The 46,781-nt window shown below is 70.8% G+C and carries 47 protein-coding genes; 25 read left to right on the top strand and 22 right to left on the bottom strand.

Annotation, left to right across the window (positions count from 1 at the left end):
- The 3 genes from ACTOQ3_RS41780 to ACTOQ3_RS41770 form a co-directional block, all read left to right on the top strand.
- A partial coding sequence (locus ACTOQ3_RS41780; RefSeq protein ID WP_440089486.1) for a peptidoglycan DD-metalloendopeptidase family protein occupies positions 1-546 on the top strand: 546 nt, incomplete at its 5' end.
- A 35-nt stretch (positions 547-581) separates the two neighbouring features.
- Positions 582-1,532 (top strand): SpoIID/LytB domain-containing protein, encoded by a 951-nt coding sequence (locus ACTOQ3_RS41775; protein WP_440089484.1) that lies wholly within the window; start codon positions 582-584, stop codon positions 1,530-1,532.
- 218 nt (positions 1,533-1,750) lie between these two features.
- Entirely contained in the window at positions 1,751-2,737 is a 987-nt protein-coding gene (locus tag ACTOQ3_RS41770; RefSeq protein WP_440089482.1) for an NAD-dependent epimerase/dehydratase family protein, read from the top strand.
- Between the two features lie 298 nt (positions 2,738-3,035).
- On the opposite strand, the gene ACTOQ3_RS41765 is transcribed toward ACTOQ3_RS41770, so the two are convergent.
- Positions 3,036-3,641, bottom strand: coding sequence for a DsbA family oxidoreductase (locus ACTOQ3_RS41765; RefSeq protein ID WP_440089480.1), 606 nt, complete (start codon positions 3,639-3,641; stop codon positions 3,036-3,038).
- A gap of 43 nt (positions 3,642-3,684) precedes the next feature.
- Positions 3,685-4,512 carry a hemerythrin domain-containing protein gene (locus tag ACTOQ3_RS41760; RefSeq protein WP_440089479.1) on the bottom strand — a complete coding sequence of 276 codons (828 nt, stop codon included), beginning with the start codon at positions 4,510-4,512 and terminating at the stop codon, positions 3,685-3,687.
- A 71-nt stretch (positions 4,513-4,583) separates the two neighbouring features.
- Between ACTOQ3_RS41760 and ACTOQ3_RS41755 the strand changes: the two genes are divergently transcribed.
- On the top strand, positions 4,584-5,213 hold the full coding sequence (locus ACTOQ3_RS41755) for a TetR/AcrR family transcriptional regulator (protein WP_440089478.1): 630 nt from the start codon (positions 4,584-4,586) through the stop codon (positions 5,211-5,213).
- A 91-nt stretch (positions 5,214-5,304) separates the two neighbouring features.
- Here the strand turns inward: ACTOQ3_RS41755 and ACTOQ3_RS41750 are convergent, their stop codons facing one another.
- Together ACTOQ3_RS41750 and ACTOQ3_RS41745 are read right to left on the bottom strand one after the other, a co-directional pair.
- A complete protein-coding gene (locus ACTOQ3_RS41750) occupies positions 5,305-6,171 on the bottom strand; it encodes a helix-turn-helix transcriptional regulator (RefSeq protein ID WP_440089477.1) in 867 nt (288 codons plus the stop codon).
- Positions 6,158-6,760 carry a hypothetical protein gene (locus ACTOQ3_RS41745; RefSeq protein ID WP_440089476.1) on the bottom strand — a complete coding sequence of 201 codons (603 nt, stop codon included), beginning with the start codon at positions 6,758-6,760 and terminating at the stop codon, positions 6,158-6,160. Before ACTOQ3_RS41745 ends, ACTOQ3_RS41750 begins: the two co-directional genes overlap by 14 nt.
- A 204-nt stretch (positions 6,761-6,964) precedes the next feature.
- On the opposite strand from ACTOQ3_RS41745, the gene ACTOQ3_RS41740 reads away from it, so the two are divergent.
- The gene (locus tag ACTOQ3_RS41740) at positions 6,965-7,798 is read left to right on the top strand and encodes an oxidoreductase (protein ID WP_440089474.1); all 834 of its coding nucleotides are present in this window, start codon (positions 6,965-6,967) and stop codon (positions 7,796-7,798) included.
- A 153-nt stretch (positions 7,799-7,951) separates the two neighbouring features.
- Here the strand turns inward: ACTOQ3_RS41740 and ACTOQ3_RS41735 are convergent, their stop codons facing one another.
- Positions 7,952-8,119: a LuxR C-terminal-related transcriptional regulator gene (locus ACTOQ3_RS41735; protein ID WP_440089473.1), complete on the bottom strand. Its 168-nt coding sequence runs from the start codon at positions 8,117-8,119 to the stop codon at positions 7,952-7,954.
- On the opposite strand from ACTOQ3_RS41735, the gene ACTOQ3_RS41730 reads away from it, so the two are divergent.
- Positions 8,087-8,479 carry a VOC family protein gene (locus ACTOQ3_RS41730; protein WP_440089471.1) on the top strand — a complete coding sequence of 131 codons (393 nt, stop codon included), beginning with the start codon at positions 8,087-8,089 and terminating at the stop codon, positions 8,477-8,479. The two genes, ACTOQ3_RS41735 and ACTOQ3_RS41730, sit on opposite strands and share 33 nt — an antisense overlap.
- 31 nt (positions 8,480-8,510) lie before the next feature.
- Here the strand turns inward: ACTOQ3_RS41730 and ACTOQ3_RS41725 are convergent, their stop codons facing one another.
- Positions 8,511-8,735: an aldehyde dehydrogenase family protein gene (locus ACTOQ3_RS41725; RefSeq protein ID WP_440089489.1), complete on the bottom strand. Its 225-nt coding sequence runs from the start codon at positions 8,733-8,735 to the stop codon at positions 8,511-8,513.
- Between the two features lie 15 nt (positions 8,736-8,750).
- On the opposite strand from ACTOQ3_RS41725, the gene ACTOQ3_RS41720 reads away from it, so the two are divergent.
- Together ACTOQ3_RS41720 and ACTOQ3_RS41715 are read left to right on the top strand one after the other, a co-directional pair.
- Positions 8,751-9,845: an RDD family protein gene (locus tag ACTOQ3_RS41720; protein WP_440089470.1), complete on the top strand. Its 1,095-nt coding sequence runs from the start codon at positions 8,751-8,753 to the stop codon at positions 9,843-9,845.
- A complete protein-coding gene (locus ACTOQ3_RS41715; protein ID WP_440089469.1) occupies positions 9,832-10,866 on the top strand; it encodes a TAXI family TRAP transporter solute-binding subunit in 1,035 nt (344 codons plus the stop codon). Before ACTOQ3_RS41720 ends, ACTOQ3_RS41715 begins: the two co-directional genes overlap by 14 nt.
- A gap of 132 nt (positions 10,867-10,998) precedes the next feature.
- On the opposite strand, the gene ACTOQ3_RS41710 is transcribed toward ACTOQ3_RS41715, so the two are convergent.
- Entirely contained in the window at positions 10,999-12,600 is a 1,602-nt protein-coding gene (locus ACTOQ3_RS41710) for an ATP-binding protein (RefSeq protein ID WP_440089468.1), read from the bottom strand.
- Between the two features lie 6 nt (positions 12,601-12,606).
- On the bottom strand, positions 12,607-13,290 hold the full coding sequence (locus ACTOQ3_RS41705; protein WP_440089467.1) for a response regulator transcription factor: 684 nt from the start codon (positions 13,288-13,290) through the stop codon (positions 12,607-12,609).
- 174 nt (positions 13,291-13,464) lie between these two features.
- On the opposite strand from ACTOQ3_RS41705, the gene ACTOQ3_RS41700 reads away from it, so the two are divergent.
- From ACTOQ3_RS41700 to ACTOQ3_RS41690, 3 genes are read left to right on the top strand one after another with little or no spacing between them, the layout of a single operon-like run.
- The gene (locus tag ACTOQ3_RS41700) at positions 13,465-14,502 is read left to right on the top strand and encodes a tripartite tricarboxylate transporter substrate-binding protein (protein ID WP_440089465.1); all 1,038 of its coding nucleotides are present in this window, start codon (positions 13,465-13,467) and stop codon (positions 14,500-14,502) included.
- A gap of 1 nt (position 14,503) precedes the next feature.
- On the top strand, positions 14,504-14,965 hold the full coding sequence (locus ACTOQ3_RS41695) for a tripartite tricarboxylate transporter TctB family protein (RefSeq protein WP_440089464.1): 462 nt from the start codon (positions 14,504-14,506) through the stop codon (positions 14,963-14,965).
- Between the two features lie 20 nt (positions 14,966-14,985).
- Entirely contained in the window at positions 14,986-16,491 is a 1,506-nt protein-coding gene (locus tag ACTOQ3_RS41690; RefSeq protein WP_440089463.1) for a tripartite tricarboxylate transporter permease, read from the top strand.
- Positions 16,492-16,679: 188 nt separating this feature from the next.
- On the opposite strand, the gene ACTOQ3_RS41685 is transcribed toward ACTOQ3_RS41690, so the two are convergent.
- Positions 16,680-17,114, bottom strand: coding sequence for an Rrf2 family transcriptional regulator (locus tag ACTOQ3_RS41685; RefSeq protein ID WP_440089461.1), 435 nt, complete (start codon positions 17,112-17,114; stop codon positions 16,680-16,682).
- Between the two features lie 130 nt (positions 17,115-17,244).
- On the opposite strand from ACTOQ3_RS41685, the gene ACTOQ3_RS41680 reads away from it, so the two are divergent.
- Together ACTOQ3_RS41680 and ACTOQ3_RS41675 are read left to right on the top strand one after the other, a co-directional pair.
- On the top strand, positions 17,245-17,994 hold the full coding sequence (locus tag ACTOQ3_RS41680) for an SDR family NAD(P)-dependent oxidoreductase (protein WP_440089460.1): 750 nt from the start codon (positions 17,245-17,247) through the stop codon (positions 17,992-17,994).
- A 168-nt stretch (positions 17,995-18,162) separates the two neighbouring features.
- Complete coding sequence (locus ACTOQ3_RS41675) at positions 18,163-18,831, top strand: phosphotransferase (protein ID WP_440089459.1); 669 nt, start codon at positions 18,163-18,165, stop codon at positions 18,829-18,831.
- A 126-nt stretch (positions 18,832-18,957) separates the two neighbouring features.
- Here ACTOQ3_RS41675 and ACTOQ3_RS41670 read toward each other — a convergent pair whose 3' ends face one another.
- From ACTOQ3_RS41670 to ACTOQ3_RS41635, 8 genes are all read right to left on the bottom strand, one after another.
- On the bottom strand, positions 18,958-19,938 hold the full coding sequence (locus ACTOQ3_RS41670; protein ID WP_440089457.1) for a hypothetical protein: 981 nt from the start codon (positions 19,936-19,938) through the stop codon (positions 18,958-18,960).
- A 119-nt stretch (positions 19,939-20,057) separates the two neighbouring features.
- Positions 20,058-20,957, bottom strand: coding sequence for a helix-turn-helix domain-containing protein (locus ACTOQ3_RS41665; RefSeq protein ID WP_440089456.1), 900 nt, complete (start codon positions 20,955-20,957; stop codon positions 20,058-20,060).
- 148 nt (positions 20,958-21,105) lie between these two features.
- The gene (locus ACTOQ3_RS41660) at positions 21,106-23,145 is read right to left on the bottom strand and encodes a cellulose binding domain-containing protein (RefSeq protein ID WP_440089455.1); all 2,040 of its coding nucleotides are present in this window, start codon (positions 23,143-23,145) and stop codon (positions 21,106-21,108) included.
- 260 nt (positions 23,146-23,405) lie between these two features.
- Complete coding sequence (locus ACTOQ3_RS41655) at positions 23,406-25,880, bottom strand: DUF4132 domain-containing protein (protein WP_440089454.1); 2,475 nt, start codon at positions 25,878-25,880, stop codon at positions 23,406-23,408.
- 1 nt (position 25,881) lies between these two features.
- Positions 25,882-26,280: a hypothetical protein gene (locus ACTOQ3_RS41650; protein WP_440089453.1), complete on the bottom strand. Its 399-nt coding sequence runs from the start codon at positions 26,278-26,280 to the stop codon at positions 25,882-25,884.
- Between the two features lie 633 nt (positions 26,281-26,913).
- Positions 26,914-27,405: a DUF1992 domain-containing protein gene (locus ACTOQ3_RS41645; RefSeq protein ID WP_440089452.1), complete on the bottom strand. Its 492-nt coding sequence runs from the start codon at positions 27,403-27,405 to the stop codon at positions 26,914-26,916.
- Between the two features lie 171 nt (positions 27,406-27,576).
- Positions 27,577-28,677 (bottom strand): winged helix DNA-binding domain-containing protein, encoded by a 1,101-nt coding sequence (locus ACTOQ3_RS41640; protein WP_440089450.1) that lies wholly within the window; start codon positions 28,675-28,677, stop codon positions 27,577-27,579.
- Positions 28,674-28,994: a hypothetical protein gene (locus tag ACTOQ3_RS41635; RefSeq protein WP_440089448.1), complete on the bottom strand. Its 321-nt coding sequence runs from the start codon at positions 28,992-28,994 to the stop codon at positions 28,674-28,676. Before ACTOQ3_RS41635 ends, ACTOQ3_RS41640 begins: the two co-directional genes overlap by 4 nt.
- 92 nt (positions 28,995-29,086) lie before the next feature.
- On the opposite strand from ACTOQ3_RS41635, the gene ACTOQ3_RS41630 reads away from it, so the two are divergent.
- A complete protein-coding gene (locus tag ACTOQ3_RS41630) occupies positions 29,087-29,335 on the top strand; it encodes an HTH domain-containing protein (RefSeq protein WP_440089447.1) in 249 nt (82 codons plus the stop codon).
- Here the strand turns inward: ACTOQ3_RS41630 and ACTOQ3_RS41625 are convergent.
- The gene (locus ACTOQ3_RS41625) at positions 29,300-29,878 is read right to left on the bottom strand and encodes a YdeI/OmpD-associated family protein (protein WP_440089445.1); all 579 of its coding nucleotides are present in this window, start codon (positions 29,876-29,878) and stop codon (positions 29,300-29,302) included. The two genes, ACTOQ3_RS41630 and ACTOQ3_RS41625, sit on opposite strands and share 36 nt — an antisense overlap.
- Before the next feature lie 157 nt (positions 29,879-30,035).
- Here ACTOQ3_RS41625 and ACTOQ3_RS41620 point away from each other — a divergent pair, with 157 nt between their 5' ends.
- A complete protein-coding gene (locus tag ACTOQ3_RS41620) occupies positions 30,036-30,938 on the top strand; it encodes a TIGR01777 family oxidoreductase (RefSeq protein ID WP_440089444.1) in 903 nt (300 codons plus the stop codon).
- Between the two features lie 106 nt (positions 30,939-31,044).
- Here ACTOQ3_RS41620 and ACTOQ3_RS41615 read toward each other — a convergent pair whose 3' ends face one another.
- A complete protein-coding gene (locus ACTOQ3_RS41615) occupies positions 31,045-31,578 on the bottom strand; it encodes a pyridoxamine 5'-phosphate oxidase family protein (protein ID WP_440089443.1) in 534 nt (177 codons plus the stop codon).
- A gap of 409 nt (positions 31,579-31,987) precedes the next feature.
- Between ACTOQ3_RS41615 and ACTOQ3_RS41610 the strand changes: the two genes are divergently transcribed.
- From ACTOQ3_RS41610 to ACTOQ3_RS41595, 4 genes are all read left to right on the top strand, one after another.
- A complete protein-coding gene (locus tag ACTOQ3_RS41610; protein WP_440089442.1) occupies positions 31,988-33,877 on the top strand; it encodes an NAD(P)-binding domain-containing protein in 1,890 nt (629 codons plus the stop codon).
- Positions 33,878-34,036: 159 nt separating this feature from the next.
- Positions 34,037-34,627, top strand: a complete 591-nt coding sequence (locus ACTOQ3_RS41605) for a YdeI/OmpD-associated family protein (protein WP_440089441.1) — start codon at positions 34,037-34,039, stop codon at positions 34,625-34,627.
- Positions 34,628-34,826: 199 nt separating this feature from the next.
- Entirely contained in the window at positions 34,827-35,423 is a 597-nt protein-coding gene (locus ACTOQ3_RS41600) for a DUF6461 domain-containing protein (RefSeq protein WP_440089440.1), read from the top strand.
- Positions 35,424-35,508: 85 nt separating this feature from the next.
- Complete coding sequence (locus ACTOQ3_RS41595) at positions 35,509-35,790, top strand: hypothetical protein (protein ID WP_440089439.1); 282 nt, start codon at positions 35,509-35,511, stop codon at positions 35,788-35,790.
- 69 nt (positions 35,791-35,859) lie between these two features.
- Here ACTOQ3_RS41595 and ACTOQ3_RS41590 read toward each other — a convergent pair whose 3' ends face one another.
- Both ACTOQ3_RS41590 and ACTOQ3_RS41585 read right to left on the bottom strand, forming a co-directional pair.
- On the bottom strand, positions 35,860-36,441 hold the full coding sequence (locus tag ACTOQ3_RS41590) for a putative glycolipid-binding domain-containing protein (protein WP_440089437.1): 582 nt from the start codon (positions 36,439-36,441) through the stop codon (positions 35,860-35,862).
- A 48-nt stretch (positions 36,442-36,489) separates the two neighbouring features.
- Complete coding sequence (locus ACTOQ3_RS41585; RefSeq protein ID WP_440089436.1) at positions 36,490-37,680, bottom strand: epoxide hydrolase family protein; 1,191 nt, start codon at positions 37,678-37,680, stop codon at positions 36,490-36,492.
- Between the two features lie 61 nt (positions 37,681-37,741).
- Between ACTOQ3_RS41585 and ACTOQ3_RS41580 the strand changes: the two genes are divergently transcribed.
- From ACTOQ3_RS41580 to ACTOQ3_RS41560, 5 genes are all read left to right on the top strand, one after another.
- Positions 37,742-38,767 carry a helix-turn-helix transcriptional regulator gene (locus ACTOQ3_RS41580; RefSeq protein WP_440089435.1) on the top strand — a complete coding sequence of 342 codons (1,026 nt, stop codon included), beginning with the start codon at positions 37,742-37,744 and terminating at the stop codon, positions 38,765-38,767.
- 189 nt (positions 38,768-38,956) lie between these two features.
- Positions 38,957-39,997, top strand: coding sequence for a cupin domain-containing protein (locus tag ACTOQ3_RS41575; RefSeq protein ID WP_440089434.1), 1,041 nt, complete (start codon positions 38,957-38,959; stop codon positions 39,995-39,997).
- Positions 39,998-40,171: 174 nt separating this feature from the next.
- The gene (locus ACTOQ3_RS41570) at positions 40,172-41,311 is read left to right on the top strand and encodes an acyltransferase family protein (protein ID WP_440089432.1); all 1,140 of its coding nucleotides are present in this window, start codon (positions 40,172-40,174) and stop codon (positions 41,309-41,311) included.
- 130 nt (positions 41,312-41,441) lie between these two features.
- Entirely contained in the window at positions 41,442-42,014 is a 573-nt protein-coding gene (locus tag ACTOQ3_RS41565; RefSeq protein ID WP_440089431.1) for a dihydrofolate reductase family protein, read from the top strand.
- Between the two features lie 333 nt (positions 42,015-42,347).
- A complete protein-coding gene (locus tag ACTOQ3_RS41560; protein ID WP_440089430.1) occupies positions 42,348-43,169 on the top strand; it encodes an alpha/beta fold hydrolase in 822 nt (273 codons plus the stop codon).
- Positions 43,170-43,400: 231 nt separating this feature from the next.
- Here ACTOQ3_RS41560 and ACTOQ3_RS41555 read toward each other — a convergent pair whose 3' ends face one another.
- Positions 43,401-45,662: a DEAD/DEAH box helicase gene (locus ACTOQ3_RS41555; protein WP_440089429.1), complete on the bottom strand. Its 2,262-nt coding sequence runs from the start codon at positions 45,660-45,662 to the stop codon at positions 43,401-43,403.
- 281 nt (positions 45,663-45,943) lie between these two features.
- Here ACTOQ3_RS41555 and ACTOQ3_RS41550 point away from each other — a divergent pair, with 281 nt between their 5' ends.
- The gene (locus tag ACTOQ3_RS41550; protein ID WP_440089428.1) at positions 45,944-46,471 is read left to right on the top strand and encodes a GNAT family N-acetyltransferase; all 528 of its coding nucleotides are present in this window, start codon (positions 45,944-45,946) and stop codon (positions 46,469-46,471) included.
- The last annotated feature ends 310 nt before the right edge of the window (positions 46,472-46,781 follow it).

The following is a 46,781-nucleotide window of genomic DNA, read 5'->3' as shown; positions in this document are numbered from 1 at the left end:
AGGGGCAACCTGAGCCCCACCCTCAAGAACCAGAACGCCTCGCACCAGTTCCTGGGCTCCACGCCGCCGCCGTCGTCATCGCGCAGCAACATGTCGTTCTCGCTGTACACGGCCAGCGGCAGGATCAGCTGCGGCTTCGACGGCTACACCTCCACCGCCGGCCGGCACGAGGGCATCGACATCGTCCGCGGCGTGGGCGCGGACGTTCACGCCCTGGTGGGCGGCCAGGTCATCAACGTCGTACGCGGATACAACGGCAGGGCGGGACTCTCCACGATCGCCGTCTACAACGCCTCGCTGAACAAGACGGTGATCTATCTGCACTCCGCTCCGCGGTCCTCGCTGCGCGTGGGCCAGCAGGTCAGCCGCAACCAGGTCATCGCCGACGAGGCGTGGCGCGGGGTGTCGAGCAGTTCATCCGCACACACCCACGTGGAGATGCGCCCCGGACGGCACACGCGTGCGGCCAAGAGCGTCGGCGACCCGCACCTGGAGAACCCGAACCCGACCTCGTTCTGGAACTCCCAGGGCTACAGCATCCGATAACGCGCCGAGACCTCTGAGAAGCGAGGAAGACAACTGTGCCTTCACGAACTGTTCAGCTGATCTCGCGGCTCACCGCGGCGGCCGCCGCGATGGCGCTCGGCGGGGCGGTGCTCGCCTCCGCGGCGCCCGCTTCGGCGGCGGGTCGTAACGGCGTGTGCGAGAGCGGTGAGTTCTGCTACTACTTCAACAGCAACAACCAGGGGTCGGTCTCCGACTTCACCGGATCGGTCGGTGACTACGCCACCACGCAGCCCTCCTGCTACGACTTCAAGGGAGCCGGCGCCGGTAAGGGCAAGTGCATCAAGAACGCCGCCGCCTCCGTCTGGAACCGCAGTGGCAAGACCGTCCGCGTCTACTTCAACACCGGCCACACCGGCACCTACCAGGACTTCAAGGCGGGCGCCAGGGGCAACCTGAGCCCCACCCTCAAGAACCAGAACGCCTCGCACCAGTTCATGGGCGGCTCCACATCGCCGACCGGGTGCAAGACCGACGGCACGCACAGCAGGCTGCCCACGACGATCCTCGTCTACCGGAAATCCCTCAATCGCGTGGACCGGGTGGAGTTCAAGACCTACATCAAGAACGTCCTGCCCAACGAGTGGCCGTCGTACTGGCCCAAGGAGTCCCTCAGGGCCGGGGCGATCGCCGTCAAGAACTTCGGCTGGTACTGGGCGCTGAGGTCGGCGAGCAAGACGCCGAGCGGCCAGTGCTACGACGTCTCCGACAACACGAACAGCCAGGTGTACAGGCCCGGCTCCGCGACGGCGGCGACGAACGCCGCGGTGGACGCGACGTGGGGCACCCGGATGACGCGCAACGGGAGTATCTTCCGGGCCCAGTACTGCTCCACGACCACGGCGTGCGGCCACTGGGTCACCGGCGACTGGATGTCGCAGACCGGCTCCCGCGACAAGGCCAAGGCGGGCTGGAGCTCCTCCAGGATCCTCAGGCACTACTACCGGGGGATCGCTCTCACCTCCTGACCCCCGCAGGCCGTCCTCCGCCCCTGGTTCCCCGCCGTGCGTCGCACGGCGGGGAACAGGCGTCAGCGGTGGGTCAGACCCGTCGCGGCGTCACCATGGACATCATCGCCGTCAGCCGACGATGCATGTCGCCGATGTCGGGTCCGCTGTCAGCGCATCGGGTCCGCTGTGAGTGAACCCGCCCGGGTGTTCGGCGATCACGGTGCTTGGGTGTCGGGATGGAGATCTTGATTCTGGGTGGAACAGCGTGGGTGGGCCGGGAAGTGTCGCGGCAGGCGATTGAGCTCGGTCATCGGGTGACGTGTCTCGCTCGCGGCGAAAGCGGAGCAGTCGCGGAGGGAGCGAGGCTGGTGGCCGCCGACCGGCGTGATCCTTCGGGGTACGAACCATTGCTCGACCGCGAATGGGATGCGGTCATCGAGGTGTCGTGGCAGCCGGGCTTCGTTCGTGAGGCGCTCGACGTACTGGGCGGCAGGGCCAGGCACTGGGTCTATGTCTCATCCGTCAGTGCCTACGCCTCCCACGCCGTGCCGGGCGCGGACGAGTCCGCGGCCCTGCTCGCTCCGACCGACCGAAGCGAGGTCGACCGCGCGCTGTACGGCGAGGCGAAGGTCGCCTGCGAGCAGGCGTCGGCGTCCGTGGTGGGCGACCGCCTTCTCATCGCACGCGCCGGTCTGATCGGTGGCCCGGGTGATCACAGCGGACGCTCCGGCTACTGGGTGGCCCGTGCCGCACGCGATCCGCAGGGGCCGATGCTGGTTCCCGACGCACCGGCGAGACCGACGCAGGCGGTCGACGTGCGAGACCTCGCCGCCTGGCTGCTCGCCGCCGCTGAGGCGGGAAGCACGGGCACGTACGACGCCGTCGGTCCGCTCGTTCCCTTCGGGGAGTGGATCGAGCTGTCCCGCGCTGTCGGCGGGCACACCGGCCCGGTGGTCACCGCCGACTCGACATGGCTCCTCGCGAACGGCGTGGCCGAGTACATGGGGGCCGAGTCGCTGCCGATGTGGCTGGTCGAGCCGGGCTGGGAAGGATTCTCGGCCCGGAACGGGTCCGCGGCGCGCGCCGCGGGGCTCCGTCATCGGCCCAGGGCGGAACTGCTGGCCGACACGCTGCTCTGGGAACGCGAGCAGGGTCTGGACCGGGCAAGACGCGCCGGCCTCAGCGTCCAGCGCGAGCGCGAGTTGCTCGAGGCCCTCGGCTGACGGTTCGACCCTCCCCGAGCAGGTTTCTCCGATGTGAACGATCGACAATGACCGTCGCGTGAGTCCGCGTCGCACGCTGCTGTCAGCGCGAACAGAGCCGGCGGCCGGCCGGGCGGCCCTCCGTCCCAGACCGGGCATCGCACTGTTGGGCGTGGTCGCGGTGCTCGCCGGTATGGATGCGCTCCTCTCGGCGCAGGCCTCGGCTCTACCCGCGACCGACGACGGGCCGACCATCCGGGCGCCAGCGGCGGCGCCTCGGCGGGCTACATCGAGAACATCGGGCCAGAGCGCTTCCCTGCTACAGCAGCCGCAGCAGGTCGGCGATGGGCTGAATTCCGGAGACCGGTGGCCGGCCGTCGATCACCAGGCTGGGAACGCCGGTGACACCGTGCTCGGCCGCGCGACGTCGGTCGGCGCGCACCTGTTCGGCGTAGTCGTCACCGGCCAGGGCCGCGCGCGTCTCATCGCCGTCCAGCCCGGCCTCGCCGCCCAGGCGCTGCAGGACCTGCGGGTCGGCCACGTTGAGTCCCTCGGTGTGGTACGCGTGCAGCAGGAGCTCCATCATCTGGTCGGCGCGGTCGTGGTCGGCGGCCAGCTTGCTCAGCCGGTGCGCGTCGAAGGTGCTCACCGGGCGGGCCAGCTGCAGGTTCAGCTCCAGGCCTTCCGCGGCGCCCAGCGACTGGATCTGGGCGATGCGGGCGGGGGCCTGCTCGCCGAACCAGCCGGCCATGGCCTCAGCGGCGGTCGGGCCGGGGGTCCGGCCCGCCTCCGGAGCGAGCTCGTAGGCACGCCAGACGATTTCGAGGCTGTCGCGGTCGGCGTGCTGCGCCAAAGCGGCCGCCAGGCGTCTTTTACCGATGTAGCACCACGGGCACAGCACATCGGCGTATATCTCAAGTTTCATGAACGTCCTACAACATGTCGTGGCCGGTCGGCAGATGTTCGCCTCATCCGCGTCGTATCAACATCATTGGCGACCAGTAGAGCGGCGAGGGCCTACGGGGATGTAGGTCGAATGACTGGTCCGGCGACGTGAGCCACCCCAGCGGGGGCCGAACCGTGGAAACCTCGTCGGTCGGTGACCGATCCGTGCCTAGCCCGGCGCTCCGGCGCGCACCGCGCACGTGGGCCTCATACCGCCGGGCACCCATCACGCGCCACAGAAACCGGGCAGGAGCGGGCATCTCGCTGAGGAACCAGGTCCGCTCGCGCGGTGTCGCGTCCTCCAGGACCATACCGGCCATGGTCAGCTTGCCGGTGAGGCTCTTCGGGCCGTGCTCCATCGCGTGCTCCTGCGGCGCCAGCCACTCCGGCACGGTGAGGTGCTCGTGGATGAGCGGGAGCACCGCGCTCTCCTCCAGTTCGAGGTGCTCGGTGAGAGCCGGGCCGAGGTCGCGCAGGGCGCCGGCGACGCGGTCACGGGCCGTGGGGCTCGCCTCCGCGGTCCAGCTCGGCAGCTCGGCCTCGACGACGCCGACGGCTCGGGCGATCACGTCGTGCTGCCGCCGCATGACCTCGATCAGGTCCTTCTCGAGCGGGACGCGTTCGATGAGGATCGGCCAGAGCAGCTCGTCCTCGGCCTCGTGGTGTTCGTGCAGCATGACGAGCACCAGGTCGAGATGGGCGCCGAGCAGGCGCGCGCGGGCGACGTCGCCGGCGGGCACGGCGGCGATCAGCTCGGGGAGCTGCGCGAACTCGCGGCGCATCGCGCGGTGGATGACCTTCATCTGCTGGGTCTCGGGCTTGTCCACAGGGGAGTTCGGGTCGATCAACATACTTTCATAGTAATCGATATACTATGAATATATGTTCATTACTATCAATGTTCTGCTGTCATAGTGATTTCATGGCAAAGCGTGCGTACACCTCGACGGTCCGGGCCGTCGCGGCTCGGGAGACCCGCGCCGCGATCTTGCGAGCCGCGCAGCAGCTCTTCGCCGAGCAGGGGTACGCGAGAGCCACGGTGGCCGGGATCGCCGAACGAGCGGGAGTCGCCCTGAACACCGTGTACACGAGTGTGGGCGGCAAGGCGGCGCTGATGGAGGCACTGGTCGCGGAGAGCGCCGGCGACGAGCGGATCCAGGCCACCCTGAACGCCGCACTCGGCTCGGCCGACGGCCGTGACATCCTGCGCCGGACGGCCGAGGGCACGGGCGACATGACACGGCGCCACGAGAGCGTCCTGAACCTGCTGTTCGACAACGCCACCGCCGACCCCGCGGTGGCGGCCGTGGCCGAGCGCGCCGTCCAGCGCTACCGGAGCCGGCTGGCCCGCATCGCCGAACACCTGGTGACGCTCGGAGCCGTTCGCACCGACCGGGTCAGGACCGAGCAGGTTCTCTGGTTCTACTTCGGCCGGGGCGGGTGGAAAACGGTCCGCGAGCTCGGCTGGGACTGGGCCGACGGCGCCGCCTGGCTGGCGGAGCAGGCCGCTGCCGCTCTGCTGGTCCCGACGGCCGACAGGGGGGCGACGTGACGGGGCCCGCCCGCGAACACCCGGCATCGTCCTGGGCGACGGTACGGCGACCCGGCCGCACGGCCCGCCTCAGGACCGGCCGCGCCTCATCTCATGCGGTCCTTCGCGCGGGTTCCGAGCGCGCCTCGGCGGTCCAGCTGGCCAGGAGCCGGAGTTTCTCCTCGGACGGTGATCCCGTGTCGGCGGTGTAGATGACGATGGTCTGTCCGTGGCTGTCCGGCAGGTGCAGCGTTTGATAGTTGAGCCGCATGTCGCCGACGGCCTCGTGGAAGAACCGCTTGACGCCGTGCTGGTGTTCGGAGAGCCGGTAGTCGGCCCACATGCTCGCGAACTCCTCGGACCGGGTGCTGAGCTCGCCGACGATTCTCGACAGGGTCTCGTTGTCGGTGCCGGGCACCGCGCCGGCCCGCAGGACGGCGACGATGTCGGCGGCGATCTCCGCCCAGTCGCGGTAGACGACGCGGGCGCGCGGGTTCAGGAACATCCATCGGGCGGTGTTGCGTTCCGCGACCGGCATCGCGGCGAAGTCGTCCAGCAGCGCCTTGCCGGCGTGGTTGACGCCGAGCACCTCGAGGTGCGGGCCGTGGACGACGGCCGGCACGTCGATGGCGTGGATCATGGACAGCAGGGCGGGCCGTGCCTTGGCCGCGGCGGGCCCGCGGCGAGCGGCGTGCTCGATGCCCGGGTGCAGCAGTGATCGAAGATACCTGCCCTCGACCTCGTCGAGCCGCAGCGCCCGCCCGACCGCGTCGATCACCTGCTCGGAGACGTTGCCGACACGGCCCTGCTCGAGTTTGACGTAGTAGTCGACGCTGACCCCGGCGAGGATCGCGACCTCCTCACGGCGCAGCCCTTTGACCCGGCGGGCCGTGGTGGGGCTGGGCAGTCCCATGTCCTCGGGGGAGAGCGCCGCGCGTCGCGAGGTGAGGAAATCGCGCAGTTCGTTACCGGTCGCCATGCGAACCAGTATGGCTGGCCAGGCCGTCGGGGAGCGGGCTCCGGGTGGTACTGCCGGAGCCAGGCAGCCCGGCCTCCGCGCGCAGGCGCAGCGCGGAGACCAGGAAGAACGTGCCCCCGACGACGGCGTAGCCGGCGAGGACCGACAGCGTCGGATCCTCGGTCGAGGCGATGAGGATGAAGGCGGTGCCGGCGATGACGGAGCCGCCGCCGCTGAGGATCATCGCCACCTGGCCGCCGACGCCGCGTCGCAGCACTGCGACGACGAGCTGGAGCAGCCCGGCGACGACGGCCCATGCTCCCCACACCCTCAGCGCCGCGGGAACGCCGGACGGGGACGCCAGCGCCAGCCCCACGGCGGCCAGGGAGCCGGCCGCGATGGTGCCGAACACGGCGAAGCGGACGCGAGTGGCGGACGCGACGCGTGCGTCGACGATCGCGGCGGCGACATCGACCGCGGGGTACACGACGAGCAGGACGCCCGCGGCGACGTCGAGATCGGGCAGGGTGAGCGCGAGAAGGCCGGCCCAGACCAGGGCGAAGCCGAATCGGACGAGATAGAGCCGGCGGAGCACCGGAACCGGAGTCATGGCTTCCTCATCGGGGGAGAGACGTGTCAGTGGCGCCGACCCCAGCGACCGGGAGAGGCCGAGTCGGCAGTCATTCGACCGGCATCCGGCCGGCTCCGTGGCTCTGTCGGAGCCAGGACAACGGGTACCAGCCAGCCTCTTCGTTTCGCCTCCCGGCGGGGCCCTAATGGGATGCGTCAGCAACATCCGGCAAGGGAGAACATCGTGTCTGTTTGGTTCGTCACCGGTGCGTCGCGTGGGTTGGGTCTGGAGATCGTGAAGGCCGCGCTGGAGCGCGGCGACTCGGTCGCGGCGACCGCGCGGGATCCTCGGGCGATCGAGAAAGCACTGCCCGGCCGTCCGGACAACCTGCTGGTGGTGCCGCTGGACGTCACCGATCAGGGACAGGCGGACGCGGCCGTCAAAGCGGCGGTGTCCCGGTTCGGCGGCATCGACGTCCTGGTGAACAACGCCGGGCGCGGGCTGGTCGGCGCGGTCGAGGAGACCAGCGACGCCGAGGCGCGCGGCGTCTTCGACATCAACGTCTTCGGCCTGTTGACGGTCATCCGAGCGGTCGTGCCGGTGATGCGCGCGGCCGGTCGCGGCAGGATCCTCAACGTGAGCTCGACCGGCGGCGTGGTCGCGTGGGCCGGCTGGGGTGTCTACAGCGCGACGAAGTTCGCGGTCGAGGGCCTCACGGAGGCGCTGGGCCTGGAGCTCGCCCCGCTCGGCATCCAGGTGACCTCGGTGCAACCCGGCCCGTTGCGCACCGATTTCCTCGGCTCGACGTCGTTGCAGCACGTGGAGCGGATCATCGATGACTATGCCGTCACCGGCGGGGCGTCGCGCGTCTGGGCGGGAGAGAACCACGGACTGCAGGAGGGCGACCCGGTGAAAGCCGCGGCCGCGATCCTGGCCGTCGCGGATCTCGACGAGATGCCGGCCCGGATCCCGCTGGGCTCCTCGACACTGGCCGACATCCGCGCCAAGCTCGCGGCCGTCGGCGCGGAGCTCGATACCTGGCGGGAACTGGCCCGCTCGACCGACCACGTCGCCTGAGCCGTACGGAAGGGACCTCCCGCCGGTCCGGCGGGAGGTCCCTCGTGGCGCCCACCTTCGGGGTGCCTCGGACGCTCCCCGTGGAGGTCCACCTCCGCCGGGACGCCTCGGACGCTCCTCATCCGAGGCCCGCCCCCGAGGCGCCGCGGATGCTCAGGAACCGGAGGACAGCCGGTCCGCCGCCGGTTCGGTCAGTGCCAGCAGGGCGTCGCGAAGGCCGGCGCGGCCACGCAGGCCCAGCTTCGGGAACAGCTGGTACAGATGCGAACCCACCGTCCGATGCGACAGGTGCAACCGCTTACCGATCTCCTTGTTCGTCAACCCCGCCGCCGCCAGTTCCGCGATCTCCCGCTCCCGCGCCGTCAACGCCGGAGGCCGGCCGTTCCCGCGCCGCCCGCCCAGGACGACTTCCGCCTGGAGATCCTCGGCGGCCCCGGTGCGGCGGCCCAGCCCAGGTTCGGCGACGTCGACGCCAGCCTGTCGGTGAACGGCTACAACCACGTCTGTCTCTCCGTGGACAGCGTCGACGACACCCTCGCCGAGCTCCGCCGGCGCGGCGTGGACATCGTCAACCCGCCGTTCGAGATCGACGACATCAGCGCACGCCTCGCCTTCTTCCGTGACCCGTGGGGGAACATGTTCGAGATCTCCGAACGCATCGGCGACGATCACGCGCACTGATCGCGCCGGGTGGCCGGCAGGACGATCGTGGTCACCGCTTGACCGTGACGGTCTGCCGCTCGGTGAACTCGAGCAGGCCGGCCTGACCGCTCTCGACCCCGATACCGGACTGCTTGAGGCCGCCGAAGGGCACGAGCGGCGACAGGTGCATGATCTCGTTCACCCAAACGGTGCCGGCCTGGAGCCGCTCGGCCACGGCGAGGGCGGCGTCCGGGTCCGTGTCGCGTGCCGGGGCGTCGTAGGGTGTCGCTCCCAGGGCGAAAGGATCATTGTGCCGCAGTCCTCCCGTTTGTCGCGGTCAGCGCTGTCGGCGTGGGTGGCGGCCGCGGCCGTCGCCGCCTTGCCGACCTGGGAGTCGTGGCGCGAGCGACTCGATCGTGAGGAGCCCACCGGGGTCCCCGGGGACATCTACGGGTTGGTGTGCCAGTACAACAGTGGAACGACGCTGTCACCGCTTGCCCCGCTGCGCCGTGATCTCGAAGCGGTCATGGAGATCACGGAGAACTGGGCGTTTCCGGCCCTCGTGGTCCTTCTCGGCCTTCTCGCGTGTCTCGGCCGCAGGGATCCCGGGGTGACAGGCCGGCGGGTGGCGGGGCTCCTCGTCCTGGTCGCGCTCATCGAACCGCTCGCCTCGTTACACAGCGATCGGAACGGCTGCGACGAGACCCCTCTGTTCAGCGCCGGCTGGTTCGCAGGGGTGGCCGGCGGATGGGGGATCACCCAGCTGTGTCTCCTGGTGGCCGCGACGCTGGTGTTCGCCGCGCCGCGGGCGACGCGGTCCGTCACCGCGGACGAGCCGGGCGGGTCACCGGCCGGGACGGTGTGGCGCCGGCCTGCGGCGGCCCTGGCCGACTATTTGATCGTTGTCACGGCCCTCAGCGCTGTTGTGGGGGCGGCCTGGCCCCTGATCGGCAGGGGCTTCAAGGTCCATATGGGAGCCGGGCTTCTGGAGCGGGCCGACGCGTACGTGTTCCGGAGCAATGTGAGGCCGGCGGAACTGGCCGTCCTGGGCGGGCTTTTCCTCTACTTCTGGGTGCAGCACGCCCTGTGGGGGCGGACGCTCGGCAAGCGGCTGCTGGGTGTCCGGGTCGTCGCCGCGCGGACGGGCGGACGGCTGGGCACGGGCAGGACCGCGCTCCGCACGCTGGCCTTCCCCCTCCTCGCCTTCGTTCCCGAGGTCGGGCTGTGGTGTCTCCTCGCGGACGGGTTGTGGATGCTCCTCGATCCCGAAGGCCGGGTTCTTCATGATCGCTGGCTGGGTGCCGCGGTGGTACGCGACCGGGTCCCGAAGACGGCGGTGGGCGGATTGGGCGGGGTTGACGCCGACGAGGTCTTGCCGGAGGGTGGCGCGGATGCGGTGTGTTGACGAGACGCCGATGTCGTCGGCGACCGGTGGTCGCCGTCCGTACCGTCCCGGCACGGTGCTGGACCGGGGGCCACGGCTCAGCCGGCGGGCGGTGCTCATGGCCGCCGGGGGACTGCTCGCCGGTTGCTCCCGGCAGCCAGAGGCCGGCAAGGTCCACCTGCGACTGGCCACCGGGCCGGCGGGGGCGGTGTACCGGCGCATCGGCGGTGCGCTGGCCGAACACGTCTCCGAGCAGGTGCCGGGTGCCACCCTGGTCACCGTGCCGAGCGGGGCGTCCACCGACAACATCCGGATGCTGCGGACCGGCGAGGTTCACCTCGGGCTGACGAGCCTGGACGCGCTGATCACGACCGACGGCAGCGCGCCCGAGGGACTCTCGGCGATATGCCGGCTCTATGACAGTCACCTGCATCTCGTGGTCATGGCCGGTTCGGCGATCGACGGGTTCCGGGACCTGGAGGGCAGGCGCGTGTCCCTCGGCGCCCGCGACTCGGGCACCGAGTTCACGTCGCTGCGGGTCCTGGAGCTCGGCCGGGTGAACGCCGACGGCCGGTACCTCAGCCAGGCCGAATCGGCGGCGGCACTGCGCGACGGCGAGATCGACGCGATGTTCTCCCTGACCGGCGTCCCGACCCCCGCCGTCACGGAGCTGGCGCAGCGGCACCCGATCCGGCTGATCCCGCTGGACGCGCAGGCGGACGCGCTCTTCACGGCGTTCCCCGGTCCCTACACTCCGGCCATGATCCCCGCGACCGCCTACGCCGGCGTCCCGGCCACCCGTACCGTCGCCGTGCCGAACGTGCTTCTCGTGCGCAACGACCTGCCCGACGACCTGGTCCACGCCATCACCGACACGATCTTCACGCACACCGGCACGATCATCTCCGCCAGTCGCGACGCCGAGGCCGTTCCCGAGGCCGTTCCGGAAACGTGGCAGATCAACGTGCGGACCGGGATCTCCACCGCGTCGATCCCGCTCCATCCGGGCGCGGCGGCCTGGTTCCGCGACCGCAAGCGCTGACCCGGGACGGCGACAGGCCGGTGACGGCGACAGATCTGCGACGGTGACGGGCCTGCGACAAGTGACGGGCCTGCGACAGTGACGGGCCTGCGACGGGGCCCGGGGCCTCGGACATGCGACGGGCGCAGGTTCTCAGACCTGTGACGGAGCCGGGTCGCCGGCCGGCGACGCCACCCGCGGAACGACCGGCAACGCGACCACCGCGGCGAATCCGCGCCCGGACCCGTCCGGGCGCGGCAGGCCCTCCTCCAGCCGCAGCTCGCCCCCGGCCGCCCCGACCAGGTCGGCGCAGATCGCCAGTCCCAGGCCGGTGCCGGGCACGTTCTGGTGCCGCGGCGACCGCCAGAACCGCCGTAGCGCCTGGGCTCGCTCGGACGCGTCGATTCCCTGGCCGTCGTCACGGACGGCGATCGTGACCACGTCTCCGGCCGCGGAGGCGTCGCCGGGTCCGGCGCCCGCGCCATCGCGGGCGTCCCGGGCGGTCCCCGCGCCATCGCGGGCGTCCCGGGCGGTCCCCGCGCCATCGCGGGCGTCCCGGGCGGCCCCCGCGCCACCGGGGGCGACCCGGCCGGTGCCCGCGCGACCGGGGACGACCCGGGCGGTCACCTCCACCACCCGCGCGTCCGACAGCCGTAACGCGTTGCTGATCAGCTCGTCCAGGATGCTGCCCAGCCCGCCCGGCGGCTCCAGCAACCGCAGCCCCGGCGGCACGTCGACCGCCAGTGTCTGCCCCGCCGTCGCCGTCAACGCCTGCCACCGGTCCACCCGGGTCGCCAGCACCGCGTCGAGATCCACCGGCGACGCCGTCCGTATGCTCTCCATCCGCGCACTGGCCTGCAGCGAGTTCAGCATCCGCTGCATCGCCTTCAGCTCGTCGACGGCGACGTCGTAGACCTGCCGCCCGTCGCCGGACGCGCGCAGATGCGGTTCCAGGCTCTCCACGGCGAGCCGGAGGCTGGTCAGCGGGTTGCGCAACTGGTGCGACGCGTCGGACACGAACGCCCGCTGCCGCTGCACGGCGTTCTCGACCGCGTCCATCATGGTGTTGAACGACTCCGCGAGCCGCCGCAGCTCGACCGGGCCGGCCTCGGCGTCCGCCCGGATGGTGAGGTCGCCCCGCGAGATCCGGGAGCTCGCCGCGTCCAGCTCCCGCACCGGCCGCAGCACCCACGCCGACACCGGCCAGGCGACGGCCACCAGCGCGATCAACGGCAGCAGCCCGAGCCCGGCGAGCTGGGCCCATCGCACGAGGATGCGATGGCGCGTCCTCGACAGGTCGGAGATCGTCACGACGGTGCCGACGACCTCGCTGTCGCGGCCCACCGGCTCCGCGACCACGAGCGCGGAGTCGTCCCACGGCGCCCACTCCCAGGACGGTTCGGACCTCGCCCCGGCCAGCGCCGCGGTCACGATCCGGGGCAGCGCCGGCTCGGCCCGTGCCGCCTCCCGGTACGCGCCGGCCGGTCCGAGCAGCACCGTGCCCGACATGTCGATCACCGCGACCGGGATGCCGTACAGCCTGTGGTAGTGCGTCAGCTCCTGGTGGAGCGCCTCGGTCCGCCCGGTCGACAGCGCGGTCTCGGCCAGCGACGCGAACCGGCCGACGTCGTTGAGCCGGTCGACGTAGGTCTCCTGCATCTCCCGCTCCGCCACGGTGACGCTGAGCGGCACCCCGAGCGCCGCGACGAGCAGCACCGCGAGAGGCACCAGGACGGCGAGCAGGCGACGGTGCACGGCGCGTCAGCCGATCAGCTCCGGCTGGTCGGCCAGGAGCCGATAGCCGACTCCGTGGATCGTGCGGATGAGCACGACAGGCCCGAGCTTGTGCCGCAACGCCGCGATGTGGGTGTCCAGGGTGCGGCTCGAGGACTCCCAGGTCGCTCCCCAGATCTGGTCGAGGATGACGTCGCGGCTCACCACGTTCGGCGCCCGCCTGGCCAGCAGCAGGAGCAGCTCGAACTCCTTGCGGGTCAGCGTCACGAGCGCGCCGTCGACGGTGACCTCGCGGGTGCCGACGCCGATCCGCATCGGGCCGAGGACGAGCGGCTCGTCCGGGTGGCTCAGGGCACGAGCCACCCGGGTGCGCCGCAGGACGGCGTCGATCCGGGCCAGCAACTCCGGGATGCCGAACGGCTTCACGATGTAGTCGTCCGCGCCGGCGCGCAGGCCACGGACCCGCTCGTGCTCCTCCGATCGCGCCGTCACGGCGATGACGGCGGTCTCCGGGCGGTCACGCAGCTTGCGGATCACGTCGAGTCCGTCGCCGTCGGGCAGACCCAGGTCGACGAGGACCACATCGGACGGGGCGGCGCGCACGGCCTCCGAGGCGGTGGCGACGCGGTGGACCTCGAAGCCCGCCTGGGCCAGGACGGTCACCAGAGCCCGCGCCACGCGGTCGTCATCCTCGATGATGGTGATCCGCATACCGGCGGATTGTACGGCCCGGATCGGCACTTGGTCAGCCCTCCGCTTCTTGGAATTTCTCTGGCATCCGGCGCATTCTTGGGATTTCTCTGACACCATCCGCGTCCCCGCCAGCCGAGACTGAGGCCGCGCACTTACCGACAAACGCGCGTGCGCTGAGGAGGAGGCCGCGATATGAGAACGACCAGCAGATACCGGGCCGTCGCGCGGATGATCGCCACGATCGGCGTCGTCTCGCTCGTCGCGGCCTGTTCCGGAAACGGGGGCGCCCCCGGCGCGGGCGCCACCGGCGCGAGCGGCGCCGGGGGCTACCCGGACAAGAACATCACGTTCGTCGTGCCGTTCAGCGCGGGCGGTCCCACGGACACCGTCACCCGCATGATCGCCGAGCCGATGGCCGCCAAGCTCGGCGCCAAGGTCGTCGTCCAGAACGCCGAGGGCGCGGGCGGCACGGTCGGCGCCGGCGAGGTCGCGCGGGCCGATCCGGACGGCTACACCGTGCTCATGCACCACATCGGCATGTCGACGGCGCCCGCCCTGTACAAGGACCTGGGCTACAAGCCGCTGGAGAACTTCGAGATGGTCGGGCTCGTCACCGAGGTGCCGATGACGGTCGTCGCCCGCAAGGACTTCGCGCCCGCGACGCTCCAGGACCTCGTGACGTACGTGAAGGCGAACGCCGGCAAGGTCACGCTGGCCAACGCCGGCATCGGCGCCGCGTCCCACCTGTGCGGCCTGCTGTTCCAGTCCGCCGCCGGGGTCAAGCTCCAGGAGGTCCCGTACGAGGGCACCGGCCCCGCGCTGACCGACCTCGTCGGCGGCCAGGTCGACTTCATGTGCGACCAGACGACCAACACCAGCGGCCAGATCTCCGCGGGCGAGGTGAAGGCGTACGCGGTCACCACGCCGGAGCGGGTGAAGAGCCTGCCCGACCTGCCCACCACGACCGAGGCCGGGCTGCCCCAGCTCCAGGTCAGCGTGTGGCACGGTCTCTACGTCCCGAAGGGCACGCCGCAGGACGTCGTCCAGAAGCTGTCCGAGGCGCTGAAGGTGGCACTCGCCGACAAGGGGGTCGTCGACCAGATGGCCAAGCTCGGCACCGCGCCGGTCGCGGCCGAGGACGCGACCCCGCAGGCGCACCGGGCCAAGCTCGAGGAGCAGCTCGGCACCTGGGCGAAGGTCATCGCCGACGCCGGCGTCAAGGCCTCCTGAGGTGGAGCGCCGCCGGTCCCTCCCGGACGTCCTCGCCGGGGGAGTCTTCGTCCTGATCGGTGGCGCGTTCGTGGTGGGGGCGCTCGGCTACGAGCTGGGCACCCCGCTGCGGATGGGCCCCGGCGCCTTCCCGCTGCTGGTCGGCGCGATCGTGGCCGCCCTGGGCCTGGCGATCGTCGTCAAGGGGCTCGTCGCGGGCGAGGTGATCGAGTTCGGGCCGATCCCCTGGCGCGCGGTCGCCCTCATCGTGCTCGCGGTCCTGTTCTTCGGACTCACCGTCCGGGGCCTCGGGTTCGTACCGACGTCGGCGGTGACCGCCCTGCTCACCGCGCTGGCCAGCACGCGCGTACGGCTGCTCACGGCCGTCGCCGTGGCCGCCGGGCTCACCGTGGCCGGCACGCTCATCTTCGTCGTCGGACTTCAGTTGCGGATCCCGCTATTGGGCCCGTGGCTGGGGTTCTGACGCGGCATCCGGATTGAGGCATGGAACTTCTCGACAACCTCGCGCTGGGTTTCTCGACCGCCCTCATGGTCCAGAACGTCCTCTACTGCTTCGTGGGGGTGCTGCTCGGGACGGCGGTCGGCGTGCTGCCCGGCATCGGGCCGACGGCGACGGTGGCGATGCTGCTGCCGATCACCTTCAGCTTCGAGCCGGTGACGGCGCTGATCATGCTGGCCGGCATCTACTACGGCGCGCAGTACGGCGGCTCGACGACCGCCATCCTGATCAACCTGCCCGGTGAGTCGTCGGCGGCGGTCACCGCGCTGGACGGGCACGAGATGGCCCGCCAGGGCCGGGCCGGCCCGGCCCTGGCCGCCGCCGCGATCGGGTCCTTCGTCGCGGGTACGGCGGCCACCGTCGTGCTGGCCGTCGCGGCCCCGCCGCTGGCCCGCGTCGCGCTGCGGTTCGGCCCGGCCGAGTACTTCTCGCTGGTGCTGCTCGGCCTGATCGTGTCGATCGCGCTGGCGCGCGGCACGGCGCTCAAGGCGCTGGCGATGATCGCGCTCGGCGTCCTGTTCGGCACGGTCGGCCAGGACCTCTACACCGGCACGCCCCGGTTCGTGTTCGGCCAGCGCGAGCTGTACGGCGGCATCGACTTCGTGTCGGTCGCCGTCGGCATGTTCGGGCTGGCCGAGATCCTGCGCAACCTGGAGAACGAGCAGACCCGCGCGGCGATCGTCGGCAAGGTGAGGAACCTCTGGCCGACCCGTGAGGACCGGCGCCGGATCGTCGGCCCGATCCTGCGGGGTACCGGTCTCGGCGCCGCGCTCGGCGTCCTGCCCGGCGGTGGCCACGTGCTGGCCTCGTTCACCTCGTACGCCGTCGAGAAGCGGATCTCGAAGCGGCGGCAGGAGTTCGGGCGCGGCGCGATCGAGGGCGTCGCCGGCCCCGAGTCGGCGAACAACGCCGCCGCGCAGACGTCGTTCATCCCGCTGCTCACCCTGGGGCTGCCCGCCCACCCGGTGATGGCGCTGATGGTCGGCGCGTTCATCGTCCACGGCATCACCCCCGGCCCGAACGTCATCGTCGACGAACCGGCGCTGTTCTGGGGACTGATCGCGTCGATGTGGATCGGCAACGTGCTGCTCGTGCTGCTGAACCTGCCGCTGATCGGCCTCTGGGTGCGCATGCTGCGCATCCCGTACCAGGTGCTGTTCCCGATGATCATCCTGTTCGCCGCGATCGGCACGTACTCCCTGGAGTTCAACGCGTACGACGTCTACGCGATCGTGTTCTTCGGGGTCCTGGGCTACGTCCTGATCAAGTGCGGCTGCGAGCCGGCGCCGCTGCTGCTCGGCTTCGTCCTCGGCCCCCTGCTCGAGGAGAACATGCGGCGGGCGCTCATCATCTCCCGTGGCGACGCGTCGGTCTTCCTGACCCGGCCGATCTCCGCGGTGCTCCTCGCCCTGGCCGTGGCGGCGCTCGTCGTCGCCGTCCTCCCGGCGATCCGCAGGCGCCGCGAGGTCGTGTTCACCGAGGAGGAGTGAGGGCTCCCGGTCCGCGGGCCCGGGGGCCGAGCCCCTGGCGGCGCACGTTCGGCGAAGGCTCCGGCCCGGCTCTCCTCGCCGGACCGGAGCCTTCGCCGAACCCGGTGCGGTCACCCGGCGCGGCCGTCCCCGAAGGGGTGCCGGCACACCGGGGACTCCCCGGAACCGGCCATCCGTGAGGTACAGGGCTAGCGAGGTGCCGCGAGGACGTCCCGGAGGACGTCCTCCAGCGTGACACGGGCCAGCTCGCGCCTCAGGGTCTCCTCGATGCCCTCGTAGATGCCCTGCATCGCCGGCTGGATGCCGTAACCCACCACGCACCCCTGGTCCGGGGTGGCGCGGTGCATCGCGAACAGCGGGCCGGGTTCCACCGCCTCGTACACGTCGAGCAGGGTCATCGACTCCAGCTCGCGCGCCAGCGACCAGCCCGCGCCCACGCCCCGCCGGGACTCCACGAGCCCCGCCCTGCGCAGCTCGCCGAGCAGCCGCCTGATCACCACGGGATTGGTGTTCGCGCTGCTCGCGATCTGCTCGGACGTGGCGACCTCGTGGCCCTGGCGCTGGTAGAGGCTGATCCAGGCCAGCGCGTGGGCGGCGATGGTCAACTTGCTGTTGGCGCTCATGAACCCTCATCTCTCGGCCGCGACACCGTATGGTACGACCGCCCAGTCGTAACAACAAATGTTGCGACCACTCCGTCGTAACCATTAGTGTTACGACCGTTCGGACGGATCGATCAGTGAGGTGAGAAGAATGAACAAGCCGCTCACGGGCAAGGTCGCCCTGGTCACCGGAGGTTCCCGCGGGCTGGGAGCCGCGACCGTACGGCTGCTGGCCGAGCAGGGCGCCGACGTCGCGTTCACCTACGTCAGCTCCGACGAGCGGGCGCGGGCCGTCGTCGAGGAGGTACGCGCCAAGGGAGCGAAGGCCGTCGCCATCAAGTCCGACCAGGCGGACACGAGCGGGGCTCCGGCGCTGATCGACGAGGTGGTCGCGTCCTTCGGCGGCCTGGACATCCTCGTCAACAACGCGGCGGTCTCGGTGAGCCGCAGGGTGGACGACCCGGACGCCGACACCGCCGCGCTGGACCGCATGCACGCCACCAACTACCTCGGCGTGATCGCCGTCATCCGGGCCGCCTCCCAGGTGCTGCGCGCCAACGGCCGCATCATCACGGTGAGTTCCGGGCTGGGCTCCCGGGTCGGCCTCCCGGGCCTCGCCGACTACTCGGCGACCAAGTCGGGGGTCGAGAGGTACACCATGGGCGTCGCGCGGGACCTCGGGCACCGGGGCATCACGGCCAACGTCGTGGAGGCCGGACTGATGGACGGCGGGATGGAACCGCCGGACCCCGAGACCCTCAAGGCCCTGGTCAGCTCGCTGTCCCTGCAGCGCATGGGCCGTCCCGAGGAGATCGCCGAGGCGATCGCCTTCCTGGCGAGCCCCGCCGCCTCGTACGTCACGGGCGCGGTGCTGGACGCCCACGGCGGCTACAACGCCTGAACCGGACCCCTGCCGTCTACCCCGGAGGGGCCCGCGTGACCCTGTGGGTGTCGGCATCCGGGCTGACCGCCGAATCGTGGAGTGAGGGCAACCGGAACGTGATCGAGGCGGCACGGCGGAGCGGAGAGGCGGTTGCCGTTCGGGCGGTCGTACGCGACGCTCTTGCATATGCGCATCGGTCCTCTGCTCGGCTCCGGCCGTACCGCGGATGTGTTCGCGATCGACGACGCGTGGGTGCTGCGCCGATACCGGGACGGCGGTGACGCGTCCACCGAGGTGGCCGTGATGTCCTACGTCTCCGGCCGGGGATATCCGGCGCCGCGGGTCGGACCGGCCGTGGGCGGGGATCTGATCATGGAGCGGCTGTCCGGCCCGACCATGGTCGAGGCGCTCACGCAGGGCGCGATCACTCTGGAGGAGGCCGGCACGGTCCTGGCGGGGTTGCTGCGTCGTCTGCACGCTTTCCCGGCGCGGGTCTCGGCCGACCCGGCGGATCGCGTCCTCCACCTCGACCTGCATCCGGAGAACGTGATGCTCACGCCCGAGGGGCCGGTGGTGATCGACTGGGCCAACGCCGAGGACGGCCCGCCCGCGCTGGACTGGGGGATGTCCGCCCTCATCCTGGCGGAGGTCGCGGTGGGTCCGCTGGCCGAGGCGTCCATGGCCCGCACGGTCCTGGCCTCCCTGCTCAGCGAGGTCGACCATGCGATCGACCTCGAAAGGGCTCTGGCCATCCGGGCCGCCAACCCGACGCTGAGCCAGGCCGAGAAACGACTCCTCGGCGAGGCCGTGGCGCTGGTGGGCTCCCTGCATCCCGCGTCCCGGCCCGGCGCGTGAACCCGCGACGGTCGCGTCGACGACGCCCTCCGATCATCGCCGCGTCCAGGATCGGACCGAGAAGGCCGGCACCGAGGATGAGCGCATCGGCCTCCATCGGTCCCGGCCGGTCCCGGCGCTCCTCACCTACGGGTGGTCGCGCAGGCGCGCGCGCAGCAGGTTGGGGTCGGTGGCCGTGGTGTAGGCGGCGCTGAGCACGTACACGTCGTCGCCGCGCAGCGCGACGGAGGTGGGGTTCTGCAGGCCGTCGGCGGCGTCCAGCACGGTGGTGCCGGTGCCGTCGGACCGGATGCGTACGACCTTGTTGGGGGCGTTGAGGGCGGCGAGGATCTCGTCACCGCGTCCGGTGAAGGCGAAATCGTCGATACCGACCATGCCCGACGCCCTGACCTGCGGTGCTCCCGCGCGGTTTCCGGAGCGGATCGGGATGCGCAGAAGGGTGCCCCGGTCGAGGTTGGTCACCCACAGCGCGCCCCGGTGTACCTTCGCGCCGTTGGCTCCGAGGAAGCCGGCCGGGGCGAGTTCGGGAGCCGTGGACCACGCGACGGGTGTGCCGCCGGTGACGGGGACGGTCCACACGGTGCCGAGCACCGAGTCGGTGATGTAGAGCCGTTCGCCGCGCCCGTCCAGTGCCAGCCCGTTGGGCAGGCCGTTCGCGGGCAGCGCGGCGATGCGCCGCGGGGCCTTCCCCGGGCGCAGCCGCCACAGCCCCGTCAGATCGGCCGTGCCCGTCGCGTACAGCATGTACACGGTGCCCTCCGAGGTGTGGGCGATACCGGTGGCCAGGGGGAAACCGAGGACCGGCGTGTCGACCCCGCCGTCGGCGGGCGCGGGCAGCGTCGCCAGGACGCGCGTCCTGCCCTGGGGCGTGACCTGGGCCACCTGGCGGCCGGCGGCGAAGGTGACGTTCGCCGTGCCGTCGGGCAGCAGGGAGATGTTCTCCGGCATCTGGCCCGCGGACAGGTCGAAGTGGGTGGCGATCCGCACATCTGTCAGCGGTCCCCCGGCGGCCGTCGCGCCGGCCATCGCGGTCGGCGCGGTCGGCGTCAGGGCGGCGGCGGCCAGCAGGGCGGCCGACATAGTGATCTTGATGCTTCGCTTGGGCATGATTCCTTCACTGTTTTCCGGCATGCGGCAGCCGCGGTTCGGCGCCGTGGGGTGAGGGGTGTCGGGGGAGTGCCGTGGGGGCGTCGGGGGTGTCGAGGAGAGGTCGCGATCCCCTCGGGTCAGGTGGTGCGGGTTCCGGCGTCGTGGCGCGGCCGGGTCGCCTCCCGCGGCGCGGTGACGTGGGAGAGCAGGGTCAGGGCCGTCGCGGAGGGGGAGCCGGGATCGGCCGTGGCCACCACCAGGGCCGGGCCGTTCCCCCGCGGGCTCTGCAGCGTCTGCTGGGTGACCGTCAGCGTCCCGACCAGGGGGTGGCGCATCTCGTAGTCGGCGACATCGCAGGCCAGGACCCGGTGATCGGCCCACATCGAGGCGAACTCCGGACTGCGCATGGTCAGCTCGCCGATCAGCCCGGCCAGCAGCGGATCGTCCGGGTGCCGCCCGGCCGTGAGGCGCAGGTTGCCCACCACGGCCCTGGCCTTGGCGGGCCAGTCGGTGTACAGGTCGCGGGTGTGCGCGTCCAGGAACACCAGCCTGGCCATGTTCGGCCGTCGCTCCGGGACGCCGGGGCCGTCCGGGTCGAGATGGCCGGCGAACAGGCCGTGACCCTGACGGTTCCAGGCCAGGACGTCGCTGCGGCGGCCGACCACGATGGCGGGCGTGTTCTCGAAGGCCGCCAGCAAGGCGCCGGTCGCCGGGGTGACGCGTTCGGGACGCGGCCGGCTCGCGGGCCGGCCGCGTCTCGGCGCGCCGGCCAGGGCGTGCAGATGGGCACGCTCGGGCTCGTCCAGGCGCAGGGCGTTCGCTATGGCGTCGAGCACCTCGCGCGAGGCGTTGCGTGACTGGCCCTGCTCCAGGCGGGTGTAATAGGGCGCGCTGATGCCCGCGAGCATCGCGAGCTCCTCCCGCCGCAGCCCGGGCACCCTGCGTCGCTCGCCGTAGGTCCGCAACCCGACGTCTTCGGGTCGCAGCAGGCCACGGCGTGCCTGGAGGAAGTCGGCGAGGTGCCCGTGCTCGGTCATGGAGCCAAGTATGCGTACCGCGGGCGAACCGCGCCTCACCCCGCCGGGGTAGGGATCCGCGGGGTCCGGCTCCCCCGAACCCCGGTCTCCGGGACCTGCGCGCCGGGCGACGGCCGTGGGCCGTCGCCCGGTTCGTCGGCCGTAACCGTCACCTGGTCGTGCAGACGGTCCCGTTGAGGGTGAAGACCGCGGGCAGCGTGTTCGGGCCGCTGTAGTTGCCGACGAAGCCGATCGTGGCCGACGCGCCCGTGGGCAGCGAGCCGTTGCCGGAGTCGTTGACGACCCTGACGTCCCGCCCGTTCTGCGTCCAGACGGCGCCCCAGCCGCTGCCCAGGCTCTGCCACGTCCTCGGCCAGCTGAAGTTCAGGGTCCAGCCGTCGATCGGCGCGCCGTGGTTGGTGATGTCGATGGCGCCGACGTAGCCGCTGGCCCAGTCGGACTGGTTGCTCAGGCGTACCGAGCACGAACTGGAGGCGGGCGTGCCGGTCGTGAACGTCAGCGGCGCGGAGGGTGACGAGACGCCGCCGCCGCTGTCCCGGGCGATCACGTTGACCGTGTGGCGCGTGCCCGGTTTCAGGTTGCCCACGCTCAACGAGGTGCCGGTGGTCTCGCCGAGCTGCTCGCTGACGGCCCCGTTCTGGCGGTGGACCTCGTACTTCACGATCGGGCGCGCGCCGGCGGAGGCGGCGGGCCAGGAGACGGTGGCGGCCTCGTCCGTCACGTCCGAGGCCGTCGGCTGCCCCGGCGCGCCCGGCAGGCCGGCCGGGGCGGAGGCGGGACGCAGGATGACCGTGGTCAGCGAGAGCGGCGGCAGCGTCTGGCCGGTCGCGCTGCCCGCGGTCGACGTGGCGATGCTCGTGGCGCCGTTGGTGTGGGTCAGCACGGTGGGAGCCCCGGACGCCGGGCTGAAGCCCGAGTAGCCGATCGTGACGGGGTAGGAGGTGTCGGACGAGGTGTTGATCAGCAGGACGGCCAGATCGCCGTCGGGGCGGCGCACGGCGTGCGCGACGACCTTCTCCTGGTCGGTCGCGGCCCGGATGAACCGGTCGCCGGGGCGGGCGAACCTGCTCACCATCTGGAGCGCGTAGTACGGCGCGAAGGGCGTGTTCGCCGACGGTTCGCAGACGCTGCCGTCGGAGGTGCACGTCTCGCTCGACAGCAGGCCGAAGTCGCCGTAGTCGGTGTGTCCCTCGACCTGCGTGACGCTGCCGATGCCGTTGTGGACGTTCCACCAGTCGACCGTGAAGACCCCGTTGGCCAGCAGCGTCGCGTAGGCGTCGGCGGCGGCCAGCGCGCCGGGCTGGGTCGTCGTGCCGCCGCTGCTCGACCCGGTGTTGAACTCGGTCATCGCGATGCCGATCCGTTCGGAACCGGTTCCCACGTGCTCCGCGATCTGCCGGCGGGTGAGGTGGATCATGTCGGGAACGTGCGCGGTCCTGTCGAAGGCGCCGGGGTACCAGTGCAGGATCACGAAATCGATCTTCGACCCGGCGGTCGACAGGACGACGTCGTTCCAGGTCCCGGCGTCGCCCTCGGCGACTATCCCGTCGGGCCAGTTGGCGGGCGTGGTCAGCACCGCGCCGATCTTGATGGTCGGGTCGACGGCCTTCATCGCGTCGGAGTAGGCCACGACATGGCGCGCGTACTCGGCAGGGCTCTTGTCGGCGTGGTCGTCGGCCTCCCAGGCGGCACCGTAGCGGCCGTTGCCGTAGTTCTCGTTGCCGATCTCCCAGTACTTGACGCCGTAGCCCTTGACGACGTTGGCGTGCCGCACCCAGGCCGCGGCCTCCGCCGCCGTACCGGTGCCGTAGTTGGCGGTCACCATCGGCTGCGCGCCGGTGCGCCGCACGCCGCGCATGAAGGTGTCGAAGTCGGTGTCGGGAGCGACGTAGCCGCCGGGGGCGGTGTGGTCGGCCCAGTGGTAGATGTCGGAGTACGAGCCGCCGGGGTAGCGCAGTACCTTCATGCCCGCGTCCTTGAGCAGGTCGGCGGTCTCGTCGGTGCCCAGACGGCTGTCCCAGATCGCGTGGTTGGTACCGATACCGGTCTCGGGGGCGGTGGCGAGCGCGGCGCGGGCGTTGACGGTCACCGCGACCGGCGCGACCTCGTCGGCGTGCGCCGTGGGGACGGTGAGGACGGCCAGCGTCAGCAGAAGGGCGGACGCTGCCCGTAACGGAGTTCTCGGCATCGGTGTACCTCGCAACGGATAGTGGCGTTCACTCGACACCCCCTCCCTGACCCGGAGGCAACATGATCGTCAGCGGTCGCCTCATATCCGTCAACCGGCGGTGAAACTTTCACGCCGGCCGGTCGGCCGACCGGGGGTACCCCGCCGAGGTGAACCCGCATTCCCTCCGGCCTTTTGTCATGGATGCACCACGTCGCCGGCCGGCCCCGTCGGGGGGCGACGTGCGGCGGCGAGCACGCGGGGAGGCCGCCGTGGCGCGTTCAGCCGCCGAGCTGCCGGGTGATCGACGGGTCGGTGATGGCGGTGTCGGCGGCGAGCAGGAAGGCCTTGGACAGGATGACCGAGAGCATGCCGCTTTCCTCCTCGAAGGGCAGGAAGACGGACGCGGCGTCGCGGTCGTGCCCGGGGACGACACACAGGTAGGCGTCGTTGGGCTCCATGAGGATGTTGCCCGACCCCAGGTGGATCTTGTAGGTCCGCAGGTCGCCGCGTACGCGCAGGAACCGGTCGGTCAGCTCCGCGCGATCGGTGATTCTCAGCCGGGGCAGCAGCCGGGCCAGCGCGTCGCGCCGGGTCCTGGCGGTCTCGGTGAGCTCACCGAACCCGGAGGAGCGCCAGTAGTCCTCGTGCCCGGCCACCGCCCGCTGGTCGAGGCCCAGGGAGGCGACCCCCACGGCCAGGTCGGCGTCGCGCAGCACCTCCGACAGCACCAGCGGTGGCACCTCGACCAGCGCGACCCGGTCGCTTGCCGAGTCGTGGCCGGAGAGCTCTCCCGGCCCGGCCCGGTGGAAGGTGATCTCCTCGGTGGCGCAGAAGGAGGCGGTGTCCCACCCGTCGGCGGCCGGGTCGCCGACCACGTGCATGCCCCAGCGGGCCCGCCAGCCGGACAGCTCCCTGACAGCCTCGCCCTGGTCGCCGCCGCACTCGTAGTCCCAGTGGCCGATGGACAGGCCCGTCCAGCCGCGCTGGTTCAGCAGTGTCTTGGCCTGGCCGTAGCGGAGCACGTGCCCGGAGAAGCGGGCCGAATGGGTGCGGGCGCGTTCCTCGGCCGGGGTCAGCAGATAGACCTCGCGGAACACCTGCTTGTACGGCTGGCGGATCATGTGCTCCAGCAGGTGGTCGCGCCAGGTCCGCACCTCATCGGCGGTCGCGTGGATCGGATGCCAGAGCCCGACCGGGGTGTCGGGATCCGGCCGGACGCGGTGTCCCTGCGGGTCGGACAGCTCCCAGCCCGCCTCGGTCCTGACCGGCAGCCCAGCCGAGTCCGGCGAGACCTGCCAGACCAGGGCGCGGGCGTACCGGCCGGTGACCGGGTGGTCGAGGAAGAACTCGGTCACCTCCTGCCAGCTCCACCCGCGTTCCTTGATCAGCGCCTGCTCCAGCCGGAACCGCTCGGCCGCGAGCGCCTGCCTGAGCTCCTTCAGGGTGATCCTGAGCTCGACCAGCGCCGGGTCCTTGCGGATGGCCTGCGGGGCCGACTTGACGGTCCTGCCCGAGGGATTGACGAACCGCAGCGCGGGGCCGTCGGCACACAGCCGTACGAGGTAGTCGCCGATCCTCTCCTCCCTGACCCCGTCCGGGCCGAGGCCGAAGGCCGGCACGGTGCGGTCCATCAGCTGTTCGCGGGTCAGCCCCGCCTGCGCGGCCACCTCGTCCAGGGTGCGCGCCACATTCTTCAGCACGGATCTGGCGCGGACCTTGGCCTGGACGCGGGCCAGCGGCACGATCGCCGCCATCCCGCCGCGGCGGGCCAGCGCACCGACGGCGGTGTTGGTGAGCCTCTCGCTGCGGCAGGTGGAGCCCATCCCGTTGCTCCCGGTGCCGCAGTTCAGCGCGACGTCACCGAGGAGCGAGGTCACCCACCGTTCCTCGATCACCTCGCACGTCCAGATCACGCCGCGCATCGGCAGGATGGTGCGCTCGTGCAGGAAGACGGTCTCCCTCCACTCGTGATCATCGCTGCTCCGGGTGATCTTCCGCTCCCGGTGGGCCGCCAGCCGGGTGAGGATCTCCCGGACCAGGTCGACCGTGCCGGGGGTGAGCAGCGCCTTGGCGGTCCTGAGCCACTTCGCGCTCGGTCTGGTGGACCGGGCGGTGTTCCAGTGGCGCAGCAGCGGCAGGACCGCGGGGTCCGCCAGGCGCGGGCCGTACTCCTCGGCCAGCAGCCGGGCGAAGGGGTCACCCTCCCAGATGATGTTCCGCACCACGCCGGTGGGGCCGTGCTCGGCCGGTTCGACCAGCAGCTCGTCGAGCTGCTCGGACAGCGCCTCTCGCACCTGCCCGGCCCGTGCGTCCCACACCGCCATCCGGAACGGAGGACGCAGGGGCGGCACCCGCAGCCATCCGATGATCTCGCGACGCTCCTGGAAGCCGAAACGGCGTGCCGCCGCGAACGGAATCCGGAAGATCTCCTCGTAGCGGGTGTGGCCCCCGTTGACCATCTCCTGGGCTCTGTGCACGAGAAGGCGCGCGTCTCCGGGGGTCCAGTCGATGTCGCGTTCGGCCACCGTACGGATCAACCGCAGGACGCGCTCGTCGTGATCGTGGCCTCCGTCCCGTCCCAGGCTCAGCTTCAGTTGCGCCCAGTGCCCGTACTCCCGCCAGTCGACGTCCGGACCGGGCTGCAGGCCCTGCGCGAAGAGCGCTTCGAAGCGGCGGTACCTCTCCCCGGTCTCCTCGTCCAGGTATCCGGTCAGGTGGATGTAGGCGCGATTGGTGTCGTCGATTCCGATCATGTCAGCCGCCGACCAGCGGGACGAGCTTGATGAACGACACCACCGGATCGGCGGTCAGGTCGATCGTCTCGGACAGGTCGTCGATCTGCCGCTCCCCGACCAGCAGCACGAACCCGTTGCGTTGGAAGGCCCGTTCGGCGATGTCCGCCTGCCTCTCCCAGCCGACGCGCCGCCTGGCACCGGCGCCCGTCCGGTAGCCGTTCAGCTCCACCTCGGCGTCCACGGGACGGACCAGGCCGTTGAACCGGGCGGAGGGATCGGCGTTGAACCGGGCGACCTCCTCGCGGACACGCAGCCGTACGAGCTCACGCGCCGAGATGCTCTCCGGGAGATCGGGAAGAGCGAACTCGTGCAGCGGTTTCCCCATTGCCGTCTCGTCGCGAAAGGTAACCGTCGCCATCCCGCAGCTCCATGGATCGGTGGAAACAATGCAGGGCAATCGATATCAGCTAGAACCGACAGATCTCATCCCGTGACCGGTCTCACGGCCGGTGATCGCGCCGGAGAACGGCTACTTGTCCGCTCAGCGAGCGAAGATCGCGCGGTCCGGTTCGGGAGGACCGGTCACCAGCCGTCCCAGCCCCGGCAACCCCACCAGGGGCCGGTGAGGTGTCTGAGGCCGTACTCGTGGTCCTCGGGCCGCGGCCGGCCCTCGGGCATCCAGATGAAGCACCTCGTCGAGGCGAAGGGCCAGTCGACCAGATCGAGCCGGACAACGCCGCGACCCCGACGGCGGCGAAGAACCATCGCCCCGGTGGTCTGCCGATCGACACGGCGTCACCCCAACGACGACACGGGAAGCCTCGCCGCCGTTCGGGACGAGGTGCTCTCGAGAACCGTAACGCTCTCGAACGCGCGGTGCTCTCGAAACCGCGTCTTCAAAAGAACGACGAACCGAGGTGGTCGCGCGTTCCGTGGAGAACCCGATTCGGCCGCGGATCTCTCCCTCCCGAGCCTTTCCGGCCTTTCCGGCCTTCCCGGCCGGCGAAGGATCGACTCGGGCAAGGTCCGGAGCGTGCCGGGCCGATGGCGATCAGCCGTGCCTTTTCCGGTTCCGGCGGAGGAACGAGAGGAACGAGCGCCGTTCACGTGGCGGTTCGGGGGTGGGGACGGGTTTCTCCTCGGCCGGATGGCGGGCCCGCCAGTCGGCGACGACCTCCTCCACGTCGATGAGCGGCTGGAAGAGCGGCGGGCCGGACAGAGGCTTTCCGTAGCTCTCGCGGATCCTGTCGTTCATGCCGTCGATGATCCCGCGAGCCTCGGCCTCCGTACGCGCTCCCACCGCCGCCGCCCGGGACTCCTCGGCCTCCTTGCGCAGCGCGAGCGTTCCCGGCAGCGGGAAGGCCAGGTTCTCCTCGAGCATCTTCTGCTTGATCCACCACATCTCGTCCTGCGGCTTCCCCTCGCCGGGGAGGGGCTTGCCCGCGCCCGGCAGGTTGTCGAACTCCCCGCGCTCGGTGGCCTCACGAATCTGCCTGTCGATCCACGTCTCGAAACTGACTCCCGGTGGCTTGCGTTCCGTCACGAATCTCACCTCTCATACCGCGGACGGCATCACCTTCGAGGGTAACGAGGAGGGCGCGGCGAGGGGACGGACAGGTCCAGGCGGCGACCAAGGTCACCCGGGCCGACCCGGAGGTCGCGTGGACGGGCGCGGGAGCGCCCCGGCAGCGGAGCAGGCACCCGGGGCGGACGCTCAGAACGGCCCGATCGCGATCGGGCTGCCGCAGGACACCTTCTCGCCTCCCACGAACGGCAGCAGGTGCTCCGCCTCCTGCTCCAAGGCCGCCCGATCGGTCGCGGACAGCGGGCGGAACGGAGCCAGGCGCAGGGTGCCGCCTTCGAGGGACCAGCTTCCGTGCACGTGGCCGTCCACGAGGAAGGTGGGCCGTACCTGTGCATGGCCGGGCATCACGCGCTTTCTGTCCTCGTGGCTGATGACGCGGGTCCGGTCGGCGTGGCCGAGCAGGACGTTGTCGAAGGCGGGCAGCAGCCGTACGGGCGCGGGCGTGTCGGGATCGGGCAGTTCCGCGTCGGCCAGGTCGATCAGTTCCCTGCCGTCGGGACCGCGGTAGTGGCGCAGTTCGGCGCGCATGTCGGAGACGATCTCACCGAGGCGGGTCAGCCCGGACCAGGCCTGTACGTCCATGGTCCCGGCCGGGCCGAACGCCGCCAGGTAGCGGCGGATCAGGTCCTTGGCGGTCGCGGGGGCCATGGGCCGGCCGAGCCAGGTCTCGGCGGGCGTGACGGAGACGGCCGGCCGGGTGCCCCAGGAGCCCCATGCGCCGGTGGCCGGGCTGTGGACGAGGGGGGCTCTGAGTTCGACCTCTCCGGCGAGGACGCGCCCGTCGCGGCCCGGGTGGCGTTCGGCCAGCCGCCGGGCCAGCTCCTTTCGCGGTGTCGTTCCGCCCGCCAGCAGTTCGAGCCCGGTGGAGACCAGGGAGGCGGTGTCCAGGCCCGCGCTGTTGCGGGCGAAGTACGCCGAGCGGGCGGTGCGGTCGAGCACGGGCTGCAGCAGCGGCCGCAGCCGGCGGAAGTCGTCGGCCGCGGCGAGGTGCTGGGTGCTGCGGAGCAGGCCGGAACGGACCACCTTCCGGTCCTGCAGCAGCGTGGCGAGCTGGGAGTGGGTGAAGTCGCGGATCCTGCTCCACAGCCCGACGTAGGGCCAGTTGGGCTCCTGCGCCTGCAGCGCGACCAGGCGCCCGATCACCTCCAGCGGGGTGTGATCGGTGCGGGCCAGCAGGAACTGGCGGCCCAGCAGGGCCCGGTTCAGTGCCCTGTCCGAGAGGGTCGTCACGACAGCCGCACCGAGACATCGCCCCGGTAGGACCCCTGGAGCAGGGACGGGAACGCCTGCGGCACGTCCTCGATCCCGCCCTTGACGACCGTCTGCGGGTAGACGAAGCGGCCCTCGCCCGGCCAGGCGCCGAAGTGTTCCCACCAGGCGGCGATCTTGCCGGGGGTGTGGTGGCGGGAGAACGGCGTCAGCTCGACGCCTCGGGCCCGGGCCGCGACGTGATCGGGCTCGGGGAAGCGCTTCGCCGCGTCGCCGAGCCGGCTGGACAGCGAGCCGACTCCGCCCGCCGCGCCGGAGACGAACACCACAGTGATCATTTTTAGGTTCCTTGCGTCGGTACGGCCTTCGAGACCGACTCTAAGGAGGCTTCCGGTCACTTTCTGACCGGAATTCGGGCGAGGATGTCGGTATGGCGAACACCGGCTCACGGACCCTCAGGCTGCCCTCGCTGCTGCATACCCATCGCCACTGGCCCGGCGCGGAATCGGCCGACCGGCTCGAAGTGTCCGGACGGACCCTCCGCCGCGACGTCGGCCGGCCGCGCGAGCTCGGCTACCCGGTCAGCGCGACCCGGGGTACGGCAGGCGGCCGATCAGTGGGGCACCGTCGAACCACTCGACCCTTATCCCGATTTTTCGCTCTCGGACAGCATTTCTAGGATTTTGTCGAGCCGGGCCTTCCTGTTCTCCGGCGTGAGCGCCTGGAGCAACGGCAGCATCACCAGGTAACGCCCGGTCTTGTCGAGCGCCTCGAACGCCTTCCCCGCCTTCGGGTTCGCGTCGAGCGCCGCCGCGAGATCGGGGGGCACCGTCGCCGTCTTCTGCGACTCGTAGGCCACCGCCCAGCGCCCGTCCTCCTGCGCCTTGCGCACCTCGGCCAGCCCGGGTTCGCGCATCCGCCCGGCGGCGGTCAGCATCGCGACCTTGTCGACGTTCACCTGCGACCACAGGCTCCTGGGCCGGCGCGGCACGTATTTCTGCAGGTAGTACTGCTCGTCGAGAGGAAGCCGCTGGCCGGAGATCCAGCCGTAGCACAGCCCGACGTCGACCAGCTCGTCGGAGGTGACCGTCGGGATGCCGGACTTCTTCTTGGCCAGTTTGATCCACAAGCCCTCGTGGCGCGTGTGGTTCTCGGCGAGCCAGCTCTCGAACGCCTCGGCGTCCACGAAGGCGATGATCTCCACTCCGTCGCGCTCATCCATACGGATCAGGCTATCCGCCCGTCGCGCCGGTGGAGATCGCCGGATGCCGGGCCCTCGAACCGGTGGCGGGCCGGCCAGGCGATTCCCGATCTTTCCCGCCGGGAAAACCTCTCGTCGGCTTGACGCGGGACGACGCGAGCGAAGTAACGTGAATCACATGCTGATCGTCGTCGCGGGATCGACCGGTCTTATCGGCAGAACAGTGGTCTCCGAGCTCCGCGAGGCGGGTCACGAGGTGCGCAGGCTCGTCCGGCGCGAACCGGAGGCGGAGGACGAGCACGAGTGGGATCCCGCCTCCGGCACGATCGCGCGGGACGCGCTCGACGGGGTCGACGCCGTGATAAACCTGTGCGGCTCGTCGTTCCAGGGCCGGTGGAACGCGACGCGTAAGCGGCGCATCCGTGCCAGCCGCATCGAGCCGGCCAGGACGCTGGCCGAAGCCGTCGCCAAGCACGGCATCCCCACCCTGCTCAACGCGTCCAGCCTGAGCTTCTACGGGAACACCGGCGACGTCGCCGCCGACGAGACATCGGGCGAGGGCTCCGGCTTCCTCGCCGAGATGGTCGTCGACTGGGAGGCCGCGACCGTGGTGGCGCGTGACGCGGGCAGCCGGGTCGTGCTGCTGCGCACCGGTCTCGTGCTGTCGCCCGACGGTGGCCTGCTCAGCCTGCTCAGACCGCCGGTCCAGTGGGGACTGGGCGGGCGGCTCGGCGACGGCAGGCAGTACGTGGCGTGGATCAGCATGCTGGACGAGATCGCCGCCATCAGGTTCCTCCTGGATAATCCGGACATCTCGGGGCCGGTCAACCTGTGCGCGCCGGACCCCGTGACCAACGGCGAGTTCACCAAGGCGCTCGGCCGGGCACTCCGCCGGCCCGTGCTCCTGCCCGTGCCGAAGGCGGTGGTCAGGGCCGTGCTCGGCGAGGCGGCCGACGAGCTGGCGCTCATCAGCCTGCGCGTGGTTCCCCGGGTGCTGTGCGACGCGGGGTTCACGTTCCGGCACGTTGACTTCGACACCGCGCTCGCCGACGTCCTGCGCCCATCGACGCCGGACCGGTGACGGGGACACCGTCGCCGGGCGGCTCACGCGCCGGCGCCCGGCGACCGCCGCCAGGACGTGGACACCGTCGCCGGGCGGCTCGCGTACCGGCGCCCGGCGAGCGCGGCTAGGACGAGGACGAGGTCCCGGCGAAGCGGTAGCGGGTCTGCGCGGGCGGCTCCTTACCGAACGCGAACACCTTGGCCGGCTCGATGCGGAACACGACCGCGGGGTGGCCCGCGACCTGGGCGACGTCGTCGACGAGCTCCAGGCTCCAGCTGTTGTGGGCGCCGTACTTCGCGTCGAACGCGCCGACGATCGCCGGCAGGGCCTCGGGGGCGGTGATCTCGGTGGCCGTGCCCTCGACGACGACGTCGAGTCCCTTGGTCCAGAGGTTGTTCCCCGTCGTCACCGCGACCTTCCCGCTGTGCTCCAGGTTGCGCATCTTCTGCTCGATCGAGGCGGTGGTGAAGTACACGGCGTCGTCGTGCCACACCGCGACCACCGGTGTCACGTGGGGGCGGCCGTCGGCGCGGACGGTCGTCAGCCAGAACAGCTCGGCCGTCTCCAGCATGTCCAGGGTCTCCCGCCACGAGGTGGGCTCCACTCCCGGTTCGCTGTAACGCACTTCCAGTTCGGCCTCGGGGTGAGTGGTGGACATCGGTTCTTCCTTTCTGCCGTGCGGGGGGCGGACAGGGACGATCTCGATCTCGCGAAACCATGACCGCGGTGACGGGAAATGATGTTCCGATCACGAGGCTACGACCGTGACGACGGGCGGGCAATGACGTCGCAATAAGGGGTGTCTTTCGTACCGATCAATCCCGGTGGTGATCCGGATTCGCCACCCGGGACGAGCGGGGGTTTCTGCGGATTCAATAAGAAATTATCACCCGGCTCAATAAGTAATCCTTATGGCGTGCTCGTTGTCCCTAAAGGTGTTACCGGCATAACTTGATGGCAGGTAAACGTAGTCGGATGGAAAGAAGGGGAAACGGAAGGTCCGAGGCACGCCACCGCACCTTCCGGTCCACCGGCGTCGGGAAACCGATCACGAGGAGGAAGTAATTATGGAGGACGTCTGCATTATCGGAGCGGGCTCGTCGGGGATTGCCGCCTGCCAGGTCCTGCACGAGCGCGGTATCGCCTTCGACTGTTATGAGGCCGGCTCCCACGTCGGTGGAAACTGGCGTTATCTCAACGACAACGGCCTGTCCTCGGGTTACCGGTCGCTGCACATCAACACTTCTCGGCATCTGACGGAATACCGCAGTTATCCCATGCCTGACGACTATCCGGCCTACCCCACCCACTTCCAGATGGCACGGTATTTCGACGACTTCGTCGACCACTTCGGATTTCGTGACGCGATCGTCTTCCGTACGGAGGTCACCCACGTGGAGCCCGCCGACGGCGGGGGCTGGAACGTGACCGTGCGCCACCGCGACACCGGAGTCGAGACCAGCCGTCGCTACCGGGCGGTGGTGGTGGCCAACGGACACCACTCGGTCCCCCGCTACCCGGAGCCGCCCTTCCCCGGAGTGGACACCTTCACCGGCACCCAGACCCACTCGCACTACTACAAGGTCCCCGACGAGTACGCCGGCAAGCGGGTGCTCGTGCTCGGCCTCGGCAACTCGGCGTCCGACATCGCGGTGGAGACCTCCACCGTCTCCGACCGCACGTTCATGGCCGTGCGCCGCGGGGGATACGTCTTTCCCAAGTTCATGTTCGGCAAGCCCAGCGACGACCTCATCAGCCCTTTTCTGACCAGGGTGCTGCCGCGGGAGGCGCAGCGGTGGGTCATGGCGGGCCTGCTGCGCCTCACGGTCGGCAAGGTCACCGACTACGGGCTGCCGGAGCCGGGCCACAAGCTGTTCAACGCCCACCCGACCGTCTCCGAGTCCCTGCTGGCCCGCCTCGGCCACGGCGACATCACCGTCAAGCCGAACATCGCCCGCTTCGACGGTGACACGGTGCACTTCACCGACGGCAGCAGCGAGGCCATCGACGCGGTCATCTACAGCACCGGCTACAAGATCAGTTTCCCGTTCCTGGACGAGACCGTGATCGCACCCACCGACAACGACGTCTCCCTGTTCCACCGCGTGGTCGATCCCAACCACCCCGGCCTGTACTTCGTCGGGCTCTTCCAGCCGCTGGGGGCGACCACGGTGCTGTCCGAGGCCCAGTCCCACTGGGTGGCCGACCTGCTGGACGGCAGTGCCGCGCTGCCCTCGCCGGAGCAGATGCACCGGGAGATCGCCCGCTACAAGGCGAAGCTTTCCAAACGCTACGTGGCCTCCAAGCGCCACACCATGCAGGTGGACCACTACCCCTACCTGGCCGAGCTGGACCGTGCGCGGCGCGACGGAGCCCGGCTCGCGCTGGCGACGTCCAAGGCCGAGGCCAAGGCCGCCGCGGACCGGCACCCCGACGGCTACCGGCCGGAGGAGGTCTCGGTCTGGATCGACGCCGATCCCCACGTGGTGTGGGAGCTCGTCAGCGACGTGACGCGGATGGGGCAGTGGAGTCCCGAATGCCGTCGATGCATCTGGATCGGTGGCAGGCGCGGGGTCGGGGCGCGCTTCGTCGGGGTCAACCGCCGTGGCTGGGTCGTGTGGGTCACCACCAACGAGGTCGAGCGGGCGGAGCCGGGCAAGTCCTTCGCGTTCCGCACCAGGACCAACGGCGTGCGCTGGAGCTACCGGCTGGAGCAGGAGGGCGGGGGCACCCTTCTCACCGAGCGGTGGGACGTCTCCGGGCAGAGCGCCGGGCAGCGCAAGCGCACCGCGTCCTTCGCCAACCTGGCGCTCGGCGGCTACGAGGGGCACACCGAGGAGCTGCGCGACGGCATCCACAAGACCTTGGAGCGCGTCAAGGCCGCCGCCGAACAGATTGCCCGGCCTACCGCGGACGAGGAGGGGAAGGTGCCGCAGCACGCGTCTCTGGAGGTGTGAAGGGAACCGTGATGATCATCGGTGACGTACCGGACGGTCATCGGTGCTGTACGGACGAACGGGCGAAACGCGACACGTGACCTCGGATGAGCGGCCCCGGCGGTAAGACGTCGACATCCCCACGGCCGGGGCCGGAGGTCTCCACGCTGGAGGTATTCGATGACGGACGAGAATCTGCACTTCACCTCGGTCGACGAGTTCGACACCTGGCTGGAGGCGAACCACCGGACCGCCGGCGAGGTCTGGGTCGCCCTGCCGAAGAAGGGGACGGAGGTGCCCTCGGTCACCAGGTCCCAGGCCCTGGACGTCGCCCTGTGCTACGGCTGGATCGACGGCAAGGCCTTCTCGGGAAACGCGCCGGACGGCTGGTGGGCCCAGCGCTTCTCGCCGCGCAGGGCCCGCAGCTCATGGTCGAAGATCAATTGCGCCAAGGTCGAGAAGCTCATCGCCAACGGCCGGATGCGGCCGGCCGGGCTCGAACAGATCGAGCTGGCCAAGGCCGACGGCCGCTGGGACGCGGCCTACGCCCCGCCGAGCACCGCGGAGGTCCCCCCTGACCTGCGGGCGGCGCTCGACGCCTCTCCCGTCGCGGCGGCAGCCTTCGCCGCCCTCAGCAAGAGCAGCGGCTACCAGATCCTGCTCACCATCCAGAAGGCGAAGAAGCCCGAGACGCGGGCGCGCAGGATCGCCGGCTACATCGAACGCCTGGAGGCCGGGGAGCCGCCCCACGGCCCCCGGAGAAAGCCCTGACGCCTCTTCCTCCTTCAACGGCGGCACGGCACGAACAGCACGCGAGCCTCTGGCGTGACGGCTGATCCTGGTCGGCACCCCTCCTGCCAGAGGCTTCCCCGTTCCGGCACCACGTCCGGCGATCCATGACAGGCACGCGGCCCGCGTCACCAGGTCGGAACGGACTCATCTTGTCGGCCGGTGCTGCGAGCATGACGAAATGATCGCGACCCCCGACGACTACGCCTGGTTCTCCTACGAGCGCTTCCCCGAGCTGGCCGAGGCCTACTGCTTCACCTACATCCGGGGCCTGACACCCGGGCAACTGGTGTCCCGGTTCGGTGGCCGGCCGGAGGATTTCACGCCCATGACGCTTGATGAACTGGTCGAGACTCGCTACAGGAAGAGCTATGACACCGTGTTCCTCGGCGTCACGGCCATCGGCGACTGGGTGTTCGTCGTCGAACCCAACGGCGGGCTCGGCATCGATGAGAAAATCATCACGTCGTTGTCGGCGGGGACCCGCCTTGTCTCCCACTTCCGCGACGTCGAAGGCGTCGAGTGCTTCTACTGGATTGATGACGGAGAGATCCGGTTCTGCTTCATCGCCGACGAAGGGTACTCGGAAGAGGTACCGGAAGAAGTGCCGGACGAGATCGTGGAGGTCATACGGCGGATCGCCCCCGAGGACGGGCACACCTACCCTTCCGAGGGGCCGGCGTTCCTCCTGGTCGAGCATCTCACCGGAATCAGGCTGACACCGGAACTGCTGGAGGGTTCCACCTACCTGTGCGGATCCATCCCCGAGGCGGGGTGAGCGGGACCCATCCTCCGTGATCCCGCGGGCCGGCCGCAGCGGACGTCCTTCGTCGCTCATCTCATCCGTACCGGAGCGTGCCGGGATGATCGCCATGAGAGCTGCCCGGGTCGCCGTCATCGTGAGCGCACCCGAGGAGCGCCGGCGCGCCACGCTTGAGCAGACCTTTCCCGAATGGCACATCGTCCACGACCCTCTTCTGCGCCGCTGGACCGCCCTCCGGCGTCGACCGCTCACCGATCAGGAGGTGAAGGCGGGCATCAGACGCATGCTCATCCGTGCCTCACCCGAACGGCTGGTCACGGTGTTGGTCCGCCAAGCGCAGATCGCACTCAGCCTGAGCGCCGGTCACCCGCCCGGCGGCTGAAACGGCGCGGCGGCACGAGAGCGTCACCCTCCCGGGCCGCCGCGCCACTTCGGTTCGTGCGAGAAGCCCTCATGCGGCGCGTACGGCGATCTCGGGGTAGTCGAGCACGAGGCCGGACTCGTCGTAGACCAGGCGGCACGCGAAGTCGAAGACCGGGGCGCTGTAGTCGTAGCGCGGCCGGGAGTCCTCGTCGGCGACGCGGACGTAGTCCTGTTCGAGCCGTTCGACGGCGAGATCGGTGGCGCGTACGTAGGCGGCGGGGGCGGCCGACCGGTCGCCGACACGGAGTCCCATCCGATGCACGGGGAAGGCGTTGGTCATCGCCGAGGACTCCAGGTCGACGTCCAGGCAGCCGTCCAGGTGGGGAGCCGGTGTGCCGTCGACGCGCCAGCGGCCCGCGCCGTCGGCCTCCAGCACGGTGTGCCGGGATCCCGAGGCCGAACGTCCCGTGATCCGTGCGCTTCGCGTGGTCCAGGAGGCGTCAAGCTCGATGGCATAGCCGACGATCCAGGTCTCGCCCTCCTCGACCGCCGTCGTGCATCCCTCGATGCGAAGGCCGTCGTCCGAAGGCTGGAAGTACGCCACCTCGAAACCGTCCCGCGCGTCGAGATGTCGCCAGGCGGCGGTCCTTGGCGGTGTCGTGAAGGTCATGACGCGATTCTTCCCGCTTCCCGCCGGACGATGGGCCCGCCGCCGGGATCACCGTGCGACGCGGAAGAACTCACGCAGGTCGCCGACGAGCAGGTCGGGGGTCTCCATCGCCGGGAAGTGGCCACCTCGGTCGAACTCCGACCAGTGGCCGACGGTGTTCGCCGGGTCGGCGAGTGCGCGGATCGTCATGTCCGCCGCGAACACCGCGATCCCCTGCGGCGGCGCCGGCGCGGACGGCCACCCGCCCTGGTCGTCGCCGGACTGCGCGGCGGCGATCTCGCGGTAGGCGCGCATACCTTCGTAGAGGATGTCGGCCGAGGACGCGCCGGAGCCGGTGAACCAGTACAGGCTCACATTGGTGAGCAGCCGGTCGCGGTCCACCGCGTGCTCGGGCAGTCCGGCGGCCGGGTCGGTCCACTCCTTGAACTTCTCCGCGATCCACGCCAACTGTCCGATCGGCGAGTCGGTCAGCGAGTAGGCGAGGGTCTGCGGCCGGGTGGACTGCAGGTGCAGATAGCCGAGGCCGTCCTGGCGGGCGGCGTTGAATCGCTCGGCGCGCGCCCGGTCCGCGTCGGACAGGCCGTCCAGCTCGATGGGCGGGCCGAACGGGTACGGCGACGGACCGTTGAGGTGGGTGGCGACCACATGGCCGGGGGCGGCCATGGGCAGCAGCGTGGTCACGCCGCCGCCGACGTCCCCGCCCTGCGCGGCGAACCGCTGGTAGCCGAGCCGGCTCATCAGCTCCCCGAACGCGGCGGCCACCCGGAACAGGTTGCCCCAGCCCGGTTCCCGCACCGGGTTGGAGAACCCGAAGCCGGGCAGCGAAGGGATCACGACGTGGAAGGCGTCCGCCGGGTCACCGCCGTGCGCGCGGGGGTCGGTCAGCGGCCCGATCACGTCCAGGAAGTCCACGAACGAGCCCGGCCAGCCGTGGCACAGGATCAGCGGCAGCGCGTCCGGCTCGGGCGAGCGGACGTGCAGGAAGTGGATGTCCTGGCCGTCGATCGTCGTCACGAACTGCGGGTGCTCGTTCAGCGTCTTCTCCTGCTCGCGCCAGTCGAAGCCGTTCGTCCAATAGTCGGCCAGTTCCCTGAGGTAATCGACGGGAACGCCGCGCTCCCAGCCGGTTCCGGAGATCTGCCGGGGCCAGCGGGCGCGGGTGAGGCGATCGCGCAGGTCGTCCAGCTCGGCCTGCGGGATGTCGACGCGGAACGGGCGGATGCCGGTGTTGTTGTCCATGGCGAGAAACGTAGGAGCGATACAGGAAAGCCCCGTTCCTGTATTCGGGCAGACTTGAAACATGCTGGACACGGCACAACGACTACTGCGGCTGCTCTCCCTGTTGCAGGCGCCGCGCGACTGGACCGGGCCGGAGCTGGCCGAGCGCCTCGACGTCACCACACGCACCGTGCGCAACGACGTGGAGCGCCTGCGCGACCTCGGCTATCCGGTGCACGGGATCAGAGGCGTCACCGGCGGTTACCGGCTCGGGGCCGGGGCGACGTTGCCGCCGCTGCTGCTCGACGACGAAGAGGCGGTCGCCGTCGCCGTCGGGCTGCGCGTGGGCGCCACACAGGGCGCGGTCACCGGCATCGAGGAGGCGGCGCTGCGTGCCCTGACCAAGCTCGAACAGGTGCTGCCGTCGCGGCTCCGCCGTCGTGTCAACGGCCTGCGCGCGTACCTCGTCCCGCTTCCGCACGCCGGCCCCAGCGTGGACGCCGCCACGCTCACCGCGATCGCGGCGGCCTCCCGCGACCACGAGCGGCTCCGGTTCGACTACACCGGCCACGACGGGTCGGCCGGCCGCCGCGAGGTCGAGCCGCACCGGCTCGCGCACAGCCGAGGCCGTTGGTACCTGGTCGGGTGGGACGTCGCGAGGTCCGACTGGCGCACGTTCCGGGTGGACCGGATGCGGTTGCGGACCCCGAACGGCCCGCGGTTCGCCCCGCGCGAGGATCCCGGCGGTGACCTCGTCGGCCACGTCGCCGCCGGCCTGGCCACCGCGCCCTGGCGCTACCGGGCGCGGGTGACGGTGCGCGCACCGGCCGAGCACGTGCGCGCCCGGCTGCCGCCCGGCGTTCCGGTGGAACCTCTGGGCGAGGACGCCTGCGTGGCCGAGGTCGGCTCGGACACACCGCAGATGCTGGCCGGATACCTCGGCATGCTCGATGCCGACTTCCAGGTCACCGAGCCGCCCGAACTCGTCGCGCGGATCCGCGTGCTGGCCGACCGCTATCGGCGGGCGGTTCCGGCGGAGACATCTCGCGGCACGTCGCCGTGCGGCGTGCCCGGAAGCGAGCCGCCCGACGTCAGCCGCCACAGGTAAAAGTCACATGTGAGTGATGTCGGCGACACGCCGCAGCAGGACCCGACACAGCGGGTACCTGCTGCTTAACCTGCAGAAACAGGCGTACACCATCAGTGTGGACGTGACCATGTGACCCAGGCTGGAGTTCGAGGGCGGCGTACGTTCTTCGACCGCGACCACGGGGGTCGCGACAACGAAGGGGACGTCATGACCAGCACCTCACGCCACGTCACATCCCTGGCGACCGCGTCCCCCGCGTTCGAGAGCGAGCTCGGATCGGTCACCCTGGTCGACGCCGGCGCGATGCCCATCCTCAGCGGGCTCTCGATCAAGCACGTCACCCTGGAACCCGGTGCGATCCGCGAGCCGCAGTGGAACGTCAACGCCAACCAGATCGGCTACTGCCTTTCCGGCACGGCGCTGGTGTCGATCCTGGGGAACGCCGACGCCTTCTCCTCGTTCATCGTCGCCGCGGGTCAGATGTACCACGTCGAGTCAGGCGCGATCTACCACATCGAGAACGTCGGCGACGACCGTGCCGAGTTCGTTCTCGCGCTGCGCGACGAACGTCCTCGGCACTTCTCGCTGCACGACAGTTTCAACGCCATGACCGACGCGGTGCTCGGCAACACCTACGACCTGCCCGCCTCGGCGTTCGCCGCCCTCGACCGGTCTCCGGCCCAGCAGATCGTCCGCTGTACCGGTGCCGCCGACATCCCGGCCACGGCCGGCCTGCCCAACGCCCACCTGTTCGACCTCGAGGGCCAGCACCCGCCGCTGTCCTACGCCTACGGCAGCGCCCGCCTCGCCCGTAGCCAGTACTGGGCCGCCCTGGAGGACATCTCCATGTACTCCCTGCGCATCAAGGAGAGCGGGATGCGCGAACCGCACTGGCATCCCGTCACCGCCGAGATGGGATACGTGGAGAAGGGGCACGCCCGCATGCGTGTCCTGGACCCCGACGGCACCCTCGACGAGTACGTGCTCGGCCCCGGTGACGTGTACTTCGTGCCACGCGCCTTCCCGCACCACATCGAGGTCCTCGGCGAGGACGACATCCACTTCCTCATCTTCTTCGACCAGGCCATGCCCGCCGACATCGGCTACCGGGCGAGCGCGTCGGCGTTCTCCCGCGAGGTTCTCGCCGCGAGCTTCGGCATGCCCGAGCGCGACCTCCCCCGGTTCCCCTTCACGCCGGTCGACCCGCTCTTCGTCGCCCGCGCCAACCCTCGCGACCCGGTGCGCTGAGGACGTCGCCCGGCTGGTCCTTTCCCGGTTCCGACGAGGTCGCGGGCCAGGTGGCGGGTGGACCCGGGGTTGTGGTGAGGTCGCGGGCCGGGCGCCGGGCGGGCCTGGGGCCGCGGCGATGTCGCAGGCCAGGTGATAGCCGGGCAACCATGCCTATCGTCTAAAGTCGGGCGAATGGCCCCGATCCCCTCGCGGCTGGCCTGGTTGGACGCCCTGCGCGGACCCGCCGCGCTGGCCGTCGCGCTGCACCACTCCGGCTGGACCTTCATCCCGGGCCTCTGGGCGGAGGTGGACCGCAGGATCGACGTCGGCACCTGGGGCGTCTTCGTGTTCTTCCTGGTCAGCGGCTACATCATCCCCGCCTCCCTGGAGCGGCGCGGTGACCTGCGGGCCTTCTGGATCGGCCGCGCCTTCCGCCTGCTCCCCCTCCTGCTCGCCGCGCTCGGCCTGGCGCTCCTTCTCGCGTACGCCGGGGCGTTCGTCCTCCACCCGGGCCTGAGCGTGCGCCCCCTGCCCCTGGTCGTCCTCGGGAACGTGACGATGCTGCAGGAGCTGCTCGGCGTGCCCGCCGTCATCGACGTGATGTGGACGCTCTCGTACGAGATGGCGTTCTACCTGCTGGCGGTCGGGCTGTTCGCCACGGGGCGGGCGCACCGGTCGGCCGCGGCCGCGATCGTCCTGGCGCTGTCGGCCGTACTCCTGGGCCTCCTGCTGCCGGGGCCGGTCATCGGCGGCCGCGCCGACCTGGTCGCGGCGCTTCTCGGGATCGCGGTGGTCGCGGTCATCGTGGTGTCGGCGCGGGCGGGGGGCGGGACGCGTACGGCCGCCGCGGTGGCGGGCGGTCTCCTCGGGCTGGCGCTGGTGGTCCTGGGCAGCCGGATCGGCGCGTGGCAGGGTCTGATCATCCTGGCCATGATGTTCGCCGGTACGGCCGTGTACCGCGCCGAGCGGGGGACCATCCGGTGGCGTACCGCCGTCGCCACCGTACTGACGGTCCTGGCCTGCGGGGTCCTCGCCAAGGACGATCCCGGCTGGGCGCCGGCACTCCTGCTGGCCGCGGGTTTCTTCGCGGCCGGGTTCGCGCTGCGGCGCAGGTCGTTTCCCCGGTGGCTCGCCCACCTCGGGGTGATCAGCTTCTCCCTCTATCTGCTGCACCCGCTCCTGCTGCGGATCAGCCCGAACCTCCCGCTGTTCTTCCTCGCCCTGGTGCCGCTCTGCTACCTGACCCACCGCCTGATCGAGGCCCCCGCTCAACGTCTCGGCAGGCGGCCGGCCAGGTCTTCGGTGAGGGAGCCGGCGCCGGGCGGATCCTAGGACCCGCCCGGTGGCGCGGATCAGGGGGCCGCGTACTTTCCGTCGAGCTTCCTGTCGAGACGGCCGGGCCGGCTCCGACTTCTTTGTGACGGCGCCGATCGCGGCGTCGACGGAGCGGAGGAGGCTCGCGATGAGCAAGGTCGTGCTGGATGTGTCGATGTCCCTGGACGGGTTCGTCGCCGGTCCGAACGTCAGGATGGAGGCGGGCATGGGGGACGGCGGCGAACGGCTGCACGAGTGGATGACAGGGGAGGGACCGGACGGCGAGATCGACCTCGGCATCCGCCGGCAGGTGGACGCGGCGGTGGGGGCCACCGTCATCGGACGGCGTACGTTCGACCTCGGCGTGGGCCCGTGGGGCGGCACCCCGTGGCCCGGCGTCCCGAGCTTCGTCGTCACCCACAGGACCAGGCAGGATCTCCTCGGCGACAACGGCGGGACGTTCGCCTTCGATGGGTTGGAGGCCGCGGTCCGGCGCGCGCGGGAGGCCGCGGGGGACAGGGACGTCCTGGTGCTGGGCGCGGACGTCGCTCGGCAGGCGCTGAAGGCGGGCCTGCTCGACGAGGTGAGCATCCACCTCGTTCCCCTGCTGATGGGCGAGGGCACGCCGCTGTTCGCCGAGGATCGGGCCGAACTGATCCCGGTGGGGAAACCCGTCACCGGAACCGTCACCCATCTGCGCTACGGCGTCGCGAAGCCTTAGGGCCCGTGCGGGGCCGAGATCGGAGGGATCCGCCCGCGCGACGGCCTGCGATCCTGGCGGGCCCGTCATCACGCCGCCGGGACGGTTTCGGACGGCGGCCGGGTCCGCGGTCGGCTCTGCCGGGTGCCTCCCCAGCCGGGCGTCACCTCGCGCTCGGCCCTGCGCGACGCGCTCAAAAGCTCTCGGAAACCACCGAATCCCTCATGAAGCCATGGTTTCGTCAATGCAGCATGAAGTTCGCGCGATGCGCTCATCTGGCCGATGGCGGGTGCCACCCGCTGACCTAACGTCGAGGTATGTCCAGCTCGCACACCACCTCGATGGGGAACCGACATGGCCTTCGTCACCACCGCTGACGGTACCGAGATCTTCTACAAGGACTGGGGCAGCGGGCAGCCGGTCGTCTTCAGCCACGGCTGGCCGCTCAACGCCGACGTCTGGGACGACCAGCTGAAGCTGGTCGCGGACAACGGTTTCCGGGCCGTCGCGCACGACCGCCGGGGGCACGGCCGTTCCGGCCAGCCCTGGAACGGCAACGACATGGACACCTACGCCGACGACCTGGCCCGGCTGATCGAAACCCTCGACCTGCGCGAGGTGATCCTGGTCGGGCACTCCACCGGCGGTGGCGAGGTGACCCGCTACATCGGCCGGCACGGCACCTCCCGCGTCGCCAAGGCCGTCCTGCTGGGCGCGGTCCCGCCGCTCATGCTGAAGACCGACGCCAATCCCGAGGGCCTGCCGATCGAGGTGTTCGACGGCATCCGCGCGGGGGTCGAGGGCGACCGCTCGCAGTTCTACAGGGACCTCAGCATGCCCTTCTACGGCTTCAACCGGCCCGGCGCGGAGGTCTCGGAGGGGGCGAGGGACGCCTTCTGGATGTGGAGCATGCAGGTGGGCCTCAAGGGGGCGTACGACTGCGTCAAGGCCTTCTCCGAGACCGACTTCACCGAGGACCTCCGGCGCTTCGACATCCCGACCCTCATCGCGCACGGCGACGCCGACCAGATCGTGCCCATCGTCGCCGCCGGCCCGAAGTCGGCCGAACTGGTCAAGGGCGCCACCCTGAAGGTCTACCCGGGCAGGCCGCACGGCCTGGTCGGCGCCTACAGGGACGAGTTCAACGCCGACCTGCTGGCCTTCGCCAGGTCCTGAGACGGCCCGGCTCCCAGGACGGTTCGACGCCCCGGACAGGCGCGACATCTGCCTCACCACGATCGCGAACGTTCGAGGTTCGAAATCGTTCGGGAGCGCACGATTCTCTTTTCACGCCGTACGGTTCGCGTTCCATGCCGTATGGTTCTCTTTTCGCGCCGTACGATTCCCGTTCCGCGCCACAGGGGCCGGCCGCTCCGATGCCCGGTGTCCGGCGGGGCCGCGATCCCCTCAGGCGTGCGAGGACCGCGAGGGCCGCGACGTCGCGAGGCGTCGCTGTTCCTCCTCGACGATCTGGCGGGCCAGGGTCTGTTCCGAGATGTCGACCGCGTCGGGGGTGGACTCGGCCAGGTCGCTGCGGCGGGCGTAGGTGTCGAAGAGCCCGACCTTGCCGCGGAGGATGTCGAGCATGCGCTGGTCGACGCTGTCGGCCGTCAGGATGCGGTGCACCTGGACCTTGCGGACCTGCCCCATGCGGTGGGCGCGGGCCACAGCCTGGCTCTCCATGGTCGGCTTGACCTGGGGCTCGCAGATGATCACCACCGAGGCGGCCTGCAGGTTGACGCCGATCCCACCCGCCTGGATCTGGCTGAGCAGCACGGCATGGCCGGGGGCCGCCGTGAACTCGTCGATGACCTGCTGGCGGCGGGCGGTGCCGAGGTCGCCCGAGATCGGCCCGTGGACCCGGCCGCCGGGGTCACCCGGGGATCCCGGGGCGCCGGTGCCCCCGAGAGCTCCGTGGACGGCGGTCATGACGTCGCGGAAGTAGGAGAAGACCACGACCTTGAGATCGTTGCCCGCCGCCTCGTCGACGAGTTCCAGCAGCCTCTGGAGCTTGGCCGACGTCTCCGGCACGGCGTAGGCGGCACGGCGCATCGCCATGAAGTTCCCGTCGGCCACGGCCTTCCGGTAGGCGGTGAGGTCCGCCGGGCTGAACTCCTCCCACTCGTCCACGTGCACGAGGTCGGGCAGCTCGGTGAGCACGTCCTCCTGATTGCGGCGCAGGTAGACCGATGCCACGGCCCTGCGGAAGGACTGCCCTCTCGCGGCTCCCGTCCCCGCCACCGTCGCCAGCGCCGCGGTGTCGCCGTTCCGGATGCCCGGGAGCAGATCGGGCCTGAGGTAGCCGATCAGGTTGCGGAACTCCTCGACGCGGTTCTCCATCGGGGTCCCGGTCATGAAGAGCACCCGGTCGGTACGGCCGCACCACCGGGCGACGGCCTGGGAACGCCGGGCGGCCGGGTTCTTGACGTAGTGCGCCTCGTCGACCACGAGCATCCCGAGCGCGACGTCGTCGGGGACCTCCAGCCGGTGCAGGGTGTCGATGGTGGTCACGGCGACGCCGCCGGTGCGGATCCATTCCGCCAGGGCGGCGGTCCGGTCGCCGCCGCGCAGGGAGTAGGCCCGCAGCGTGCTGCGGGCCTCGATCTCGCGCACCCAGTTGATCAGGACGCTGGCCGGGCAGGCCACCAGGAAGTGCCTCTCGCCGCGCGCCCAGAGGTGCGCGAGGGCGGCGACGGCCTCGATGGTCTTGCCCAGGCCCATCTCGTCACCCAGGATCACCCGCCGCTGGGCGAGGGCGAAGCGGGCGCCGAACGACTGGTAACCGCGCAGGGAGACCCGGCGGTGGGTGTCGTCGAGGTCCTGGGCCTTGACCCGCGCGGAGATGTCGTCGGGCAGGAAACCCTCCGAGGCGACACGGTCGGGTTCCGTGGCCGCGATCTCGGCGAGCAGGTTGTAGTACTCGGACGCGCGGAGCTCGAAGTCGACCCACGCCTCGATGCCGGAGACCGGCGGGCGCAGCAGGTCCACGGAGGCCTGGCCGAAGAGCAGCGCCGTGTCGGACGCGTTCGCCTCCGCGATCACGTCCTCGATCCGCGCGACGGCCTCCTGCGCACGGCGACGACCTCCCCGGCCCGCGAGCAGCATCCGCAACCACCCGCGAGCGGGTTGCGCGTCGGGCAGGAGCGAGGCCAGCCTCCGCTCGATTCTCCGCGCGGCACCGCCCGCGCGCGGCAGGTCGGGGCCGGCGTTCACCAGCCGGTTCAGCGCGATCAGCAGGTCCGTGGTCTCGTCGTCCTGCCGGTCGACGTCGATCCGCAGCGCCACCGTCTCCTCCACCGCCTTGGCGATCTGCTCGGCGGCGGCGTGCGCCTGTCTCGCGTTCCACGCCCCGACCCCGGGGAGCAGTTGGAGCGCGTACGGCGTGGTGTCCAGGATGTCGAGGATCGTCTGGTAGCCGGCCTGTTCGAGGGCCCTGATCCGAAGCCGCCCCACGGTGACGTCCTTCAGGCGCGTCAGGGGAATCGACCCCAGTTCCTCGCGTGCCAGGCGCGTACGCACGGAGGCCAGCGCCCGCTGGGCGTCGGCGCGCGCCCGCGCGTCATCGGCGAGCAGCGTGCGCGCGTGGGACCGGAGGCGACCCGCCCTCTGGAAGAGGGCCCTGACCTGCCTGGGGGTGGAGGCCGGATCCTCTCGCTCGACGTCGCCCAAGCTCTCGTCCCTCCCGTCACGGCTCGCGGTAGTTCACCGTCGCCAACCACCCGGCCGGTTGTCAACGATCGGCCAGGCCGGACACGGCGTCACAGCCCTTTGCCCGCTAATGAGCCGTTCATGGGTTCCGGGGAGAATCCGATGAACGGCCCGGCCGGGCCGGGACCCCGATCCCACCGCGATCCCGCCGCCGGCCGGGCACACGCCGGGACCGACTGTCGGTGCCTCCTGGCAGAATCCGCGTGTTCTGAACGTGAGCGGCCGAAGGTGGAGTGAGACGGATGTCAGATCGAGGGAACGCACCGTTGATACGGCTCGACCCGTGGGCGGAGACCGATCTCGACCTGCTGCGTCGCATCAACGCGCCGGAGATGACCGATCACCTGGGAGGCCCGGAGACCGAGGAGAAACTCCTCGACCGGCACAGACGGTATGTCGACATCGAGGGGAAGGAGACCGGCCGGATGTTCAGCGTCGTCCTGCTCCCCGGGCTCCAGCGGGTCGGCAGCATCGGATACTGGGAACGCGCCTGGCGGGGCGAGACCGTGTACGAGACCGGCTGGAGCGTCCTGCCGGAGTTCCAGGGCAGGGGCATCGCGGTCGCGGCGGCCCTGGCCGTTGTCGCCAGGGCGAGGGCGGAGCGCAGGCACCGCCACATCCACGCGTACCCCTCCGTCGACCATCCCGCGTCGAACGCGATCTGCCGGAAGGCCGGGTTCCGGTTCGTCGCCGAGTGCGACTTCGAGTACCCGCCGGGAAACGCCATGCGGTGCAACGACTGGCGCCTGGACCTCGCCGCGGAGACGTGAGACGTTCCGCTCGGGCGGGGCCGGACGCCGCGCGGAAGGGGACGCGGGCGTCTCTCCTGGCCGTACGGTGAGTCGCCCCTCCCGCAGGTGCGAGTCCGTAATAGTGCACTTTGGGAGCTGAGTGTGCATTCCTGCGCAGAAGGAAGCGTCGACTGTTTCTAGTGTCCGTGGTGTCCGAACGGCACGACCCCTCCACCACCCGCACAGGAGCATGACGATGAGCACCACGCGCACCCTTCTCGCCGGAGCGGCCCTGGCCGGTTCCCTGCTGGCCGGCATCGCCGCGGCCCCCGCCGCCTCCGCCGACACC

The sequence above is a fragment of the Streptosporangium sp. LJ11 genome (assembly GCF_051918945.1).
GTDB lineage: Bacteria > Actinomycetota > Actinomycetes > Streptosporangiales > Streptosporangiaceae > Streptosporangium.
The sequence above is the reverse complement of the archived record's forward strand: the minus strand, read 5'-3'. Positions and strand labels throughout refer to the sequence as shown.

Bases quoted from the DNA above. Each gene is read 5' to 3' on its own strand.
- ACTOQ3_RS41685 (WP_440089461.1), bottom strand. From the start codon at position 17,114: ATGAGCGCCAACAGCAAGTTGACCATCGCCGCCCACGCGCTGGCCTGG.
- ACTOQ3_RS41560 (WP_440089430.1), top strand. From the start codon at position 42,348: ATGGCCTTCGTCACCACCGCTGACGGTACCGAGATCTTCTACAAGGAC.
- ACTOQ3_RS41715 (WP_440089469.1), top strand. From the start codon at position 9,832: ATGCGGTGTGTTGACGAGACGCCGATGTCGTCGGCGACCGGTGGTCGC.
- ACTOQ3_RS41670 (WP_440089457.1), bottom strand. From the start codon at position 19,938: ATGCCCAAGCGAAGCATCAAGATCACTATGTCGGCCGCCCTGCTGGCC.
- ACTOQ3_RS41680 (WP_440089460.1), top strand. From the start codon at position 17,245: ATGAACAAGCCGCTCACGGGCAAGGTCGCCCTGGTCACCGGAGGTTCC.
- ACTOQ3_RS41770 (WP_440089482.1), top strand. From the start codon at position 1,751: ATGGAGATCTTGATTCTGGGTGGAACAGCGTGGGTGGGCCGGGAAGTG.
- ACTOQ3_RS41565 (WP_440089431.1), top strand. From the start codon at position 41,442: ATGAGCAAGGTCGTGCTGGATGTGTCGATGTCCCTGGACGGGTTCGTC.
- ACTOQ3_RS41605 (WP_440089441.1), top strand. From the start codon at position 34,037: ATGACGGACGAGAATCTGCACTTCACCTCGGTCGACGAGTTCGACACC.
- ACTOQ3_RS41675 (WP_440089459.1), top strand. From the start codon at position 18,163: ATGCGCATCGGTCCTCTGCTCGGCTCCGGCCGTACCGCGGATGTGTTC.
- ACTOQ3_RS41755 (WP_440089478.1), top strand. From the start codon at position 4,584: ATGGCAAAGCGTGCGTACACCTCGACGGTCCGGGCCGTCGCGGCTCGG.
- ACTOQ3_RS41690 (WP_440089463.1), top strand. From the start codon at position 14,986: ATGGAACTTCTCGACAACCTCGCGCTGGGTTTCTCGACCGCCCTCATG.
- ACTOQ3_RS41600 (WP_440089440.1), top strand. From the start codon at position 34,827: ATGATCGCGACCCCCGACGACTACGCCTGGTTCTCCTACGAGCGCTTC.
- ACTOQ3_RS41610 (WP_440089442.1), top strand. From the start codon at position 31,988: ATGGAGGACGTCTGCATTATCGGAGCGGGCTCGTCGGGGATTGCCGCC.
- ACTOQ3_RS41580 (WP_440089435.1), top strand. From the start codon at position 37,742: ATGCTGGACACGGCACAACGACTACTGCGGCTGCTCTCCCTGTTGCAG.
- ACTOQ3_RS41635 (WP_440089448.1), bottom strand. From the start codon at position 28,994: ATGATCACTGTGGTGTTCGTCTCCGGCGCGGCGGGCGGAGTCGGCTCG.
- ACTOQ3_RS41650 (WP_440089453.1), bottom strand. From the start codon at position 26,280: ATGGCGACGGTTACCTTTCGCGACGAGACGGCAATGGGGAAACCGCTG.
- ACTOQ3_RS41585 (WP_440089436.1), bottom strand. From the start codon at position 37,680: ATGGACAACAACACCGGCATCCGCCCGTTCCGCGTCGACATCCCGCAG.
- ACTOQ3_RS41745 (WP_440089476.1), bottom strand. From the start codon at position 6,760: ATGACTCCGGTTCCGGTGCTCCGCCGGCTCTATCTCGTCCGATTCGGC.
- ACTOQ3_RS41655 (WP_440089454.1), bottom strand. From the start codon at position 25,880: ATGATCGGAATCGACGACACCAATCGCGCCTACATCCACCTGACCGGA.
- ACTOQ3_RS41705 (WP_440089467.1), bottom strand. From the start codon at position 13,290: ATGCGGATCACCATCATCGAGGATGACGACCGCGTGGCGCGGGCTCTG.
- ACTOQ3_RS41615 (WP_440089443.1), bottom strand. From the start codon at position 31,578: ATGTCCACCACTCACCCCGAGGCCGAACTGGAAGTGCGTTACAGCGAA.
- ACTOQ3_RS41620 (WP_440089444.1), top strand. From the start codon at position 30,036: ATGCTGATCGTCGTCGCGGGATCGACCGGTCTTATCGGCAGAACAGTG.
- ACTOQ3_RS41750 (WP_440089477.1), bottom strand. From the start codon at position 6,171: ATGGCGACCGGTAACGAACTGCGCGATTTCCTCACCTCGCGACGCGCG.
- ACTOQ3_RS41590 (WP_440089437.1), bottom strand. From the start codon at position 36,441: ATGACCTTCACGACACCGCCAAGGACCGCCGCCTGGCGACATCTCGAC.
- ACTOQ3_RS41630 (WP_440089447.1), top strand. From the start codon at position 29,087: ATGGCGAACACCGGCTCACGGACCCTCAGGCTGCCCTCGCTGCTGCAT.
- ACTOQ3_RS41625 (WP_440089445.1), bottom strand. From the start codon at position 29,878: ATGGATGAGCGCGACGGAGTGGAGATCATCGCCTTCGTGGACGCCGAG.
- ACTOQ3_RS41570 (WP_440089432.1), top strand. From the start codon at position 40,172: ATGGCCCCGATCCCCTCGCGGCTGGCCTGGTTGGACGCCCTGCGCGGA.
- ACTOQ3_RS41700 (WP_440089465.1), top strand. From the start codon at position 13,465: ATGAGAACGACCAGCAGATACCGGGCCGTCGCGCGGATGATCGCCACG.
- ACTOQ3_RS41760 (WP_440089479.1), bottom strand. From the start codon at position 4,512: ATGTTGATCGACCCGAACTCCCCTGTGGACAAGCCCGAGACCCAGCAG.
- ACTOQ3_RS41575 (WP_440089434.1), top strand. From the start codon at position 38,957: ATGACCAGCACCTCACGCCACGTCACATCCCTGGCGACCGCGTCCCCC.
- ACTOQ3_RS41660 (WP_440089455.1), bottom strand. From the start codon at position 23,145: ATGCCGAGAACTCCGTTACGGGCAGCGTCCGCCCTTCTGCTGACGCTG.
- ACTOQ3_RS41665 (WP_440089456.1), bottom strand. From the start codon at position 20,957: ATGACCGAGCACGGGCACCTCGCCGACTTCCTCCAGGCACGCCGTGGC.
- ACTOQ3_RS41765 (WP_440089480.1), bottom strand. From the start codon at position 3,641: ATGAAACTTGAGATATACGCCGATGTGCTGTGCCCGTGGTGCTACATC.
- ACTOQ3_RS41595 (WP_440089439.1), top strand. From the start codon at position 35,509: ATGATCGCCATGAGAGCTGCCCGGGTCGCCGTCATCGTGAGCGCACCC.
- ACTOQ3_RS41550 (WP_440089428.1), top strand. From the start codon at position 45,944: ATGTCAGATCGAGGGAACGCACCGTTGATACGGCTCGACCCGTGGGCG.